The organism is Burkholderia plantarii (genome assembly GCF_001411805.1).
GTDB lineage: Bacteria > Pseudomonadota > Gammaproteobacteria > Burkholderiales > Burkholderiaceae > Burkholderia > Burkholderia plantarii.
In genome coordinates, this window is the sequence record NZ_CP007213.1 from 1 (window position 1) to 57,671 (window position 57,671).

Here is a 57,671-nt window from a genome sequence, read left to right on the forward strand (position 1 = left end):
CCCGTCGGCCAAATGGCCAATCTTCAGCCTGTTCGTCACATATCCATTGAAATAAGAAATTCATCGGGTAAAATTTCAACGATCAAAACAGGAGCGAAAATTGGCAGCCGAAATCATTGCGGTCACGCAGCAGAAGGGTGGTGTCGGAAAAAGCACCATCGCCATGCACCTCGGCGCGGCATTCCATGAAAAAGGAAAGCGCGTCCTCGTCGTCGACGCCGACGGGCAAAACACGCTCATCCACTGGTCCAGCGCATCGGGCGACGCCGAAAACGGCATCCCGTTTCCCGTTGTGAACCTCGCCGAAGCCGGCGGCCAAATCCATCGCGAGATCAAGAAGTTCATCAACGACTATGACATCATCGTCGTCGACTGCCCGCCCTCGATCACCGAAAAGGTCTCCGGCGTCGTGCTGCTAGCCGCCACCGTGGCCGTGGTGCCGACGTCGTCGTCGCCAGCCGATTACTGGTCGAGCGTCGGCCTCGTGAAGCTGATCCAGCAGGCCCAGGTGATGAACGAGGATCTGCGCGCCGTGTTCCTGCTGAACAAGACTGAAGAAAAGCGCATGCTGACGCGGGAATTGAAGCGTGCGATCGAGGAACTGGGCTTCCCGCTGCTGAAAACCCAGATCCCCACGCGCGAGGCCTACAAGCAGGCGATGGCACTTGGCCAGACCGTCCTGCAAATGAACGATCGTGGCGCACGGCTCGCCGCCGCGGAAATTCGCGCATGCGCCGACGAGATCGTCGCCATGCTGCCCTGACTTTATGCGCATAAAGGACCCTGAATGAAACCCTCCCAATTCGCCAAAGGCTTCCAGGCGCGCCCCGATACGACGACCAGCGAAAAGCGCACGGCGCTCGACCGCCTGAATGCGATCGACGGCCTCGTGAAGCCGGATGCATCGGCACCGGCAAAATCGTCGAAGAAGGACATCCCCGTCACGATCGTGGAGACGCCGCCGGCCGAGCCGACCGACGAATCGACGCAATACCACGCGTGGCGCGTCGCCAACCGTTATCAGCCGGGCCAGATCATCGAACTCTCGCTGAAAGCGATCAAGGCCAGCCCGTTCAATCCGCGGCATTTCTATCTGAAATCGTCGATCGCCGAGCTTGCCGTCAACCTTGCTAAGCAAGGGCAGCAGCAAGCGATCCACGTGATTCCCGACTACGAGAATCCCGGCACCTTTTTCGTCAGCGATGGCGGCCGGCGCGTGCGTGCGCTGAAAGAAGCGAACAAGGAATCGGTGAAGGCGATCGTGGTCGATATCCCGATCGGCATCGAAAGCTACAAGCTTGGTTACGATCTGAATGTCCAGCGCGATTCGCAGACGGTCTTCGACAACGCCGTCGTTTGGCGCCGGTTCCTGGAAGAAAACTATTTCCAGAGTCAGAAGGAGCTGGCCGAGCATCTCGGCATCGACGAATCGACGATCGCCGTCGCGCTATCGATCGGCAAGCTGCCGGAAGCGGTGATGCAGGAAATGGTCACGCGCACCGATCGTTTCGGTTCGAACATGGCGTACCAGGTCGGTCGCTATCACACGGCGCGCGGGACCGACGCCACGCTGCGGCTGATCAACAAGATTCTGTCCGACGATCTGAGCACGCGCCAGGTTGCCGACATCGTGAAGGGCAGGGCGAACACGCAGGAGAACGCGAAGCCGGCTGGCCGCCAACGCTACGCGCAACGTCACGAGATCAAGATGAACGGCTCGACGGTCGGCGATCTGAAGTCCTATGGCGAGGATCGACTCGAGCTGCGGCTGCGCGGCCTGACGCGTGAGAAGCGCGATGAAATCCTGCAGCAACTCGAAAAGATGCTGTTGAACTGACGTCGCCGGTGGCCTCGCGCCAGTCGGCCAGCGATACCGATGGCGAACAGCGCGGGACGCACGCCAGACCGCGCAGGCCCAACAGGCGAATGTGCGCGGATCACACCGCCTCGCGCCAAGCGATCCAGACACCCCGAAGGCCGCACCGCGGACTTCGGGGTGTTTCCATTCGGCGGCCAACACGGCGCTCGTCAACGCAATCGATCTCCCTCGGCCGGGAAAACGACTTCCGCCAGCGCCGACAATCACGATGCCGATGCGCCGTTTCCCGCCATCTCCGCTCGTGTCGCTCGACGGGCACCCGACAGCCTCGATCCCCGACAGTCGGCGTCGGCTCGCCAAAGCGCCCCAGGCAGGAACCACACATCCATCGCACACGGCAACCACGCACACCCAATCAGCGCCTCGCCTTTCGCCCGTTCCACACGCGAATCCAAGCAAAAAAACCGAACCCGTTCAAAACAGGTTCGGCTTTTTAAAAAACTTCAGCGCGAAAGCAAACGTCGTCGCGAACTACCGCCTCACATTTTTCAAGCCGCGCGTGACTGGTTCAGCGTGAACGCGAGCAGATCGCCATCGGTCGGCTCGCCCCAGGTCTTCAGCGCGAGCCAGTCGAAGAACGCGGTTTCAACGAGTTTCGAATCGAGGCCGCGCCGGCGCCAGTCGTCACGCAGGTGCGAACCAAGCGCCGGCAGCACGTCGCTCTCGAACGAGGTGCGCGCAAGGTCGCGTTCGGCCTCGCCCTGTTCCTCGTAGAGCGCCTTCGCCTCCTTGCGGCGATACGCATCGTATTCGCCGCGCAGGCGCGCCTTCGGATCGTCGGCCACGCCGGTCGCCGACGCGACCGCCGCCAGCTTGCCCGCGGTGCTACCCGGCAATGCGTCGGCGGGATCGGCCACCGGCGGCGCATAGCCCTTCTTCAGCGCATCCTTGAACAGCGCCGCCGCGCTACGCACCGGCGGCAGTGTCGTGCTGCGCATCCGCTGCTCGGTCATCTGCAGCGCCGCGCGAATCCGGTTTTCCTCGCTGTCGGCATAGAGCGTCTGCGCTTCCTTCAGCGGGATGCCGATCTTCACCATCCGGTCGACAAGCGTGCTGTCGAACACGTTCGGATGTTCGTCGAGCGCGAGCATCGGCTGCTTGCGCTCCGACACGCGGAACTGGATCTCGGCCACACGGCGCCCTTCGCGGTGCTCGATCAGCTCGACGAAGATGTTCGTGACGGCGTTGACCTCGGCGATCGCCGGGCGCAGATAATCGCGCTTGAAATACTTGTACTCGCGCTTCGCTTCGTCGCCGGCCTCGGTGTCGGGCGTGCCCGACAGGATCGGGCGCCACCATTCCCACGGCTCGCGCATCGTCAGATGGCTCGGGTTCGTGAGGTAGCGCACGCAGATCTCGTAGAGCGCGAGGCCCGCGCTGCTGCGCAGCTGGCTCTGGAACTGCAGGCTCAGGCGTGCGTACTGCACCGGATCGAGCAGCTTCTTCTTGATCTTCGGCGCGAACGAGAATTCGACCCAGACGCGGCGCGTGGCCGGGTCTTCGAGAATTTCGGCATCGGCGATCAGCGTCGAGATGCCCCATTTTCGGCCCGGCTTCTGGCTCGAGGTGCCGGTACTCCACTCCACCTGCACCGACACCATGCGCCGCAGGTGTTCCTTGACGAGCGCGGTGTCGTTCGAATCGAAGGCGGAGTTCGCGACGATGTCGGACAGCAGCGCACGATAGGTGTCGCCGGAATCGTCGGCCTGCTGCGCCACGGCGAGCAGGACGTTGAAGAGCTTGCGGGTCAGCAGCGTGATCTTGCCGCTCTTCGGCTGAATGGCGATCGCCTCGACCGCCTTTCGCAATTCGGCGGAGCTGGCATTCACCACATCGACATCGGTTTTCTTCGCGCGCTTCGTGGCCATGCGTCGGGTCGGAGAGGGAAAGTTTCCCGCAAGGATAGCGGCTGTGGTGATGGTCGTCTATAAGTGCGGCCTCACCATAGGCGGTGAAGCGGGACGATTCTGGCCACCTCACCCCAGGCTTTTTCCCGGAAAAGCTCACCGGTGGAAATTCCGGTGATTCGCGCCTCACCTTGGCTGCCGCGGGTGACGCGGACGCGCATGATATCCGCACCGATCCCGACTCGTCGAGTCGTCTCCCGTATCGGCTCACCTCAAAAATTTTTATCGCGATCTGGTGACACCGGCGCGTCACGGTGATCGTCGCGTGGCTGTCGGGAATCACTTGCGCGATCATGCGCATCCGCTGTGGGACCGCGGATTGCCGGGCAGCGAGCCGGCCGGTACGGCACGACTCCATCGGCAAGATCCAGCAATCCCCGGTGCTCGGCGCCCCCGCCTCGCCGGCACACAGGCATCGCGAGCGGCCCGTGCAACCCCGGCCGCCAGGTCGCCAAGCATCGGCTGTGCTCTCTCGCCAGACCGGACATCCCCGAATCGGTATCTGAAACGCCGCCGAACGGCCGGCTCGGCGCCGCCCGAACCACGACGGTGCCGCCATCATCCCGGCGCACCGCCCATTCCGGCGTATTTCCGGCCCGTCAGCGGTTCGATTGGCCACGGCCCCCATCTCGCCGGTTCGATCTCCAGCGGCCCCGGCCATGACCGCGCGACCGCCGCAAACCGGTGTCCGCAGCATCCGCCGCCGATCGATTCCCGCGACCCGCACCACCCGCCACGCCGCATCTCGCATTGGAGCCCGCCAGACGCCCCTGTGCGGCCTTGGCAAGCCAACCTGCCGTCCCGGCGCTCCGTCAGGCCCGTCAAAAGCCCTTGAGAACGCCCAGGTGCGGGCGAGCGCCAGTTCCCCCTCACCGAACCCGGCGTGCACCGCGCCCGGTCCCCAATCCCTGTCAGGTGGCATCAATCAAGGCGCCAGACTCACCGCCGACGACAACCGGCATCCCGAATCGCCCCTCCGTGGCCACGAACGCGCGATCGATCCACAAAGATATCCACAGCCGGCCTTTATCCAGCACGCCCGGCGGGCCTGCCATTACACGCGACAAATACAGTTGTCCACAGCGAGAAGCGGGCCGACGCGACGGCATTTTCCCTGATCCGCGTCCCGCCTCCCGCAAAACCTCACCTTTCCGCCGAAACCGGTGAAACCCTCCTGCAAACGAAAAGCACCGACATACGGGGCCCCACAGCCCGAAGCCTCCCGAAAACCCTCACCTTTGGCTTTCCCGCTCGGGCACCCATCGCGTTTTCCATCCTCCCGAAAACGCTCACCTTACGCGGAACGAGGTATAAAACATCAATGATTTCATGAGGTTACCTATTGTCCGGCAATCTCGCGACGATCGGGACAAGATCCCGGAAATCCTCACCTTTGGCGAATCCTCGATGCCCGGTCCGCTCCGATTCGGTCCTGAAAAACCTCACCTCTTGCGAAATTGGCCATGAAAAATGCGCCTCGACACCCACTCCCGGCGAGGGTTTGCGGGTAAGTGGACGCCCACTGTTCCCGAAAAGCCTCACCTTTCGCATTTTTTTGACTGTGATACGCTCCCGAAAAATCTCACCTCAGACCATTTTCGGCCTGGATTTCCGAGGTCCTGAAATCGCTCACCGATCCCGGGACTGGCGCTGAATTTGCAGGCAAAGGCTCCCGAAAAGCCTCACCTTAGGGGCTTCAAGGCCTGTGAAGCTGCTTAAAACGGTATTTTTTCCCGTAAAGGCTCACGTCAGCCCAGGCCCGAGTCCCGAGAACGCTCACCTATGCCTAATCGGTGGGCAAAATCCGCGCCAAAACGGAGGCGAACGAAGGTCCCGCAAACCCTCACCTCTCGGTAAACGCCATGAAACGGGGCGATTCAGGCACCATGCGGGGGCCGCGGGCACAGCCCTCCCGAAAAACTTCACCTTTCGCACCGGCTGCGCGAGACTGTGATCCTGAATCCGCTCACGATCTTTCCCGCAACGGCTCACGCTGATCCCCGAACCCCATCACTTCGGGTCCTGCAAAAGATCACCATGCTTCCCGCAAAGCTTCACCTTGTCGGCCGCAATCCCTTACCCAGTAAGGCTGTGCGGTGGCGTTAACGTTTTTAACAAGGGTTCAAGGGTGTTTACTTTTATTACTCTCTAGGCGCCACCCGCGAGTTTCCTGAAACATCGCTTCTTTCCCCCTCCGTCCCTGTGAAACATCCCCATATTTTTGAAAGCAGGATGCTTTGCTTGTAGAAACAAGGGGTTAGCACAGAAAGTTCGATTTGTTTCACGGCATTCGACGAACTGACACGGTAGCGGCGGCTGTGGCACACCCAGGCATGCCATCTGCGAACAATTTTCGCCAAGCACAAGAAACGCGTATTGTTCGCTACGTATTTCGTTATGATTGGTACGTTTTGCTTTTCTGCCAATCGAACCATGACTCCCGACCATCCGCTTCGCCAGACCATTCGCGAAGAACTCGACGCGATGCGCGCCACCGGCGCGCGCCGGCAGGACCTCTCGCTGCACGCCTGCAAGCGTCTGTTCTTCGATCTCGGCGTCCGGCCATCGGCCGCCAACGTCCGCGAACTGACCCAGACCGGCAGCGCCGGCGACATTCCGAAAGACATCGACTTTTTCTGGGAACGGATCCGCTCTGCCTCGAAAGTTCGGCTCGACGGCAGCCATCTGCCGAAGGCGCTCGAAGGCAAGGCCGGCGAACTGCTCGGCGCGCTCTATGACGAGGCATTGAAGGAAGCGCGAACCGCGCTCGAGGCCGAACGGCAACTGGCCGACGACCAGATCGCCGCCGCGGTGCAGCAGGTCCGCGATGCCGGTATCCGGCACGAGACGCTCGAAGCCGCGCTCGCGCGCAGCGAGAACCGTGCGGAACAATTGCAGGCGAAGCTCACCGAAGCCGAAATCCAGCTGGCCACCGCGTCGCTGCATGGCAGCGCGCATCACGACTCGCTGCAGGCGCTGACCCAGCGGCTCGAAAACGAAAACGAACTGTTGAACCGGCGGCTCGAGGCCGAGCAGCAGCAAAACGCGTCGCTGCGCGAGCGGATCGACGCGCTGCACGTCGAGGCACGCCAGAACACCGAGCACTATGCGCAGCAGATCAAGGATGCGATCGCCGAGGCCGAGCGCCGCGTCAAGCCGATGCTGGTCGAGCTCGATTCGCTGAGAAGCATGGCCGGCACCTACCAGGCGGGCCTTCGCGACGTGAACCGCAAGGAATTCGAGTTCTTGCAGCAGCTCAGCGCCGCGAAGGCGCGGGCCGACCGGCTTGACGAGCAGCTGCGCGGCCAGGGCGACGAGTTAGCCGCCGCAAGTCGCGAGATCGAGACGCTGCGCGCCGCACAGGGGATTCCGCCTGAAATGGCCGCGCTGTTGCAGCGGCTCGCGAACGCTGGCCAGCTCGATGCATCGGCGTTCGAGGCGATCGGCACCTCGCTCGATGCGCACGTCGCGCTGCCGGCGCGCTGCCCGAAATGCGATGAAGGCGAGCCCGAGCTGTCACACGCGGCCGACGGCTACGAACTGCTGTGTCCCGAATGCGAACATGCGTCCGGCGCCTGTGCCTCGCGGCTCGAAGCCGTCGCACAGTTCAGCCGGATCGGTTGATCGGCCGATCGGCGGCGCGCCGATTGTGCCAAAGGTGAGGAAAAACGGGAGGGGAAAGGTGAGGGCCTGCGGGAACGAAAAGCTCACGCCTTCAGACCAGGCCGGGCTCCGAGGCCGATGACACCACGGTCTCTTCGTCTTCGGCGGCGGTTTTTTCCAGGTTGCCGCGCCAGCTTCGCCACGCGCGATGCAGCCGGTTCGCGGACACGGCCTGCATGAAGCCGAGCCAGTGGCCGACGCGCTCGGGCGTGACGCCGTTCTCGAACAGCTCGGCCGCGAACGTATTGCGCAGCGTCTGCGGGCTCGCGCGCGCGACGCGCGACGCGGTGATATCGGCCGCTTCGATGATCGCGTCGACCGCGCGCAGCATGGTCGCCTTGTGCATCGGCCGGCCCGCGAGCGATGACGGAAACACGAGATCGCCGGGAATGTCGCAGCGGCGCCGCTCGGCCAGCCACGCGTCGAACAGCGCGATCGCGAACGAGGCGAGGTGCGTTTCGCGTTCGAAATCGGGATGGTTCGACGGAATCCGCACCGCCGGCTCGCCCGGTTTCACGCAACTAATGGTGAGCGCGCGCGCTTCGCCCGTTTTCAGTCCACCACCGAGGAACGCGGCCACCAGCGCCCGGTCGCGGCGTTCCTTCCATTGCGACATGCCAATGGTCGGCAAGGGCGAAAACAGATAGGCGAGCAGCGCCGCGCGCTCGGATGGCGAGAGGAAGCTGGTGGGTTCGTTGTCGCGCGCGCGGCGCCAGCTTGCTTCGCCATCCTGAGCAATGAAGCGGGCCGGATTCGTCGAGCCGAATTCGTTGCGGCGCACGTGATCGAGCACGCGCTCGATCAGCCGCAGATAGCGCACACGCTGCGTTTTTTTGATCGGCAACTCGCCGACGAAATTCGCGATCGACTGGGTGTCGACGGTCGCGAGCGTCTGCTGCCGTTCGGCGAGCCAGGCGAGGAACGCGCCCCATTGGGCGCGATACACGTCGGCCGACGAACGCCGAAACGCCTGGGTAGCGAGCCACGCGTCGAACGACGCGTTCGGTTGGGCGACCCAGTCGGCCTCGGTGCCGTCGAACAGATCGGGTTCGGCGGCCTCTGGCGTTCCGGTGGCCCCGGAGCTTGGGAGGGACATGTCTATTAATCCGTTAGTTGCTTGTTTGAGCGTAGTGCATGAGCGCCGGTTCGGCCAGTCGGCGGCGCCGGTGCTTCGCTGACCGGGCGCTATCGCGCCGGCCGGCGGCTGATTGACCGGCGAGCGCCCGGCTTCAGCCGCCCCAGATCCGCACGCGCCGCGGCCGCTTGCTGGCGACGGGCTGCGCCGGCCCGAGCGCGGGCTGACGCGAGGCGGCCTCGAAGGCCGACACGGCATACGAGAGCACGGCCGGCAGCGCGTTCGATTGCGCGACGTCGATCGGATCGTCGGTTTCCGGGAAGTGGAAATCCTCCGGCCGCTCGAACAGGCAGCGGACGAACGGATCGTGCCGCGCCGCGAAGCCGAGATCGGCCAGCGCCTCGGCCTCGATCGCCTGCAGCAGCCGCCACGTCAGCGGCACCTGCTGACGGATGTAGCGGGTGGCGATGTGGCGAACGATTTTCTCCATGTCTTGCGCCGCAGCCTTGAAGCTGAGCGCGGCCAGGTCCTGTTCGGTCATAGCGGGCTCCTCATGAGCCTGTACTGTACAAATATACAGTGGATTGCGCAACTGGCGGATTCGACAGGACCGGCGCGGAAAGCCGGCGCCCGCGCGGCGTCTGGAGGGCGGGGGCGGACGTGGATCGCGGGGAATCGGCGACGGATCAGCGGTGGATCACGATCAGCAGCGCCTTGGCCTCGCCGCGCCCGGCGTTGCGGATCGCGTGCGGCGCGTCGGCCGCATAGCGCGCGGTTTCGCCCGTCTTGAGGCGGCGCGAGGTGGTGCCGGCCTCGATCTCGATCGCGCCGGCCAGCACCGTCAGGTGCTCGCGCGTGCCGGGCTCGTGCGCGTTCGAGACCAGCGCCCCGCCGGCCGGCAGCGTCAGCTCATACCACTCGAAGCGGCCCGCCAGCTCGATCGGGCCCCACACGCGCAACTGGTATTGCCCGTCGTGGCCGGCCAGCGTCGGGATGTCGTGCAGGCCGTCCACGCGAATCGTCTCCGGCGATTTCGGCGGCGCAAACAGTTCGTCGAGGCTGATGCCGAGCGCGTTGGTCAGCCGCCATGCCACCGCGATGGTCGGATTGGCCTTGTCGCGCTCGATCTCCGAGAGCATCGATTTCGACACGCCGGCCGCGCGCGAGAGGTCGTCGAGCGTCAGCTTGCGTTCGTTGCGCAGCCGTTGGATCGTCTCGCCGACGCGCGGCGGCGTGGCGGCATCCGTGGCCGGCGCGGGGGCGCCGCGGCGCGTGGCGGAAGAACTTGCCATTTGTGGTCCGTTCGCTTAGAGTCGTTCGATATCTCGAACTCGTGTTCGAAATACAGGAAAAATACGGTAAACCTAACGGGCGACTATAACAGTAGCAGGCCGTGCGGCGGCCGCCACGAGCGAGCCGGCCGCGCGCCGATTGCCCACCCAGGAGCAAACAGATGCGTGATGCCTTCCTCGCCCACGTGCGCGGGACCCTCGACCAGATCCGCGCCGACGGTTTCTACAAGACCGAGCGCGAGATCGCCAGCCCGCAGGCGGCGGACGTGACGCTGGCCGACGGCGCCGGCGTGCTCAATTTCTGCGCGAACAACTATCTCGGTCTCGCCAACGACACGCGGCTCGTCGCGGCCGCGCGCGCGGGCCTCGAGCGCGACGGCTTCGGGATGGCGTCGGTGCGCTTCATCTGCGGCACGCAGACGGTCCACAAGCGGCTCGAGGCGGCGATCTCGGCGTTCCTCGGCACCGACGACACGATCCTCTATTCGAGCTGCTTCGACGCGAACGGCGGCCTGTTCGAGACGCTGCTCGGCGAGGAAGACGCGATCATCAGCGACGAGCTGAACCACGCCAGCATCATCGACGGCGTGCGGCTGTCGAAGGCCAAACGGTTCCGCTACAAGAACAACGACCTGCAGGATCTGGAGGCGAAGCTGCAGGAGGCCGACGCGGCCGGCGCGCGCTTCAAGCTGGTGGCTACCGACGGCGTGTTCTCGATGGACGGCATCATCGCCGACCTGAAGGGCATCTGCGACGTGGCCGAGCGCTACGGCGCGCTGGTAATGGTCGACGATTCGCACGCGGTCGGCTTCATCGGCGAACACGGCCGCGGCACGCCCGAACATTGCGGCGTGGCCGATCGCGTCGACATCATCACCGGCACGCTCGGCAAGGCGCTCGGCGGCGCCTCGGGCGGCTACGTGGCGGCCCGCCGCGAAATCGTCGAGCTGCTGCGCCAGCGCTCGCGCCCGTACCTGTTCTCGAACACGCTCGCGCCGAGCATCGCCGAGGCCTCGCTCGCCGTGCTCGAACTGCTCGCGAGCGACGAGGGCGCGCGGCTGCGCGCGCAGGTGCGCGAGAACGGCGCGCGGTTTCGCGCGAAGATGAGCGCGGCCGGCTTCACGCTGGTGCCGGGCGAACATCCGATCATCCCGGTGATGCTCGGCGACGCGCAGGTGGCCACGCGCATGGCCGACGCGCTGCTGGCCGAGGGCGTCTACGTGGTCGGCTTCTCGTTCCCGGTGGTGCCGCGCGGGCGCGCGCGGATCCGCACGCAGATGAGCGCGGCGCACACGCCCGGGCAGATCGACCGCGCCGTGGACGCGTTCGTGCGCGTCGGCAAATCGCTCGGCGTGATCTGAGGAGACGGCACGATGAAAGCGCTGGCAAAACTCGAACGGGGCCCCGGCCTCACGCTGACCGACGTGAAGATGCCCGAGGTCGGCCATAACGACGTGCTGATCAGGATTCGCCGCACGGCGATCTGCGGCACCGACATCCATATCTGGAAGTGGGACGACTGGGCGCAGAAGACGATTCCGGTGCCGATGCACGTCGGCCATGAATACGTGGGCGAGATCGTCGAGATGGGGCAGGAAGTGCGCGGCTTCGCGATCGGCGACCGCGTGTCGGGCGAAGGCCACATCACCTGCGGCTTCTGCCGCAACTGCCGTGCGGGCCGCAGGCATCTGTGCCGCAACACGGTGGGCGTGGGCGTGAACCGCGAGGGCGCGTTCGCCGAATACCTGGCGATTCCGGCCTTCAACGCGTTCAAGATCCCGCCCGAGATCTCCGACGATCTGGCCGCGATCTTCGATCCGTTCGGCAACGCCACGCACACCGCGCTGTCGTTCAACCTGGTCGGCGAGGACGTGCTGATCACGGGCGCCGGGCCGATCGGCATCATGGCCGTGGCGATCGCGCGGCACGTGGGCGCGCGCAACGTGGTGATCACCGACGTCAACGACTACCGGCTCGAACTCGCGCGCAAGATGGGCGCGACGCGTGCCGTGAACGTCTCGCGCGAATCGCTGCGCGACGTGATGCACGAGCTGCACATGACGGAAGGTTTCGACGTGGGGCTGGAGATGTCGGGCGTGCCGAGCGCGTTCACGAGCCTGCTCGATGCGATGAACCACGGCGGCAAGGTCGCGCTGCTCGGCATCCCGCCCGCGCAGACCGCGATCGACTGGAACCAGGTGATCTTCAAGGGGCTCGAGATCAAGGGCATCTACGGTCGCGAGATGTTCGAAACCTGGTACAAGATGGTGGCGATGCTGCAAAGCGGCCTCGACCTCTCGCCGATCCTCACGCACCGCTACGCGGTGGCCGACTACGAACAGGCGTTCGCGTCGATGCTCTCGGGCGAGAGCGGCAAGGTGATCCTCGACTGGAGCGCCGTGCCGGCCACCGCCTGAGCCCTGCCGCCGGATGCGCCCGCATCCGGGCGAATCCTCGATGCCGCTGTCGGCGCGCCGCGCCGGCGGCGGCATTTTTCATGAACGCGGGGCGGGCGTGCCGCCGTCGTTGTCGCCGTCATTTCCGGCGCCCGCACGAGGCCAGCGTGACGAGGCGCGGCCCCGATTCGGCCAGCGCGACGGGCCGGTTGGTCGGCCGGCACAGCATCGCGCTGTCGTAGCCGCGCCCGGGGAAGCGCACCACGTCGGCGATCTCGAAGCCGAGGCCCTGATAGAACGCGAGCAGATGGGTGGCCGGCTGCGGCGTGTCGAGCGCGAGTCGCGCATAGCCGCGCGAGGCGGCCCAGCGCAGCGCGTAGGCCACCAGCGCGCGGCCCACGCCGCGCCCCTGCCAGACCGGGTCGACACCGAACTGCCGGAGGCTCGCGACGTCGCGGCTGCGATAGAGGTCGTTCGAGGCGGCGCCGTCGCGCTCGTGCAGCGTCATGGTCGCGATCAGATGGCCATGGCAGGTCGCCACGAAGCAGGTGCCGGCCAGCGCGCGCTGGCGCGTGGCGGCGGCCGGCTGGTCGACGCAGGGGCAGTTGAGCCCCATCGCGCCGAGCCGCGCGAACGCGCGGTGCAGCAGGTCGGTCAGCGTGTCGTAGGCGTCGCTCGCGGGATCGAAGCGCCGCAGCACGATGCGATCGTGCGGCTTCGGCAGGTAGGCGGTGATCGGGGCGGGGGCGAGACGCGGAGTCGACATGGTGTTCCCTGGACCTGATTCGGTTGTCCGAAGTGTAGGAACGCGCGGTCGCGCCGATCAAGAAAAAATCTCGTAAACACTGCGCGCTGCGGGCTGACCCGCGGCACGCGTGAATCCTTGGCAAGCCTTATCGGGCGGGGCTTTCAGCGCTCTGGGCGCCGTCGGTCGCGCCCGGCGGCGCCATCTCGAACTCGGCCTCGATCCGCACGCGCACGTCGTCGCCGACGGCCGGATACCAGGTCGGAATGCCGAACGCGGCGCGGCTGAACGTGCCGTTCGCCGAGAAGCCGACGGTCGGCTGCTTCGTCAGCGGATTGCGCCCGTAGCCGTTGAACGTGACGGCCAGCGTGACCGGCTGCGTCGTGCCGCGGATCGTCAGGTTGCCGGCCAGCTTGCCGGTGTGCTCGCCGGTCGGCGTCCAGCCGGTGCTGTCGAAGCGGATCGACGGGTAGCGCGTGGCGTCGAGCGCGTCGCTGCCCGCGATCATCCTGTCGAGCACGGGGACGTTGGTGTCGATGCTGGTCGCGTCGATCGTCGCGCTGACCTGGCTCAGGGCCGGGCCGCCGGCGCGCCAGTCGAGCACGGCGCTGGCGCGGTCGAAGCGCATCGTGAAGCGCGAATAGCCGAAGTGCGAGACGTCGAAGCCGACGCTCCAGTGATGCGGATCGAGCGTGTAGCGGCCGGCCGGCACGTTTTCCGTCGCCGTGCTCACGTGGTGCGTGAGCACCGCCACCGGCGTGCAGCCGACCACGACCGCCAAACCGACGCTGCCTGCCAGCGCGCGCCAGCGCGCGTCGAACCGTCTGATCATGTTCGTCTCCTGTCCATGTCCATGCACGATAGCGCATCCGGGCCGGGCGGGCCGGATCGCCGCCGGCAAAGTTCGGCGGCTGCGACCGTGGTTCGGCGATGTCATCGATTCGACAGATTTCATCGACGGGCATTGACAAGGTGGAATGATCGTTCTACCTTATGCGACATGAACGATACGACCCAACGATCCCCACGCGCCGCCGAGGCGCCGGACCCGCAAGCCGGCGGCGCGCGCGAGCGGCTGCTGGAGGCGGCCGAGGCGCTCGTCTACGCGGGCGGCATCCATGCGACCGGCGTCGACGCGATCGTCAAGCGCTCGGGCGCCGCGCGCAAGAGCTTCTACACGCACTTCGAATCGAAGGAGGCGCTGGTGGCCGCCGCGCTCGCGCGGCGCGACGACCGCTGGATGGCCTGGTTCATCGACGGCACGCTCGAGCGCGCGCGCACGCCGCGTGCCCGCCTGCTGGCAATGTTCGACGTGCTGCACACGTGGTTCGAGCAGCCCGACTTCCACGGCTGCGCGTTCATCAATGCGGCGGGCGAGATCGGCGACGTGAACGATCCGATCCGCGGCGTCGCGCGCTATCACAAGGCGCGGCTGCTCGACTTCGCGCGCGAGCAGTGCGAGGCGTTCGCGCTGGCCTGCGGCGCGCCGCAGCGCGATGCCGTGCGGCTCGCGCGCCAGTGGCTGGTGCTGATGGACGGCGCGATCGCGGTGGCGCTCGTCAGCGGTGACGCATCGGCCTCGCGCGACGCGCGCGACGCCGGCGAGGTGCTGCTGGCCGCGTTCGAGACGCGCGCCGGCTGACGGCGCCGCCACGGAAACACGAAGGCGCGCGCCACGCGGCGCGCGTCACGACACCCGGCCGCGCTGCCCGCGGGCCACGGCGGGTGCGGAGATGACCAAACGCCGGGCGCGGTTGCCGGCACCATGAAACCTGCCGCGCGATGGCGCGACAGCTTGTTTGCAGTCCTCACGAAGCCAGGAGAATCCGATGTCTGAAGTCAGCGAAGTCCGTCCGCCGGTGCCGCCGTTCACGCGCGAAACCGCCATCCAGAAGGTGCGTGCCGCCGAAGACGGCTGGAACACGCGCGACCCGCAGCGCGTGTCGCTCGCCTACACGCGCGACAGCAAGTGGCGCAACCGCGCCGAATTCGTGACCGGCCGCGAGGCGATCGTCGGCCTGCTCACGCGCAAGTGGGCGCGCGAATTCGACTATCGCCTGATCAAGGAGCTGTGGGCGTTCGACGGCAACCGCATCGCCGTGCGCTTCGCCTATGAATGGCGCGACGACGCCGGCAACTGGTTCCGTTCGTATGGCAACGAGAACTGGGAGTTCGACGAGAACGGCCTGATGGCGCACCGCCACGCGAGCATCAACGATCTGCCGATCCGCGAGCAGGACCGCCTGTTCAAGTGGCCGCTCGGCCGCCGGCCGGATGATCATCCGGGCCTGTCGGACCTCGGGCTGTAACGCTTGCGGCGCGGCACGCGATCGAGCTTGCGACTCACTGCTTGATCACGCTATCCGGAAGGTGAGCCGATACGGGACCGGAACACGCGCCGAGGTGAGAGTTTTCGGGACCTGACGAACGGTGCGGCCGGCGCCCCGCGCGGCTGCACCGTTCGTTTTTTTGGTGACGCGTCGCGCGTCTGCGTCAGCCGAGCAACTGCGCGGCCACCGCCTCGCCCACTTCCCGCGTGCCGGCCTGGCCGCCCAGGTCGCCCGTGCGCGGGCCGTGCTTCAGCACGTGCTCGATCGCGGCGAGGATCGCGTCGTGCGCCTCGCGCTCGACGCCTTCGCCATGGCCGAGGAAGTCCACCATCATCGCGGCCGACCAGATCATCGCGATCGGGTTCGCGATCTCGCGCCCCGCGATGTCGGGCGCCGAGCCATGCACGGGCTCGAACAGCGACGGGAACCTGCGGTCCGGGTTCAGGTTCGCCGACGGCGCGATGCCGATCGTGCCGGTGCAGGCGGGGCCCAGGTCGGAGAGGATGTCGCCGAACAGGTTCGAGGCCACCACCACGTCGAAGCGGTCCGGGTTCAGCACGAAGCGCGCGCACAGGATGTCGATGTGCTGCTTGTCCCACTTCACCTCGGGATAGCGGGCCGCCATCTCGGCCGCGCGCGCGTCCCACCACGGCATGCTGATCGCGATGCCGTTGCTCTTGGTCGCGACGGTCAGCTGCTTCGCGCGGCGCTGCGCGAGATCGAACGCGAACTTCATCACGCGCTCGGTGCCGATGCGCGTGAACACGGCCTGCTGCACCACGAACTCGCGCTCGGTGCCTTCGAACATCGCGCCGCCCACCGACGAATATTCGCCCTCGGTGTTCTCGCGCACGATCATGAAATCGATGTCGCCGGCCTTGCGGTTCGCGAGCGGGCTCGGCACGCCCTCGAACAGCCGCGCCGGCCGCAGGTTCACGTACTGGTCGAACTCGCGGCGGAACTTCAGCAGCGAGCCCCACAGCGAGATGTGATCGGGCACCGCGTCGGGCCAGCCGACCGCGCCGAACAGCAGCGCGTCCATACCCGAAAGTTGCGTTTTCCAGTCGTCGGGCATCATCTGGCCGTGCTGCGCGTAGTAATCGCAGCTGGCCCAGTCGATATGGGTCGCCTCGAAGCGGATGCCGAAGCGCCGCGTGACCGCGTCGAGCACGCGCATGCCTTCCGGCATCACCTCGCGGCCGATGCCGTCGCCGGGAATCACCGCAATCCTGTAGACCTTCTCGCTCATCGCCGTGCCTCCTCGTCGTCGTCATGATCGAAGGTGCGCGCCGGCAAGCCCCGGCGCGCACCGCATCCGCCTAGTGTATTGATTCCGTGCCGGATTAGAATCGGTATCCGGTTAAACGACTTTCCACGAATCGTGAATAAAGCACCGAATCTCGACGACCTGCGCGTGTTCAGCACGGTGGTGCGGCTGGCGAGCTTCAGCGCCGCGGCCGAGCGGCTCGGCGTCTCGCCCGCCTACGTCAGCAAGCGCGTCGCGCTGCTGGAGACGCAGCTGGGCACGCGACTGCTGCATCGCTCGACGCGCCGCGTGGCCGTGACCGATTCCGGCGAGCGCGTGGTGGCGTGGGCCGAGAAGATCCTCGACGACGTCGATCATCTGGTGGAGGACGTCTCGACCGCGCGCACGGTGCCGCGCGGCACGCTGCGGATCTCGAGCAGCTTCGGCTTCGGGCGTCACGTGCTCGCGCCGGCGCTGCTCGACTTCAATGCACGCTATGCGCAGATCGACGTGCGGCTCGATCTGTTCGACCGGCTGGTGGACGTGGCCGGCGAGGGCTTCGATCTCGACGTGCGGATCGGCGACGAGATCGCCGAGCACCTGATCGCCCGGCGGCTCGCCGAGAATCATCGCGTGCTGTGCGCCTCGCCCGACTATCTCGCGAAGCACGGCGCGCCGCGCCAGATCGCCGATCTCGGCGCGCATCAGTGCCTCGCGATCAAGGAGCGCGATCACCCGTTCGGCGTCTGGCGGCTCACGCAGCGCGGCGAGACGACTTCGGTGAAGGTCGGCGGCGCGCTCTCGACCAACCATGGCGAGGTGGCCGTGCAATGGGCGCTGGCCGGGCGCGGGATCGTGCTGCGCTCGATCTGGGAGGCCGGGCCGCTGCTCGCGAGCGGCGCGCTCAGGCGCGTGCTGCCCGACGTCACGCAGCCTGCCAACGTCTGGGCCGTCTATCCGGCGCGGCTCGCCGCGTCGGCGAAGGTGCGCGTCTGCGTCGATTTCCTCGCGCAGGCGTTCGCGCAATGGCCCGGCGCCACCGCCTGAGCGCCGGCGAAGCCGCGTGGAGCCGCGCGTTGGGCCGGCGCGGGCACCAACGGTGAAGGTTTTCGGGAGCCCCCGCCAGACGCCCGCGTGAAGTGCGCCCGATCACGTCGATGGCCTCACCCCAGCGTTCGCGGACGGCGCTCGACTCGGGCGACAGTTCACGCAAAAACCCCGAGAAGCCTGCCCGGCGGGCGTTTCCGCGTTTCGGCCGCACCGTGCGACAGCAACGCGTGCCGTAAGTCCGGTGAGTTCGCTCACCGTTGCACATGCACTCAAATCGTCGTTCGCGTGCGAAAGGTGAGTATTTTCGGGAGATCGGCCAAGGCGTGAAAAACGCGTCGCCGTTTGCGAAAGTGAGGCACGGCTGGACCGGCGCCTCACGTTTCACGGCGGCGGCAGCGGGCCGCCTCAGCCTGGCGGATGGCTCGTGTCGTGCGCCTGCTGCAGGCGTTCGCGGCTTTTGGAGAGATGCACGCGCATTGCCGCGCGCGCGTCGTCCGGGTCCTGGCGCTCGATCGCGCGATAGATCCAGCGGTGTTCGTCGAGCACGTGGCGCAGCCGGTCGATCTGGTCGAGTTGGGCAAGTTCGGCACTGCCGAGCCGCGTGCGCGGGCTGGCCGAATGGCCAAGCTGGCTCAGCACGTCGACGAAATAGCGGTTGCCGCTCGCCTGCGCGATCTGCTGGTGGAACTCGATGTCGTGCGCGAGCGTGTCGGTGCTGCCGCGTTCGAGCTCGGCCTCGAAGCGCTCGAGCGCGGCCTGCATCTGCCGCAGGTTCGGCTCGGTGCGCCGTTTCGCGGCCAGCGCCGCCGACGCGGCCTCCACGTCCATGCGGAATTCGAGCACGGCCATCGCGTCGAGCATGTTCGACAGGTCGGCGGTAGGCAGTTGCATCGTCGCGTCGTTGCGCGGCGCGAGCACGAACGTACCTACGCCGTGCCGCGTCTCGACGATGCGCGCGGCCTGCAGGCGCGAGATCGCCTCGCGGATCACCGAGCGGCTGACCGACAGCTGCTTCATCATCGCGACCTCGGTGGGCAGCCGGTCGCCGGGGCGCAGCGTGCCGCGGCGGATTTCTTCGGACAGGGACGCGACGACCTTCTCGGACAGGCTGCTCATGGATGGCTTGCGGTGGGCGGGAATCGGGGGGGCTTGGCGGCGGGACGCTCGGCGATGTCATCCGATGTCCCGGCACGCGGCATCATAGCCGCAAACTTTTCGGATGACGACATTCGGGCGCGTTTGCGGCCTGAATATCGGGAAATCACAGAGAAATGCCGGGCGTTGCGCGCCTGTCGCGCGGCGGCCGGAGACCGCGTCGGATCATCTGACGACAGACTGTGCGGCGGACCACCACGCTGCGCCCATTTGTCAATTTCTTCTTGTTGTCAGACGTCCTAGCATCTGGAATGACATTCCGCGTGTCGAACCTGGCGGCGGCCCGTGACAGCCTGTAGAAAGGCTCGGAACACTACAGGGTTAACGCGGCTAACCGACTTTCCGGTCGTCAGACTACAATGTCGTCAGACAACGTATCACGACGATGGCCGCCCGAATCGGCTCGCTGGTGCGTGAGGTTCATCCGGCCGTGCGCGGCCGTTTCAGGAGACATCGTTGACAGCAGCTCTCGGCATGGCAGCGACCCCGCTCGATTCGGCGGTCACGAAGGTGATGCGGCACGTGATGCCCTTGTTCCTGATCATGTTCATCGCGAACTACATCGACCGCGTGAACATCGGCTTCGTCAACGCGCACATGCACGCCGACCTCGGCATCGGCGCGGCCGCCTACGGGTTCGGCAGCGGGCTGTTCTTCGTCGGCTACGCGATCTTCGAGGTGCCGTCGAATATCCTGATGCAGCGCTTCGGCGCGCGCGCCTGGCTCACGCGGATCATGGGCACCTGGGGCATCGTCGCGGGCCTGATGGCGTTCGTCTGGAACGACACCTCGTTCTACGTGCTGCGCTTCCTGCTCGGCGTGGCCGAGGCCGGCTTCTTCCCCGGCGTGGTGTTCTACTTCACGCAGTGGCTGCCGCAATCGGCGCGCGGCAAGGCGGTGGCGATCTTCCTCGGCGGCTCGGCGTTCGCCTCGGTGCTGTCCGGGCCGATCACGGGCGGCCTGCTGTCGATCAGCGGGCTCGGCCTGAAGGGCCGGCAATGGATGTTCCTGATCGAGGGCGGCTTCTCGATCGTGCTGTGCGGCGTGAGCTGGCTGCTGCTGAAGTCGCGGATCCGCGACGCGCACTGGCTGACCGCCGACGAGCAGCACGCGCTGCAAGCGACGATCGCGGCCGAGCAGGCCGAGCGCGACGCGCGCGGCAACGCCCACGCCCCCACCGCGAAGCTGCTGCGCGATCCGCAGATCCTGCTGTTCTGCTTCCTCTATTTCGCGATCCAGCTGACGATCTACGCGGCCACCTTCTGGCTGCCCACCATCATCCGCAAGATCGGCGGCCTGTCCGATTTCCAGGTGGGCCTGCTCAACGCGATTCCGTGGCTGATCGCGATGGCGGCGATGTATGCGTTCGCGCTGGCCTCGGCGCGCTGGAAGCACCAGCGCGCGTGGCTCGCCACGGCGCTCGTGATCGCGGCCTGCGGCCTGTTCGCCTCGACCACCGGCAACGCGCTGCTGTCGTTCGTCGCGATCTGCTTCGCCGCGATCGGCTTCAAGGCCGCCTCGTCGCTGTTCTGGCCGATCCCGCAGGGCTACCTCGATGCACGCGTGGCGGCCGGCGTGATCGCGCTGATCAACTCGCTCGGCAACCTCGGCGGCTTCTTCGCGCCGGCCGCGTTCGGCTACCTGCAGCAGCACACCGGCTCGATCAAGGGCGGGCTGTACGGCCTGGCCGTCGCCTCGCTGATCGCGGCCGTGGCGGGCTTCTTCGCGCGCAGCCGGCCGAAGGGCGACGCGGAGCCGGAAGCCGGCGCGCTGTCGAGCCGGCCGCGCTGAACACCCGATCCGATTCCGGGCGGCGCCCGCGTGGCGCCGCTGTTTTCCTTCACTCCCGGCGCTGATCGCAGCGCCTTTTCCAGGTAACGCACCATGACCTCGAACCCCGTCCAGGCGAACGCCACCCCCGTCGTGACCGAACTGCGCGTCGTGCCGGTGGCCGGCCGCGACAGCATGCTGATGAACCTGAGCGGCGCGCACGGCCCGTTCTTCACGCGCAATATCGTGATCCTGCGCGACAGCAGCGGCCACACCGGCATCGGCGAAGTGCCGGGCGGCGAGGCGATCCGCAAGACCATCGACGACGCGCGCGAGATCGTGGTCGGCCAGTCGATCGGCAACCTGCAGGCGATGCTGAACCGCGTGCGCTCGCAGTTCGCCGATCGCGACGCCGGCGGCCGAGGCCTGCAGACCTTCGACCTGCGCACCACGATCCACGCCGTCACGGCGCTCGAGGCGGCGCTGCTGGACCTGCTCGGCCAGCACCTGAACGTACCGGTCGCGGCGCTGCTCGGCGAGGGCCAGCAGCGCGACGAGGTGGAGATGCTCGGCTACCTGTTCTACATCGGCGACCGCAACAGGACCGACCTGCCCTACGCAAGCGGCGCCGACGGTCGCGACGACTGGGAACGCCTGCGCACCGAGGAAGCGATGACGCCGGAGGCGGTGGTGCGGCTGGCCGAGGCCGCGCAGGCGCGCTACGGCTTCAACGACTTCAAGCTCAAGGGCGGCGTGCTGGCCGGCGACGCGGAGATCGAGGCGGCGCGCGCGCTGGCCGAGCGGTTCCCGAACGCGCGCGTGACGCTCGACCCGAACGGCGCCTGGTCGCTGGCCGAGGCGGTGCGTCTGTGCCGCGACATGCACGGCGTGCTCGCCTACGCGGAAGATCCGTGCGGCGCCGAGAACGGTTATTCGGGCCGCGAGGTGATGGCCGAGTTCCGCCGCGCCACCGGCCTGCCGACGGCCACCAACATGATCGCCACCGACTGGCGCCAGATGGGCCACGCGATCCAGCTGCAGTCGGTGGACATTCCGCTCGCCGATCCGCACTTCTGGACCATGCAGGGCTCGGTGCGCGTCGCGCAGATGTGCAACGACTGGGGCCTGACCTGGGGCTCGCACTCGAACAATCACTTCGACGTCTCGCTGGCGATGTTCACGCACGTGGCCGCCGCCGCGCCGGGCAAGATCACCGCGATCGACACGCACTGGATCTGGCAGGACGGCCAGTTCCTGACGCAGGATCCGCTGCAGATCGTCGGCGGCAAGGTGAAGGTGCCCGCCAGGCCGGGCCTCGGCATCGAGCTCGACATGGACGCGCTGGAGCGCGCCAACGCGCTGTACGAGCAGCATGGCCTGGGCGCGCGCGATGACGGCATCGCCATGCAGTACCTGATCCCGAACTGGAAGTTCGACAACAAGCGTCCGTGCCTGGTGCGCTGACGCGCGCCGGCCAACGCCGCCTCGAACTCCGCAACCGGTCGAAACCGACCCGAATCCAACCGACTCAGAACCCGGCAACGCCATGACCACGCCTCAGGAACTCAAGCAGATCATTTCGGAAGGGCTGCTGTCCTTCCCCGTCACCGACTTCGACGCCGAAGGCAACTTCCGCCCCGGCACCTACGTCGAACGCCTCGAATGGCTCGCCCCCTACGGCGCCTCGGCCCTGTTCGTGGCCGGCGGCACGGGCGAATTCTTCTCGCTCACGCGTGACGACTACTCGAACGTGGTGCGCACCGCCGCCGAAACCTGCAAGGGCAAGGTGCCGATCCTGGCCGGCGCCGGCGGCCCCACGCGCGTGGCGATCGAATACGCGAAGGAAGCCCAGCGCCTCGGTGCCAACGGCATCCTGCTGATGCCGCACTACCTGACCGAAGCGTCCCAGGAAGGCATCGCCGCGCACGCCGAGGAAGTCTGCAAGGCCGTGCCCGACATCGGCGTGATCATCTACAACCGCGCCAACTCGAAGCTCAACGCCGACATGCTCGAGCGTCTGGCCGAGCGCTGCCCGAACCTGATCGGCTTCAAGGACGGCGTGGGCGAGATCGAGGCGATGGTCACCATCCGCCGCCGCCTGGGCGAGCGCTTCGCGTACCTCGGCGGCCTGCCGACCGCGGAAGTCTATGCCGCGGCCTACAAGGCGCTGGGCGTGCCGGTGTACTCGTCGGCCGTGTTCAACTTCATCCCGAAGACGGCGATGGACTTCTACCGCGCGATCGCGGCCGACGACCACGCAACGGTCGGCAAGCTGATCGACGACTTCTTCCTGCCGTACCTGAAGATCCGCAACCGCCGCGCCGGTTACGCGGTGAGCATCGTGAAGGCCGGCGCGAAGCTGGTCGGCCACGACGCCGGCCCGGTGCGCGCGCCGCTGACGGACCTGAACGAGGAAGAACTGGCGCAGCTCGACGCGCTGATCAAGCAGCTCGGCGCGCAGTAAGCCAGACGCGGCGTTGCGGGGCTGGCTGGAGGATCGGCCGGCTCGCGGCAGGCGCTGGCGATCGCCCCTCGTCTCCCCCCGGGAGCGAGGGGTTTTGTTTTTGACGCGCCTACGGGCGCGCGCTTGTCACCTCACAGCTTGCCCGCCTGCCCCAGCGTCACCACGCGCGCCCAGCGCCGGGCGGCGCGCCGGTCCGGCATCGGCAGCGTCCACGCCGCGCGCGACGCGTCGCGAAAGCCGACCACCAGGCACCACTGCCCGTCCACGAGCCGTGCCTCGCAGGCGCCGACATCGCTGAGCGTGACATGCGCCTCGGTGCCTTCGCGCGACAGCCACAGCAGCCCCTGCGTCGACGACAGCTTCAGCGCGGCCGGCCCATGGCGCATCACGTGCGTCCAGCCGCCTTCCTTCGTGTTCGGCGCGATCTCGCGGCGGCGCCGGATCCAGGCGGCCAGCGCGGCGGCCAGCAGCACGGCCACCACGGCTGCCAGGGCGATCGCGATGCCGGTGCCGAACTGCGCGGCGGCGTCGCGGAACGCCACGATCGCGCCCCACGCGAGCGCGGCCAGCACGAAGAGAACGATCAGGATCGGCATGACGAAAGACGGCAGCGGGAGAGAAAAGGAAAACGCGGCCGGCGCGTGCCGCGCCGGCCGCGCGGACCCCCGTCAGCGGGGACGGTGGATGTCGTGCGTGACGAAGCCGGCGTCGTTGACCGGCAGCGCCAGCGCGTCGTGCACGGCGAGCGTCCTGCGAATGTCGGAGAGCCCCGCGGACCAGTGGTCGCGCATCGTCGACAAGCCGAACTGATAGTCCTTGTAGTCGTGCTCATACGACTTCTGCTGGTAGATCAGATGCTGCACGTTGTAGCGCTTGCCGGTCGACAGCACGGCCGCCTGCTGCGCCCACGGATCGCTGTTGCGCACGTCCTCGGGCACCAGTTCGAGCACGCGGCGCAGCACGTTGCGAAAGCGCTGCTCGCGCTGCAGCGTGTCGGTGACGAAACGCGTGCGGCTCGAATACTGCACGTCCTTCATGCGCTCGGTGACGTCGGCGAGCGTGCCCGGCAGCGGCCCGCGCGCATTCCAGAGATCCACCTGGAACGCCAGCGTGTCGCGTCGCGGCGAGGCGCGCAGCACTTCCATCAGCGGCGTGTTCGACACCACGCCGCCGTCCCAGTAGAACTGGCCGTCGATCTCGACCGGCGGGAACGCCGGCGGCAGCGCGCCCGAGGCCATGAAATGCTCGGGGCGCAGCGTCATCCGGGTGTTGTCGAAGTAGGTGAAGTTGCCGGTGGCGACGTTGACCGCGCCCACCGACACGCGGATCTCGCCCGAGTTGATGCGGTCGAAGTCGCAGAGCTTGAGCAGCGTGGCGCGCAGCGCCGAGGTGTCGTAATAGCTGACGCGCTCGGGATCGTCGCGCACGCCCGGCAGCGGCGGCGGGAAGCGCGGCACGAAGAAGCCGCGCTGCCCCTGCAGGATCGCGCTGGCCGCCTGCGAGGCCGTGAATGCCTGGCGCACCGATTCGACGCTGTTGAACAGCGCGAACTCGAGCGCCGCCGGCAGGGCCGGGAAGAACGCCGGCTGGCAGATCGTGTCCCAGAACTCGCGCAGGCGCTCGAGCTGCCGCTCGGGCGGATTGCCGGCGATCAGCGCGGTGTTGAGCGCGCCGATCGAGATGCCGGCGATCCAGTTCAGCGGGATGCCGGCCTCGTGCAGCCCCTCGAACACGCCTGCCTGATAGGCGCCGAGCGCGCCGCCGCCCTGCAGCACGAGCGCGACCGTTTCGTAGGGCAGCGTGCTTGCCGGCGGCGCGCCGGCCTGCGGCTGCAGGTCGGGGTCGCTGGCCTGCTTCTCGGTGCGGGCGCGCGGCTTCATTGCATGAACCAGCCGTGGCTGACGACGAACGACTGGCCGGTGAGCGCCGCGCTCGGGAACGCCGACAGGAACAGCACCGTCTGCGCCACGTCTTCCACGGTCGTGAACACGCCGTCCACCGTGTCGCCGAGCATCACGTTCTTGACCACTTCCTCTTCGCTGATGCCGAGTTCCTTGGCCTGCTCGGGGATCTGCTTGTCGACCAGCGGCGTGCGCACGAAGCCCGGGCAGACCACGTGCGAGCGCACGTTGTGCTTCGCGCCTTCCTTGGCCAGCACGCGCGCGAGGCCGAGCAGGCCGTGCTTGGCCGTCACGTAGGCCGACTTCAGCGGCGAGGCCTCGTGCGAATGCACCGAGCCCATGTAGATCACCACGCCGCCGCGGTCGTCCTTGTACATGTGCTTGAGCGCGGCCTTGGTGGTCAGGAACGCGCCGTCCACGTGGATCGCCTGCATCTTCTTCCAGTCGGCGAACGAGTAGTTCTCGATCGGGTTGACGATCTGGATGCCGGCGTTCGACACCAGGATGTCGATCGTGCCGAATTCCTGCGCGGCCTTGTCGATGCCGGCGTTCACGGCTTCCTCGCTCGTGACGTCCATCGCCACGCCGAGCGCCTTGCCGCCCGCCTGCCTGATCTGCTCGGCCACCGCGTTCGCGCCGTCCTGGTTCAGGTCGGCGATCACCACGGCCGCGCCGGCCCTGGCGAGTTCCAGCGCGATTTCCTTGCCGATGCCGCTTGCGGCGCCCGTCACGACCGCGGTCTTGCCATTCAGATTGCTCATGATCGTTGTTCCCGTGTGATGGTTGGAAGAAGAGGGAGCCGCAGGGGCTTACTGCGCGAGGTAATCGTAGACCACTTCGCCGAGGCCGAGCGTGAGGTCGGCCATGATGTGGCGCGCCTCGACGATCTCCAGCACCGGCAGGTCGGCCACCGGCGCGAGCGCGTGCGGCGCCAGATGCAGCGAGGCCGGGCCGGTCCAGGCGCCCTTCATCTGGATGTCCTGCAGGTAGTAGCGCACCAGCTCGCAGATGCGCGGGCTGCCGTCCACGTGCGGAATGATCTTCAGCAGATAGTTCGCGCCGGCCAGGCGCTGCTGCTGTTCGACGAGATCGAGTTCCTTGTGCTTGTAGCCCATGGTGCCCGTCGCGACGCGCACCGGGCCGTAGTCGAGCGTGCCGAGCAGCGTGTCGATATGGGTTTCCAGCGTCGGCTGCGCGAGCTTCTTCGGGAATCCCCACAATTCGCGGCCACCCGCGATCGGCGGGTGATCGTTCAGGTACATCGCGAGCGTGTAGCTGCCCGGCTTGCCGTCGAACTCCACCGGAATCACCTGGCCGCTCTCGGTGTAATCGCCGAAGCCGGTGGAATCGGGCATGCGGATGAACTCGTAGTTGACGAGCGGCTGCGTGACCTTCAGCGGCTCGGGAACGATTTCCCGCAGCCGGTCCAGATCGGTGCGATAGGTGATGATCAGGAACTCACGATTGATGAAGCGGTAGGGGCCCATCGGAAAGGCGGGATTCGTGAGCGGCATTGCGAACGCGTTGGACCGGACTTGACTCGGATTCATGCGGACTCCTGTGGATCGCTGCTGATGGCGGGTGTCGTAATCCTATTCTGTTGCAGATCGATTGTGCGGTGCCGCAAGCGGAAAAGTTTATTGCTTAATTTGCAGCATCCATGCCGTGAAGCCCGCGCATTGGCACGCAAAACCGGATAAATCGGTGAGGCCATACCTGGATCATCCCGTGCCGACGTGACGTTCGTGTGTGGGCTGCGGTGAGGAAATTCGGGAGTCAGGGTGAGAGAATACGGGATGCGATTTCCGTGCGATACGACTTTATTGTTGCGCGGGACATTGAACTTCCGCGGTGTGGTGCCGTCGAAGTGCCGCGCCGCAGCATGTGTTTCAGGCGGCTTTCAATCGTGGCGCGCCATTACGTTTTCCTTGTCATTGCACCTCGCGCGACCCGCTCGCGATGCCGCGCGAGCCTGCCCCTTGCACCATGCCAAACCTCGATCTCGCGATGTTCTCCGCGCTCAATGCCGGCCGCGATCCGCAGCCGGCGGTCATGCATCTGGCCGTGTTCGCGGCCGACTGGCTGGTGGGCGTGGTGCCGCTGCTGCTGGCGGCGCTCTGGCTGGCCGGCACGCGTCCGGTGCGGCGCGCGGCGATCGCGGCGGCCGTGAGCGCCGGCCTCGCGCTACTGCTCGCGCAGCTCGTGTCGAACTGCTGGTATTCGCCGCGCCCGTTCGCGCTCGGCATCGGCACGCAACTGATCGCGCACGTGCCCGACAGCGCGTTTCCGAGTCATCACATGGCGTTCATCTGGAGCGTGGCGGCGCGGCTCTGGCTGTCGCGCACCACGCGCGCGCTCGGCGTGGCCACCGCGATCGACGCGCTGCTGGTGGCGTGGGCGCGCGTGTATGCGGGCGTTCACTGGCCGCTCGACATGGTGGGCGGCGCGCTGACGGGCAGCGTCGCCGCGCTGCTCGTGCAGCGTTACGGCGGTGCGCTGGTGGCGCGGATCGAGCGGGCCGGGGAGGTGGCGAGGATGATCGCGACGGGCAATCTGCGCGGTCGTTGAGCGGACTGCCGGTTGTCGACGGAATGAGGGCGGCGAGGGCCGGGCTGCGTAGCGTTCAGGCGGCGCGGCGACCGCCGGCGCGCGCCGCTCGGCCGCTCAGCCCGGCGTGCGCGAGGCAGGTGCCTCGGGCGCCACGTCCGGCGACGAGCCCGTGCTGCCGTGTAGTTCAAGGCTGTCGTTCGGCGCGTGCCGCGATGCTTCGCGATCGAGCGCGCTGTCGCGCAGGATCGCGCACATCGCCACGAACAGCGCGATCGCCAGTGCCGCGAGCGTGCAATAGCCGAAGATCCGGAGCGACCGGGCCAGGGATGCGTGCGTGTGGTGATCGGAGGTCATGGTCGTGCGCCGTGGCGATGAGCATGTGCCCGCACCGGCGGACACCGCGTGGCTGCTGCACTGTCGTTCGCGGCCGGCTGGCTTCGTCGTGCTGCGCGAGGCGAGGCGGCCGATGCCGATGGCCCGCCGGTCGCGATCGCGTCGCGAACCGGCGGGCCATTCAGTGAGATATATACCACGCGCGGCGGCGATACAAACGCCGCTCGCCTATTGTTCACAAGCTTACCGAACCGATGGCGACGGCGCCCTTGTCTCAGTCGTCGAGCGTCTCGTGGACGCCGGTCGCGCCGCGCTTCCAGTACGCCGAGGCGCGGATGCGTGACTTGTGGACGCCGCGCGCGTCGCACAGGTGCTGGCGCACCGCGCGCATCGCGGCGGCTTCGCCGGCGGCCCAGACGTAGCCGTCGCCGGACGGCAGCGGCAGGTCGCGCAGCGCGGCGACCAGCTGCGCGCCGTCGCCGGCGGCCGCGGCCGGATCGTTGCGATAGCGCCAGATCGCGTAGACGTCGGCCGCCGTGTCGAATTCGAGCTTCGCCGATTCGTCCGCCACCTCGATCACGATCGCCGCGCGGGTGCCGGCCGGCAGTTCCGCGAGGCGCCGCGCGATCGCCGGCAGCGCACTGTCGTCGCCGATCAGCAGGTGCCAGTCGAAATCGGTCGGGACCACGAACGATCCGCGCGGGCCGCCGATCGCGAGCGTCTGGCCGACTGCGGCCTGGCCGGCCCATTGCGAGGCCGGGCCCGGATGATGCAGCACGAACTCGAGGTCCAGCTCGCGCGCGGCGCGGTCGTAACGGCGCGGCGTGAAATCGCGCATGATCGGCTTCGGCGCGCCGTCGGGCAGCACCAGGCCGTTCGGGCCGAGTTCCGGCAGCGTCGGTTCGGTGTCGCCGGGCGCCGGGAAGAACACCTTGACGTGATCGTCGAACGACGCGCTGACGAAGTCGTCGAGATCGTCGCCGCCGAGCGTGACGCGCAGCAGGTGAGGCGTGACATGGGTGATGCGCCGGACGGTCAGCACGCGGCGTTTCAGGGGGTGACGCACGCGCGTGACCGCGCGTTCGGTGGGGTTCTGCATCGATCGGATCTCCGAAGGCAAGCGGGAAGGCGGAATGGACGGGCGAGGCGTGCGGGCTCAGGCTTGCGGCGGCGGGCCGTCGATCTCGGCCGCGGCGCGGCGCAGGATCCCGGCGATGCGGCGCTGTTCGTCCGGTGCCGCCGCGCTCTTGCGAAACAGTGCCTGCCGCAGCGTCATGCGCGCCTCGACGAACTCGGGCAGCCAGCCGCCTTCCGGGGTCTCGTCGGCGCCCTCGCCGGCCTGACCCGTCTGGTTCGCGAACGCGCGGCGCATGAACTCCATCTTGCGGCCGAGGTGCGCGAGCTTCGCGAACAGCAGCTCGACGCGTTCGCGCTGCGCGTCCAGATGCGTGCGGCCGGCTTCGGCGAGCGCGTAGCGCTTGCGGTTGCCGTCGGCCTCCACCGTCACGTAGCCGAGTTCCTCCAGATACGTGAGCGCCGGATACACCATGCCGGGGCTCGGCACGTAGAAGCCCTGCGAGCGCGTGTCGAGCGCCTTGATCAGCTCGTAGCCGTGGCTCGGCTGCTCGGCGAGCAGCGAGAGCAGCATCAGCTGCAGGTCGTCGGAATTGAACTGGCGGCCGCGCGGCATGCGCGGATCGTCGAAACCGCCGGGGCCGCCGGGGCCGCCGAAGCCCTCGGAAAAGCCGCCGAAGCCGTGGCCGTGGCGACCGCCGCCGCGCCGGCCGCCGACCATCGCCCAGAGGCGGAACAGGCCGTGGTGGTGCGGGTGGTGGCCTTGATGGTGGCCGTGGTGATCGTGATGGTGGCGCTGGCCGTGATGGCCGCGGTGTTCGTGGCGGCCTTCGTGGCCGGGCACGGCGCCGAAGATGTCGTGGTGATGGGAGCGACGCATCGTGTTCTCCTTGAGATATGTCTTAAGATGTATCGAAAGATATATATCTAAAGATATAAGATCAAGGGGAAAATTTGGGGCGGGATGGTGGCTGGCTTGCAAATTCCCGACGGCGAGGCGGTGCTGGCCATGCCGGTCGTCACGTGAGGTGATCTAATGCAGCCGCTTCGGACGGCCCGGAATGGTTCACACAAAGTCTTCCGATACCGCGGACTCTCGATAATGGAAAGGACTTGATTCATCATTGAACGGACACCGCATAGAGGTGGCAGCGTTGCTGCCTGGTATTGAAGCCGTATTGATTTGTTTCAGTGCCGTGACATGTGCCGATAAATACAAATGCGGACGCCGAGATGGTCAGAGTCTATTGGACACACTGCGGTATCTCGTGAATATCGCGCTCATCGGATTCGCTTTGGTTTCATGTGGTGCCTCGAACGGATCGTGTGAAGATTGTCATTGGATCAGAGAACATCGGATGATGTTCGTCGTGACTACTCGGCGAGAGCAATAACCGCATCGTCAGCGGCTCCAAGGAAACACCTCGGCTTTCGAAAAAGCCCGGCTTCTTTCCGAAATCGGCGTTCACCCAGCATATATCGATCGGCTGGCTATGCTAACGTCTCGTTTTCCGAGCGCGCTGTCACAATATGTCTGCCTACGTCAAACCAAGATGGTTACGGGATCTGTTACGTTTCCTTCCGTTAAAGAGCCAGTTCGTCCTGTCAGGGAATGTGCGTGACCTGCAGGCATGCGAGGTGGCGCCGGATGTGGTGACGGCGCAGTCGTTGGTCAGTACGCTCGGCGACGCCTTGCGGGAGGTGGGTCATGCCCAGTTGGTCGTCTGGAATCCGGTTGCGGGTTTCACGGTGCCGGACAGTCGGGTGCCATCCATGGAGCCGGCCGATGAAACGTTGCGGCGCCTTGGGCTGACGCCGATCGACGGCGTGGCGCCAGGTGGCATCGATGTGCTCACCGCGTGCCTCGAGCGTCTGGTCATGCTGCCGGGTCGGCCAATCGCCCTTGTCGTCGATTTTGCCTCCCGCCTGGCAATTCGCGCCGAAACGCTGAACCCTGCTGAGCACACGCTTTTTACGCGCGCGCTGGTTTTGGCGCACATGGCGGCGCCGCGTCCTGCTGGCGAATTGCGACGGCCGTTTTTCAATACCGTGATATGGATCGTCGACAAGGAAGGAGATCTGCCTGACTGGCTGCTGATCGACAATCCGCGCATCCGGCATATTCCCGTGTCGAAACCCGACAGCGCTGCGCGTCGTGCGTTGGCGGGCGCATTGCTGAGCGGCGTACCCGGTGCGCAAGTGGCTACGCAGGACAGTTTGACGGCGGCGGAGAAAGCTTTTGTCGATGGCGCCGAGGGTTTGCTGTTGGCCGACATGAATGCAATCGCGACGCTTGCCCGAGTCGAGCAGGTTCCCGTCGAAAAGATCGCCGATGCCGTGCGGCGCTACAAGGTCGGCGTGACCGAGGATCCTTGGCAGCAGATCGAGCGCGACAAGATTCGTCATGCCGAGACCTTCGTTCGGCAGCGCGTCAAAGGCCAGGCGCATGCGGTCACGCACATGCTCGATCTCGTCAAGCGCGCCATGACGGGAGTCGGAGCCCAGCGCAAAGGTAACCGGCCGCGTGGGGTGGCATTCCTGGCAGGCCCGACCGGCGTCGGGAAAACGGAGCTTGCCAAGACCATCACAAGCCTGTTGTTCAGTGATGAAAGCGCTTACATCCGTTTTGACATGTCGGAGTTCAGCGCCGAGCATGCCGACCAACGGCTGATCGGCGCGCCGCCCGGCTATGTCGGCTATGACGTTGGTGGGGAACTGACGAATGCGATTCGCGAGCGTCCATTCAGTGTGGTGCTGTTCGATGAAATCGAAAAAGCGCATCCGCGCATTCTCGACAAGTTCCTGCAGATTCTCGATGACGGTGTGCTGACATCGGGGCGCGGCGATCGAGTCTATTTCTCCGAGGCACTGATCATCTTCACCTCGAACCTCGGCATCTATCGTCAGGACGAATCGGGCCTGCGCGTGCCGAATGTCCAGCCGGGTGAGGATTTTGCGGAGATCCAGAAAAAGGTGCTCAGCGAGATTCAGCAACATTTCAAGCTGGTCCTGAATCGGCCGGAAATCCTGAACCGTATCGGCGAGAATGTCATCGTCTTCGATTTTATTCGCGAGGATGTCGCGATCGATATCTTCGAGCAGATGATTCGTGGTGTGCTCGACGACGTCACGGCCCAAGGCATCAGCGTCGATCTGGACGTGGAGTCGAGGATGGCGCTCCAGTTGCTATGCCTAGGCGATCTCTCCAATGGCGGGCGCGGTATCCGCAACCAGATCGAGGCGCATCTGCTCAATCCGCTGGCGCGCGGTCTGTTCGATCAGGACGCGAACGCGGGCGACCGGTTCGTCATCGCGGGCATCAACTCGGGCACTTTTCAACTGCAGAAGCGTTAGTTCATGGACATCCGCGTTTCACGCCTGCATTTTCCTGTCACGACGCTCGGCCCGGGACGGCGCGTCGGAATTTGGTTTCAGGGGTGCTCGATTCGATGCCCGGGTTGCATTTCGATGGATACCTGGGCAAGCGTCGGGGGCGATACCACGGTCGGTGCCGTGCTGGCACAAGTTGGAACGTGGCTGCCCGATGTCGATGGCATTACGATTTCCGGCGGCGAGCCGTTCGATCAACCCGAGGCGCTGCTCGCGCTCCTGCAAGGCCTGCGGCAGCTATCGGCCTGCGACGTCCTCGTCTACAGCGGCTATGCGATCGAATCCCTGTCTGCCACCATGGCCCGAGCCGACGGCCTGATCGATGCGTTGATTTCCGAACCGTTCGACATGGCCGTCCCGCAGACACGTCCATTGCGGGGTAGCGACAATCAACGCTTGCATTGCCTGACCCCTCTCGGTCACACGCGTTTTGCACAGTACGAGCACGCTTCACGCAACGGCGGCAAGGTGCTGGATGTGATGTTCGACGAGGATGGCAGCGTCTGGTTCGCGGGGATACCGGAACGGGGCGACTTTGAACGCTTGAGAGACCTATTGACCGATCAGGGCCATCAGGTTCGGATCAGCGCCGACAAGGCGAAAAACAGATAAGACAGGAAATGTCAGCCATGATGCGTTTTTGTCCAAATTGCCGGACCGAGCGGCCGGTCAACGAATGGTTCTGCGGCGGCACGGTCGATGGTGCCGCCTGCGGCTGGGATCTGTCGAGCCTACCGATCAGGGCGCCCGGATGGCGCCCGCAGGATGTGATCACGGCCGACGAGGTCGTTAACCAGCAGGTGGCGCCTGGCGAATCCGGCGCCGCGGCCAGCGCGCAGCGGTCCTGCCTGAATGGCCATCTAATGAACGACGGCGACTTGATTTGCCTCGAATGCGGCGCGGATTTAACCGTGCAGACCGACGCGCGGCGGCCAGATAACGGCGTTGGTGATAACCACGGTTTGGGGCATTCCACTGCGACAGAGCCTCCCCCGGATCCGGCCGAGGAGACGCGGATCGATGGTTGGCGATTGCTACGTCAGATTTCGAGTACGGACGGTGTGCGTGAGCGTTATATCGCGCAGCATGACGAGACCGGCCGGCAGGCGGTTCTGACGCTGTACCGGCCTGGGGCGGAACCGGACCCGGCAATTTACGACGTGGTACGCCGCCTGTCGCGTGAGCATGTACCGGAAATCATCGCCACTGGACGCTGGGATCAACGCGCCTACGAAGTCGCTGAAGAACTGAGCGGCGGGACGCTGGCGGATCTGGGCATGGCGGTACGTGACGTCGCGACGATCCGGCATGTGGTCGACGAGCTCGGCCAAGCCCTGCAGGCGTTTTCGGATGTCGGCCTGCGGCATCGCGATCTGAGACCGGGCACGTTGCTGGTGCGTAGCCATGAACCGCTGGACCTCGTGATCAGCGGCTTCGGCTCGGCACGGCTGTCCGAATTCGATCTCGACATCGTCTCACCGCTCGAAACGACACGCTACATGGCGCCCGAGGCCATCGCGGGTGGTGTTGCCGCGGCGTCCGACTGGTGGAGCCTCGGCATGATCCTGCTCGAACAGCTTACCGACGGTCGCTGCTTCGAGGGCATCAACCCGCGTGCCTTCCTGATTCATGTGCTGGCCAACGGCGTCACGTTGCCGGACGATCTGGATCCATCGCTTCACCTGCTGCTGCGTGGCCTGCTGGCACGCGACCGGCATCAACGCTGGCAATGGTCGCAAGTCAAGGCGTGGCTTGACGGCAAGCCGGTGGATGCACCGGTGGCGACGGGCGTCGATTCCGACGACGGCGAGGGGGCCAGTATTGCGTTAGGGGCGCGGCAATATCGCAGGCCGGCTCTCTTTGCGCTCGCTGCGGCGGAGCGCGAGAACTGGGATGCGGCCCGCGATCACTTGAATCGCGGTGTCGTGCTGACGTGGACGGAGCAGGCCGGTATCGGGGCAAAAGCGCTAGCCGGCCTCCGCCAGATCATGCAGCTCGACGGGATCGACGACGATTGTCGTCTAATGATCGCGCTCAAGCTGTTGAATCCCGACATGCCGCTCATTCTGCGCGGCGACATCGTCACACCCGGCTGGCTGCTGCAAAACCCGCTGGAAGGCTATGACCTGATTACCGGGCCGATACCCACGTTCCTCGAGCGGCTGGGGACGGAAAGCTGGCTGTCGCGACTACGCTCGCGGGCCGAGGAGGTACGACACCGGGCCGGCCATCTTGGTGTCGAACTGGACGAGGACATGGTGCGCATCGCGCTGCTGTCCACCTCGCGTGCCCAATTGGCGGCACAGTGGGAGGCGCGGCGCCTGTTATTGCCGGATTCGGATCATCATGGCCTGCTGTCGTTGTCCGAACGCCGCATCCTCAGTGAGGAGGATCTTATCGTCCTGCTGAGCGCGGCCATTTCCCAATTCCGCTCGGTCGATGAAATCCTTGAACAGGCCGCCACCATCGCTGAACGCGAGCAGATCCTGGCATTCGATCGCCAGGCGGCCCAGGTCGCCCTCGCGCTGCCGCGCGTCGAGCTGTTTCGCTCCGTTGACGACCGGATTGCCGGATTTGCGCGCACGGGCAATTCGACAGTCGATGCATGGGCAGAGCAATTTCGTCTCGAACGCCGCCTGCCGCTGCACGAAGTAGTCGTACTGTTGTCGGTGCCTGCAGAGCAGTGGCTGGAACCACAGAAGCAGCAGTATGTGTCGCAGATTCTCGATTTCTTCGAGAAGAAGGTTGCCACCACCGTCTTGCGCGGTCCACTGGTTCGCATGACCATCGGCAAGACCACGGGCAGGATCGATCTCAACGAATTGAACGGCGAGCGATTCGCCAGTGCCGCGTTGCTCGATCACCTGCTTCAGCGCAACGTGCAGACGGTGTCGGTAGACCCGGCCGTGTTTGGCGCGAGCGGGACGCTGGAAGGTCGACTGAACACGCTGTATCGACAGACCTCGCTCTACAAGCGCGATACCGGAATCGACGGGCTCTATCTGGGTTTCCCGTTCGTGCTTTGCAAGGATCACCGCAGCACGACGCGTCCCCGTATTGCTCCCGTCCTGTTGTGGCCGGTCAGGCTGCTGATGGAGCTCGGCACCCGTGGACAGGTTGCGATGGCCTTCGACGGCGAGCGAGAGGAGGTCCGCCTGAATCCGGCGCTCGAGGGCCTGTTCGGACGCGAAGCGGTCAAGGCATGGCGTGTCGCGGCTGATGAAGTACTCGGCCGTTCCGCGCTGAAGGCTGGCGATGTCGTCGATGCCTTTGGCCTGCTGGCCGAGGTGGCGAGCCGCAAGCTTGGCGCGTTGCCGCCGCCGACCATCGACCTGCCGGTTGGCACGATGCGCATTGCTTGTGCCGGCGTGCTCTTCCATGTCGATTTCGCCGGGCAGGCCATTGGAGAAGACCTGCGTCAGCTCAAGCAATTGTCGCCCTCGGGTACGGCGCTGGAATCGATGTTGAGGCTCAAGGACAAGTCGGCCTACGATGCGCCCGAAGCGGCCGCGACGGAGCTCGACCGATTCCTGACGGTGGCGAGCGATCCGTCTCAGGAAACGGCAATTCTGCAGGCGCGGCAGGGGCCGGGATTGCTGGTTGAGGGGCCTCCTGGTACCGGCAAGAGCCAGACGATCGTCAACATGGTTGCCGACGCGATCGGACGGGGCCGCAGCCTGTTGATCGTGTGTCAGAAGCATGCGGCGCTGGAGGTCGTGCGCAAGCGCCTGGTCGCGGAAGGGCTGGGTGATCGTATCGTGATGGTCAATGACGTCAACAAGGACCGCGAGCCGACTATCCGGGCCGTCCGCGAGCAACTGGATGCGATTTTTCGCGGCACGGCGCTCGATCATGGCGTGATCCGTCAGCGCGAACGCATGGCCGCGAGGATCGAGATGCTGGAGGGGGAACTGGATCGCCAGCACATGGCGCTTCATCGCGTCGACGAGTCGACCGGCCTTAGCTATCGGGCATTGCTCGCCGAGCTGATTCGGCTTGAGGCCGGCACGCCGCCTGTCAGCGTGCCGCAGCTGCGCACGTCGCTGGCCGCGCTCGATATATCTGCGTTGACGACGCTGGAGGAACACTGCGCACCCTTGGCGCGTTACTGGCTGCCGGCGAAATTCGAGGGTAGCGCTTTGGCTCAATTGGCCTCGTTCTCGACGGACGCGGATACGATCGAGGCGTTCCGTTCGCGGTTCGCGGATTTTTGTGAGGCGGAGCGGCTGCGCACCGAGACACTCGCTGCCCACCCTGCCCGCTTCGAAGTGGACGACCCCGCACCTTATCGGAAGTGGCTCGATACCAATGCCGGCCGTCTTGTTGCGCTGGACGACGTTCAACGCAAGCGGCTTGCGCAATGGCTGCCGTTATTTCGTCCGGCCGATCAGGCCGACGCGGAAGGCCACCGGCATCATGCGTCGCTCAGTGGACTCCATCGCGATCTGCTGGCGGTCGATACCCGCGGTTTCGACGTCACGCTGTCAGATGCCGTCGCGAGCACGTCAGATCCGGAGCTCGACCGACTCGAAAGCCAGGCGGCACTCGCGACGCGCGCGCCGTCCTTGTTGAGTCGTCTGAATCCCGCCACCTACCTGCGACGCGGGCGCCTGATGAAATTCGTCGCCGGTTGCGGCGCACCCGCGACGGACGAGACGCTGCGCAAACTGCTGGCTGCCGCGCGGCTCGAGCAGGTCTGGCGCCCGTTGCGTCAAACGTTGAACACGATCAGTCGGGCATTGCATCTCGATGTGGTCGACCCTGCATGTGGCCCGGCGCTTGCCGATGCCTGCCTTACCCGCTTGCGCCAGTTCGAGGAAATTCGCGAGCTCGCGCAGCATCTCGCGATCGCGCCACGCGGCGACGAATTCGATTCGGCTGTGATGACGGGGGATCGGGCACCGGTTGAGCAGTTGCTCGACGGTTTCGAGGCGGCGTTCATCCGCCACAACGCACGCCAACACAGTCTTCAGGCGCTGAGGCTGATCGAGGAGTGGTGCTCGGCAGAACTCGTCGCGGCCTGTCGTCAGGCGATCAGCGACAACGTCAGCTACCAGGCGCCGCTGAATCGGGTTAGCGATGCCTTGCCGACATTGGCCGCCTATCAGCAGTTCCGTACTCGGGCGAGGCATGTCACGGCCGAAGCACTAGGCGTGTTTGCCATCCTGCGTGACCGCGAGGATGCGCTTGCTCGTCTGCCGCTTGATCATCTCGACGAGGCGGTGCGGCGGCTGATCAATCGCGAGGCTCGGCTCGGCTGGAAGCGGCGCATGGAGCAGGATAACCCCGAGTTGCTGCTCGACCAAAGCGAGACCACCTCGAAAATCGATGCGCTGGCGGCGGCCGACGAGGAAATGCGGCGCCTGAATCGCGAGATGCTGCGCAATGGCATCGACCGCGGCAAGTTGAGTTCGGCACGAGATTGGGAGGACGTCACGCGTTTGACGGGGCGGCGCTCCCGGCGTCTGCGCGAATTCATCGAGCTCGGCAGCGGGCTGGGCCTGATGACATTGCGTCCGGTCTGGCTGATGAATCCCGATGTGGCCAGCCGCGTGCTGCCACTGAAGTCGGGCTTGTTTGATTCCGTCGTCTATGACGAAGCCTCCCAGATGCCCGTCGAGTATGCGATTCCGACGCTGTTTCGCGGCAATCTGTCGGTCGTCAGCGGCGACGAGAAGCAGATGCCTCCGACGGCGTTCTTTGCAAGCCGAACAGATAGCGACGAGACGGAGATCTTCGACGGCGAGCAGCCTGACGACACGGCAACCGAAGACGAGCGCGAGCGCTTCGAGGACACCTGGAATCGACGTGAAATCAAGGATTGCCCCGATCTGCTGCAACTGGCGCGTAGCGCGTTGCCGGTATCGACGCTGCAGATCCACTATCGTTCGGCGTATCGCGAACTGATCGGTTATTCGAACGCGGCGTTCTACGAGAACAACCTCAGCGTGCCGGTTCGTCATCCCGATGCCACGGTGCGCGAGGTCAAGCCGCTCGAGCTCATTCAGGTAAATGGTCTCTATGAACAGCAGACCAACGGCGACGAAGCGGATCGCGTTGTCGACTATCTGGCGCAGCTCTGGCAACAGTCTTACGCACAGCGGCCTTCGGTCGGCGTGGTGACGTTCAATCGCAAGCAGGCCGACCTTATCCTCGAACGCCTGGCGTTGCGGGCGGAAACCGATGAAGCGTTTCGCGACGCCTATCGTGAAGAACTGGATCGCACCGATCGCGGCGAGGATATGGCCGTATTCGTGAAGAATGTCGAGAACGTGCAGGGTGACGAGCGTGACACGATCGTCTTTTCCACGACCTTCGGCCGTAACGGTCAGGGCACGTTCCGTCGCTTCTTCGGCGTACTTGGTCAGAGTGGCGGTGAGCGACGTCTGAACGTGGCCGTCACGCGCGCCCGCCACAAGATCGTGCTCGTTACCTCGATGCCGATCCGTGAGATTTCCGACATGCTCGCCACGCAGCGCAAGCCGGCGATTCCGCGTGACTATCTTCAGGGCTATATGGAGTACGCCCGCGCCATGTCGAACGGCGAGTTGCCGGCCGGTCGGGCCTTGCTGGGCCGCATGAGCAGCGAACGGGCGCACGCGAAATTAAGACAAACGGATGCCTCCGACGGCTTCGCGAGCGAGGTGCTTACCTATCTCGAAGGGCTCGGCTTGACGCCGGTACCCGCGCAGGAAGGCGACGCTTTCGGGCTTGATTTCGCAATCGCGAACCCCGAGACCGGTCTGTACGCCATTGGCATCGAGTGCGATGCGCCGCGCCATCCTTTGCTCGAACATGCACGAGCACGGGAGATCTGGCGTCCGTCCGTGCTGGGACGGGCCATCCCGAAGCTGCATCGTGTCTCGTCGCAAGCCTGGTATCACGAACCCGATGCGGAGAAGGCCCGCCTGAAGAGTGCCGTGGAGTTTGCCCTGACCCAAGAGGATGCGGCATGAGCGGCCCGAAAGTGGTGCGTATCGTGACGCGTGAGGAAATCATCGCGATCTGCGAGGGACATCTGCAACGGCTTGATCAGGCCATTGCGATGTGGATCGCCGAGGGGCGGCGTACCGGCATGTTGTCGGACGAGGAGATCGCAGCGACCCGGGCACGCCAGAAGACGCTGACCGCATTGCTTGCCGCCGATGCATTCATGGACTTGCAGAAGAAGGTGCCCGACGAGATAGGTTTCCTTAAGGCAGATCTCGCGCGGCGCCAGCAGGCGGCGGTGGAGCAGGCCGAACAGGCAATGAAGCGTCGGCGGCAGGGACGGCATGGTGCCGCGACGTTGCTCGATGCGATGGATGCGAAAGGTATCGAGATCCCGGCCGAAGTTCGCGGACAACTCGATCGCTTGCGTTCGGGAGAGGTGCTCGACAATGCCGATGCCATGCTCGCAAAAGGGTTTGCGCTACTGGTGCCCCGCCGGACGCCGATGCTCAGCGAAGCACAGCGGACACTGGCGGATCGCTTGATGCCAACTGAGGCCGCGACGGATTTTCAGGCCTGGAAAGCCGCACAATTGGCGCAGGCCCGCGATCCGGCGATCGATCGTCTCGACCGGCAAATCGGTGAGGCGCGGGTGTTTTTGGATGCGTCCGCGGTCGAGGGCTTTGCGTCGCGGCTCGACGTCCTGGAGGATGAGGCGAACGTTGCGCGCAAAAGCCTGTTGCTCGACAGCCTGATCCTCGATCTGTCGAGCGCTGTCGAAGCGGCTCGCTCGCGGCGCGCGGCGCTGGCCGTATTGGAGGAACTGACGGCGGAGATTCGCGCGCACGATGCGGCGGACGCAGTAGCCTTTGTCGAACGTGCTCGACAGTGTGATCTAGCCACTGCCCCCGACGTCATCGCCGAACTGACCGGAGCCGGTCAGGATCTGATCGCGCGGATGCGACAGCAGCAGGCCGCGGCTGCGCGGCGTAACGCAATTCTTAACGGCCTCGCGCGACTCGGCTACGAAGTCCACGACGGTATGAGCACCGCATGGGCGAAGGATGGCCGCGTGGTCGTCAAGAAATCTTCGCTGCCCGGCTATGGCGTTGAAGTGGGGGGGCAAGCGCAAGTTGGCCGCTTGCAGGTCCGGGCGGTCTCCTTGACCGCGAATCGCGACGTTGCACGTGACAAGGACGTGGAGACACTCTGGTGCGGCGAGTTTGGCCGATTGCAGGCTTTGTTGGCAGAGCATGGCGACGATCTGTTGATCGAACGCGCGATGGGCGTCGGCGAAGTGCCGCTCAAGGTCGTTGCCGATATGGACGACAGGTACGACGCGGGGTCAGCCAGCCGGGCGATGGATTGAATCGGTGCAAGGAAAGGTAGCCCGGCCGTGATAGTTACCACGCGCCGGACCCTTGATAATGAGCGATTTAATTGCTCTTTTCCGGAACTAACGGTTGGGAGCCGAGCGAATCCGTGAACTGGCCGATACGCTCACCATATGCGTGGCGCAGGCAGTTCAGATCCTGACCGCATTGATGTCGTGCGGCGACCCAGTCCGATTCCGATTGACGAAGCGTTTCCGGATCGGAAATGGTGCGTAGCGCGGCCGAATATAACTGAGCGAGCCTCCGGTCCATTGCCGCCAGACCGGGGTCGTGGCAGATAGCCGACTCGTCGCCCTGTGATGCACGTGAACAGTCGAAACTGGTCGCGAACGTCGGATCTGGAACAGCACCGGTAGCAGGCGCCTCGGGGGCGTCATTACTTGTCGTGGATATTTCAGGAGATCGGTGGTCCGTGTCTGCCATATGGGACTCGGATGGCGCCGATGTCTGAACTTCGGGCGCCGGCGTGTCGCGGCTTTCCGATACGGTCGGAGCAGGAGTCGTTTGCGCGGTGGCGCGCTCCTCGCTGTTCGCCTCGTTCCGAATTGGCGAGGATTGCACCGGTTCGACGTCTGAATTGAACAGGCGGTTGACAAGCAGGCCAACCAGGAAAATGCCAATTCCGCACAACAAAATCTTGCTCGCCCGTCCGAAGTTTCTGGTGTCGGGCGCGTTATTCTTATAGCCGGTCTTGAATCGCCGATCGACCTTGCGCGTGTCCATAAAACCGCTAATTCCGATCAACGATGCGAGCGCACCGATTCCGATCAGACTATTGCCCAGCATCGTCATGTGATTCCCCGTGGCAAAACTGCGGATGAGTTTGCCGTTGCTTGATATATTTTATTCGCGCTTCCTGCGCGGATGATACCTGAGTCAATCGATACGATGTCGATGTTTGTGCGTGATATCAGGAGCGCCGCTCAAGCGCTTTCCTTTTTTGCACTTGCGGTATCACATTGCCATTGAATTTCATTCTCTGGTCATTTGTGCTTGTGCGGAGACAGGGGTGTGATGTCCTGTGCGTTCATTGCCGCGGTTCTCTTTCGACAGTTATCGCAGTTACTGATCGCGTACTGGTCCTCGTGGAGGGGGCGGTAGCCATGGTCCGAATCGGGCTGCTATGGTGTCGGACCATAGCGGCAGGAGATGCGACGTAGAGTTGTGGCCATGAGGCCGGACCGTGATGTCGGCTTGTGATCGAGCCCCGCTTCCAGCGTTTCCTTGCCGAGGATCGCCGACAGGCCAAAAAAACCGATCTTTTTTTGCAGGAGTTGACCTGCACGATTGAACGATTCGTTCGATTGCCAAATGCTATCGATTGCGAAGGCGGCGTCACGAATCGATGGCCCAACGCCGGCTCGCTCCGACATTGCCCCGCATTTCGACATGATCCGCCGGGTGCCCGGCGCCCCGGTTTTGTTCCAAGTCAGCACTGCAAACCAAAGTCGAATGCCGTGCCCTCGCCTGGCCGGCGCGTCCGGCTTGACACGCCTCTTGCCGCTGTTATGGAATGAACAAGGCACGCCGGACCGCCGGCACCGCAAAAGGCGGGCGACGCGCGGCAGGCCGAGGCATCGGCATGACGGCCGCGAACCTCGACCCGCATCCGCGGTGTCGCCAACCGGCTTCGTGATGGACGCGATGGTTCCGCCCGGGCAGGCGCCGGCCCGGCACGCTGGCCATTCGAAAAACACAAATGCTCAACACGGACCTCGACGAATGGCCAATCTCTCCAATCTGCTGATCGCCCACCCCGAAATCGCGCTGTTCGCGAGCCTCGCGCTCGGCCACCTGATCGGCTCGGTGCGGCTCGGGCCGCTTTCGCTCGGCGGCGTGTGCGGCACGCTGATCGTCGCGCTGCTGCTCGGCCAGACCGGCGCGCGGCTCACGCCGGACCTCAAGAACATCGCGTTCGCGCTGTTCATCTTCGCGCTCGGCTTCACGGGCGGCCCGCAGTTCTTCGCCAACGTCGGCCGCGGCTGGCGCTACGGGGCGCTGTCGCTGATCGAGGTGCTGACGGTGCTCGCGCTGGTGCTCGGCGCGGCGTGGTGGCTGCGGCTCGACGCCGGCACGGCGGCCGGGCTGCTGGCCGGCGCAGCGACCGAATCGGCGGTGATCGGTACGGCCTCCGAAGCGATCTCGCGGCTCGGCCTGGCCGCGCCCGACATCACTCGCCTGCAGGCGAACATCGCCACGGCCTACAGCGTCAGCTACCTGTTCGGCCTCGTCACGATCGTGCTGTTCACGAGCCAGCTCGCGCCGCTGCTGCTGCGCGTCGACCTGCGGGCCGAGGCGCTGCGCGTCTGGCGCAAGCTCGGCGGCGACGGCGCGCTCGCCGACGGCCAGTGGCCGGCCGCGCCGGGGCTGGTCGGGCGCGCGTTCCGGGTAGGCGCGCAGGCCCGCGTGGCGGGCGCGACGGTCGGGGAACTGGAGGCGCGCCATGGCGGCAACCTGACCATCGAACAGGTGCTGCGCGGCGGCGAGCGGCTGGCCGCGCATCCCGGCTTCGTGCTCGCGGCGGACGACGTGGTGCTGGTGGCGGGGCGCCGCGACGCGGTGGTGGCGGCGGCGCCGCTGATCGGCGAGGAAGTGGCGGGCGACGGCTTCGGCGTGCTGTACTCGCAGCGCGTGGACGTGGTGCTCACGCGCCGCGAGGCCGACGGGCTCACGCTGCGCGAAGTGCGCGCGCGGGCCGAGCCGGATCAGGCGCGCGGCGTGTACGTGGAGGCGGTGTCGCGCATGGACGCGACGATTCCCGCGCTGCCCGGCACAGAGCTGCGGCGCGGCGACGTGCTCACGCTGATCGGCGCGCCCACCGACGTGGCGCGCGGCGCCAGCGCGCTCGGCTACGTGGTGCGCGCCACCCAGAAGACCGATTTCGTCTATCTCGCGCTGGGCGTGATCGCCGGCATGGCGATCGGGCGGCTCGGCGTGCGGCTCGGCGACGTGTCGATCGCGCTCGGCACGGGCGGCGGCTGCCTGCTGTCGGGCCTGCTGTTCGGCTGGCTGCGCGCGCGCACGCCGCGCTTCGGCGCGCTGCCGTCGGCGGCCGCGCAGATCCTCAAGGACTTCGGGCTCGCCACGTTCATCGCGGCGGTGGGCCTGTCGGCCGGCCCGGACGCGATCCGGCTGGTGCGCGAGTTCGGGCTCGCGCTGCCGCTGGTGGGTATCGCGATGGTGCTGGTGCCGGGGCTGCTGTCGCTGTGGATCGGGCGCAAATGGCTCAAGCTCGACACGCCGATGCTGCTCGGCGCGATCGCGGGCCAGCAGTGCAGCACGCCGGCCATCAGCACGCTGGTGGGCGTGACCGGCAACGCGACGCCCGTGATCGGCTACACGATCACCTATGCGATCTCGAACGTGTTGCTGCCGCTGATGGGGCCGGTCGTGGTCGGCCTGGTGGCGAAGCTGGTCTGACGCGGCGGCGCGGCCGGCTCACGCGCCGTTCCAGACCGCCGCCCTGGCGCGCAGCGTCTCCACGGCCAGGTCGACGAACGCGCGCACCTTCTGGTTCACGTAGCGGCCCTCGCGATGCACGACGTGGACCGGCAGCGCCTCCACCTCGTAGTCGGCCAGCAGCACGCGCAGCCGGCCCGTCGTGATCCCCTCCGCGACCTGGTACGCGAGCAATTGCGCGATGCCGAGGCCGCCGAGCGCGGCGGCGACGGCCGCGTCGTTGGTGGTGGTGGTCAGGCGTGGTTGCACCGGCCACGCCTGCGTGCGGCCGCCGAGGCGAAACCGCCACTCCGGCGCCGAGGTGAGCCCGGTCGAATGGACCAGCGTGTGCCCGGCGAGATCCTCGGGGCGGCGCGGCTCGCCGTGCGCGTCGAGATAGTCGGGCGCGGCGCACACCACGCAGCGCACCCTGCCGACCGGGATCGCCTGCAGCGAGGAGTTCGGCAGCTCGCCGATCCGCACGCCCACGTCCACGCCCTCGTCGACGAGGTTGACGATCCGGTCGAGGAACCAGCAATCGAGATTCACGGCCGGGTAGCGCGCCAGATAGTCCTGCACGATCGGCACCAGATAGTTCTTGCCGAACAGCACCGGCGCGGTGATCGTCAGCTGGCCGCGCGGCGTGGCGTTGACGCTGGCCGCCGACGCCTCGGCGATCTCGATCTCGGCGAGGATCCGCCGGCTGTCCTCGAAGAACCGCGCGCCGGCCTCGGTCACGCGCACCACGCGCGTGGTGCGCGTGAGCAGCCGCACGCCGAGGTGCCGTTCGAGTTCGGTCACCACGCGCGTGATCACCGAGGGCGAGACGTTGAGCTTGCGCGCGGCGGACGCGAAGCCCTCGGTCTCGACCACGGCGACGAAGACGGTCATTGCCTGATGCCTGTCCATGTCCGGATAGCGATGGGAAAGAAGGGAATCGGAAGGAGCGCGGCCGTGGCGGCCGGCTGGCCGTAAACATAGCAGCATCGGCGCGCGGCGCGCCGCCGGCGGCCCCGCTCAAAGGTCGAGCAGCAGCCGTTCGCCGCCGCCCGACGCGGGGCTCGCGGGCACCGCGCAGCAGATCAGCGCCTCGCCGTCGGGGACCGGGAAGCCGGGCGGCTCGGCATAGGCGACGGCGCCCTCGACGACGCGCGCGCGGCAGCTGCCGCAGCTGCCGCCGCGGCAGCCGTATTCCGGCGTGAGCCCGCGCGCCTCGGCCAGCTCCAGCAGCGAGCCGCCGCCCGGCTGCCAGCGTGCCTCCTTGCCCGACTTCACGAACGCCACCGGCGTCGGCCGGTCGGCCGGCACACGCGCCGGGGCGGCGCCGGCCGCCGGCGCGGGCTGCCGGCGCTGGAGCCCGGACGGGCCGAACGCCTCCGCGTGGATGCGGTCGTCGGCGACGTTCAGGTCGCGCAGGCCGTCGTACATCGATTGCATGAACGCGGCCGGCCCGCACAGGTAGAAGTCGTAGTCGTTGAACGGCAGCACCTCGGTCAGCAGCGCCACGTCGATGCGCCCGCTCACGTCGAAATCGGCGCCGTGCCGCGCGCCCGCGGTGTCGGTCAGCGCGCGCACCACCGTGACCGCGCCGCTGGTGGTGGCGGCCAGCGCCGCGATCTCGTCGCCGAACGCGCGCTCGGCCAGCGAACGCGCCGAATGGAAGAACCAGGTCGGGCGCACGCGCCGCTTGCGCAGGCCCTCGTACACCACGTGCCGCAGCATCGCCAGCATCGGCGTGACGCCGACGCCCACCGCGAGCAGCACGGCGGGCCGGCGCTGGGCCGCGTCGATGGTGAACTGCCCGGCCGGCGCGCGCGCCTCGATCACGCTGCCGGCGCGCAGCGTGTCGTGCAGGTGCGACGACACCAGGCCGTCGCGCTTCACGCTGATCCGGTAGACGTCGTCGGACGGCGCGCTCGACAGCGTATAGGTGCGCAGCAGCGGCCGGTCCTGGCCGGGCGGCGTGACGCGGACCGGCAGGTGCTGCCCGGCGGCATGCGGCACGCGCCCGGCACCGTCGAGCGGCTCGAGATGGAACGAGCGGATCGTGGCGCTCTCGTCCACCACGCGCGCGACCCGGAACGGCCGCCAGGCGTCGGCCAGCTCGGCGGCCTTCAGGCGGGCGGCGGCCTCGTCCCAACTGCCCGTCATCAGCGAGTTCGGCGACCAGCCCTCGTCGCGAAACCGCCAGCGCAGCGGCATCGCGTCGGGCCGCAGCAGCACGCGGCGCGGCGTGAAGCGCCAGAGCCGCTCGGCGCCCTGGAACGCGGCGATCTCGGCCGAGTCGAGATCGACCTCGGCCTCGCCCGTCATCTGCAGCATGTCGCCGGTGGCGAAATCGACGAACACCAGCCCCGCGCGCGGATTGACGAGGAAGTTGCCGAGCGTGGCGAAGAACAGGTTGCCGGCGAAATCGGGCACGGTCAGGCGGCCGTCCGCGCCGATCCGCACGAAGCCGGCCTTGCCGCCGCGATGCGAGACGTCGACCTGCCGCGCGCCGCCGTCGCCCACATACGAGGCGACGAAAAACGTGTCGGCCGCTTCGATCATCGCGCGGGCGCGCCCGGTCAGGCCGTCGAGTTCCTGCACGGGCTGATCCGTGTAAATGCCAGGATCGCGGACGAATGCGAAATCGCGTAGCTGGATGTACTGCGGGCAGTTGCCGAACGACTGCGCGACCGCCACCTCGAAGCCCCGCGCCGAGCGGCGTTCGATCCGGCCGTTCACGCGGTTGCGGCGCCGCGTGTGCAGCTCGATGCCGAGCAGGCCGAGCGCCGCGCCGTCGCGCAGCCCGGCCGAGACGGGGTCGCGCGGGTCGCTGCCGGCCTCGATCCGCAGGGTCCGGTCGTCCGGCGCCTGCATGAAGCCCGGCTGGCCGGCGAGGAAGCTCGCCCACACGTCGCCGCGGCCGTCCACGCTGCCGGTCGCGATGAACGGCAGCTGCGCGTAGAACGCGCGGTGCTGCTCCGGCAGGTGGTCGCGCACGAAGCGCCGGCCGACGTCGTCCATCCGCGCCGCCACGCCGGCCTTTTCCTGCAGCGCCAGCTCGCCCGCGTGCCACGGCGACGATGCAACGAGGGAAGTCGTGTTCATGATCTGCTCCAGTGGAAACGGGCCGGCTTGATGATGCAGCGATGCCGCCCCGAAGGGTCAGGCGGCCAGGCCGACCGGCGTCTTGCGGAATTCGACGAAGCCGGGCAGCGCCTCGATGCGGCGCAGCCAGGCGTTGACGTTCGGATAGAACGACAGGTCGACGTTGCCTTCCGGCGCGCGCGCGACATAGCCGTACAGCGCGACGTCGGCGAGCGTCGGCTTCGTGTCGGCCAGGTAGTCGCGGCCCGCGAGCGCGGCGTCGATCAGCTTGAGGATGCCGTGGGCGCGCGCGATCACTTCCTCGGCATTGTGCTTCGAGCCGAACACGGTGATGAGCCGCGCGGCGGCCGGGCCGAACGCGATCTCGCCGGCGGCCACCGACAGCCAGCGCTGCACGGCGGCCTCGGCTTCCGGCGTTTGCGGCAGCCACTGCGAGCCGCCGTGCTTGCGCGCGAGGTAGACGAGGATCGCGTTCGAATCGGCGATCACGGTCTCGCCGTCGACCAGCACCGGTACCTGGCCGAACGGATTGAGCTTCAGGAACTGCGGCGACTTGTGCGCGGCGGCGGCCAGGTCGACCTCGATCGCGTCGTGCTCGAGGCCGAGCAGCGACAGGAACAGACGCACGCGATGCGAGTGGCCGGACAGCGGGTGGTGATAGAACTTCATGGCATTTCTCCTCGGGTCGGTGTGATCGGACATCCGGATCACGATGAGCCCGAGTCTAGGGACGCGGCCGTCGCCGGAGAATCCCGCGCGAGCCGAATGGATTATTCTCGAAACGAGAATGGCGGGCGCCGAGGCCCGTGGGGCGGGCCTGCGCGCGCGGTGGCGCGGGGCGGGGAAGCGAGGGGAAACGCCTGGCGAGGGACCGGAGGGCGTGGGGATCGCGCGCGAGCGGGCATGCCAGACCGCATATGAAACGGCGAGGAAGGCGGCGACGAAGCACGCGGACCGGCCGATGCGCGCGGCGGGCCGCTCGCCGTGCCGTGGCGCCATTGCCCCGTCGCGCGACCGCCCGTGCATCGGCACGATCGCGCCCGCCGCGCACCGATGCGCGACGGCAAACCCGCCGCCTACTTCTGCTCGGGCAGGAACCAGTTCATCACGAGCGCGCAGATGCCGCCGGTGGCGACGCCCGAAGCCAGCACGTTCTTCAGCGCGTTCGGCAGGTGGGTGAGGATCTCCGGCACCTGCGAGACGCCGAGCCCCAGCGCCAGCGACACGGCCACGATCAGCAGCGCGCGGCGGTCGAGCTTCACGCCGGCCAGGATGTTGATGCCCGAGGCCGCCACCGCGCCGAACATCACCATCGCGGCGCCGCCGAGCACGGGCTCGGGCACCGCCTGCAGCACGCCGGCCACCGCCGGGAACAGCCCGAGCACCACCAGCATGCCGGCGATCCAGAGGCCCACGTGCCGGCTCGCGATGCCGGTCAGCTGGATCACGCCGTTGTTCTGCGCGAACACCGAACTCGGGAACGTATTGAACGCGCCGGCCAGCAGCGAGTTCGCGCCGTTCACGAGCACCCCGCCCTTGATGCGGCGCATCCACAGCGGCCCTTCCACCGGCTCGCGCGACACCTTGCTGGTGGCCGTGACGTCGCCGATCGCCTCGAGCGAGGTGACGAGGTAGATCACCAGCATCGGCACGAACAGCGACCACGAGAAGCCGAGCCCGAAATGCAGCGGCGTGGGGATCTGGAACAGCGCGGCCTCGCGCGCGCCGGTGAAGTCGAGCCGGCCCGCGGCGCCGGCCGCCAGATAGCCGAGCGCGAGCGCGATCACGAGCGCGGTGCTGCGCACCCAGACCACCGGCACGCGGTTCAGCACGACGATCGTGCCGAGCACGAGCCCGGACAGCATCAGGTTCTGCGCGCTCGCGAAGCTGCCGTTGGCCATCGCGCCGTAGCCGCCGCCCATGCTGACGAGGCCGACCTTGATCAGCGTGAGGCCGATCAGCAGCACCACGATGCCGGTCACGAGCGGCGTGATGAGGCGCTTGACGAACGGCAGCACGCGCGACACGGCCATCTCCACGAACGAGCCGGCGATCACCACGCCGAAAATCGCGGCCAGCACGGCGCCCACCGGTGTGCCCTGCCTGACCATCAGGCTGCCGCCCGCGATCAGCGGGCCCACGAAGTTGAAGCTGGTGCCCTGCACGATCAGCAGGCCGGCGCCGAGCGGGCCGAAGCGGCGGCACTGCAGGAACGTGGCGATGCCCGAGATCACCAGCGACATCGACACGATCAGCGTGGTGTCGCGGCTCGGCACGTTCAGCGCCTGGCAAATCAGCAGGCCCGGTGTGACGATCGGCACCAGGATCGCCAGCAGGTGCTGGAGCGCGGCGACGAACGCGATGGCCGGCGCGGGGCGGTCGTCGGGACCGTAGACCAGATCGGGGACGGCGGCGGGTGCGGCGGGGTCGGGATGGGTCGATGACATCGCGGGAAGGCCGCGGCGGCGGCGAAGGGAAAGCGGGGAATTTTACCGGCTGGGCCGCGCGCCAAAAAGCGGCGCGGTGCGTGTCCCCGAGATCCCGGGCATCGGCGGCGCGGCGGCCGGGCGTCGTGTATCGCCCCGCGTGCCGCCCGGCGCCGCGCGGCTTATTCGTCGTCCGACGCTTCCGAGGCGCGCCGCAGCGCGTCGGGCAGGCGTGCGACGAGGTGCTGGAAATCGGCGAGCGTGGTCACGTGGAGCTCGTCCATCAGCGTGCCGCCCGGCTTCATGTAGTCGAGCACCTTGTCGTAGACCGGCGCGAGACCCGCCTGCACCTCCGGCGGCGCCTTGGCGGTTTCCGCCAAGAGCCGGTCCATCAGGGGCCGCCAGTTGCCGGACTCGGGCCTCGACATCAGGACGGGAGTCCAGCCGAGCGTGACGTTGAGCACGATGTGGGTATCCGCCGGATCGCGCTGCGACTCGGGGATCGCCGCGATCTGGTCGAGGATCTTGTGCAGGTTGCCCATCCCGTCGCGCATCGCTTCCGGGCTGTCTTGCGCGTTGCCCTTGAGCGCGTTCACGGCCAGCCCGATCAGCGCCGGCATGCGGTGCTCGGGCGGATAGCTGGCGATCTGCGCGTTGAGATGATCGAAGGCGGCCTGCTGCGTGTTGAGCGGCTGCACGCGGTGCAGCAGCCGACCCAGGTCGGCGGTGACCTGGGCGCGCATCTCGTCGGGCTGCACGTGGTTGGCCGCCATCACGGCGTCGTACATGTCGCGGCCCGAGATGCTGCTGTCGTTGGACAAGTGCTCGAGCGTGGCGATCATCATCGGACCGACGCGTTTTTGCAGATCGGCCCGGACCTCGGGCGGCAGCTGCGAAATCGCGACCCGCCCACGCGCGGCGTTGCCGACCGACATCGGCCGGCCCCCCAGCAGTTGCATCAGGTCATGCAGGTGCTGCGGGCCGATGTTCTCGCCGCTCTCATGGGCCTCAATGAGCTTGTTCATCCAGGCGGTGGTCTGCCGCTGCTCGGTGGACATGCGCTGCGGTGCCGCGCCGCCGGTGGTCGGCGTGGAAGGCGTGGGCGCGGCGGGCGCGTTCGTCTGGCTCGTCTGGCTGGTCGGGCGGGCGCCGTCGGCGGAGGAACTGGCCGGCGTCGGGGGGCGCTGCTGCGCGGCGCTGGCCGGAAGCGCGGTGGCTTCTTCGTAAGACGGCGGTGGCGCCTCCCCGGTGGCGCCGCCCGGGTTCGACGGCGCGGGCGAGCTGGTCTCGGCGGGCGAGTAGGGCGGCGGTGGCGGTTCGTCCGGCACCGGCACGTCCATCAGCGCCTGGCTCGCGGCGTGCGGCCGTGGTGGTGGCGGTGGCGCGACGTCGTGGCTCGTCACCGCGGGCGTTTGCGTGCCGCCGCCGGAGGCCGACAGGTCTTGCGGAGCCGGGCCGCCGGACGGCGTGGCGAGGATCTGCGGCGCGCCTTCCATTTGCAGTGCGTGGAACGCGTCCGGCAGCGAAGGCACATGCAGGGTCGTCGCGCTCGATTGCGCCTCGCCATGCCGCTGCGAGGTCTGGCCGTTGCGCTGCGCCCCGCGTCGGCGCAGGCCGCCCAGCAGCGCGTCGGGCGTCGCGTTGGCGCGGCTCGCGCCGGACGACGGCCGCGACGGCGCTTCTCCGGTCAGGCCGGACGGCGTGGAGGGAATGCCGCCGGTGGAGGCGCGGCGAATCGGCGGCGGGGGCATCGAGGCGTTCCGTTGAGTGGGGCGGCCGGCGTCGTTCAGGCGCACACGCCGGTCGGGACGCGGCGCGGAGCCGACACCTGCCGTCGCGACGGCCAAGCGTGGTATGTCAGCCCGAAGGTATAACGCATCGCGCCGCGAGCGTGGCGCACGAGGCGAACCCCGCGCGCGTCATGCGAAGTTTTGCGCGTGGCCCCGGGCCGGCGTCAGGGCTTTCGGCCGAACGCCTCGCGCAGCTTGCGCTTGGCCCGCTCCAGTGTCGCGCGCCGCGTTTTCGGCAGGTTGCGGCCGGCGCGATTGACGTAGAAGTTCAGCATCGACATGGCCGACTGGTATGGCGATGCCTTGCGCCGGCGGCTGTGTTCGGCCGAGCGTTTCAGCGAGGCGGCGATCGCGGCGGGATCGTCGGACTTGAAGATGTCGGGTTCGACGTCGAGTGCGTCGCTGCGTCGGGTGACGTCGCCGGACCAGCGCCTGCCCGAGCCGGTGGTGCTGGCGCGGCGCCGGCCCGGGCGTCGTGTCGAATGCTTGCCGCGCGAGCCCGGCTTCGCGTGCGAGGCCGGGCGGGCGGAACGGGATGCGCTCATCGTGGGAGCCTCCAGGGTGACGGGCCGATGGCGGGACCGGCCGGGATCCAGATGGCCCGCATGGCAGCAGCGCATGCGGGCAGGATGGACGCGGCGGCCGGCTGGCGCGGGCCATCGGCCGGCTCCCGCCTGGCGAGGGCACGCCGCGCCGCCGCGGCTTCAGGACTTGCCGTGCTTGTCGCCCGAGGGCAGCACGGCCGACAGCACCTGCCGCGCCGTCTCGACGATCACGCCGCGTTCGCGCGGATCGCCCTTCACGAGCGTCTCGGCAAACTGCCTGGCCTGCTGCAGCGTGACGTGCGGCGGCAGCGGCGGCACCTCGGGGTCGGTCTTGACCTCGATCACCACCGGCTTGCCGGCCGCGAGCGCCTCGTCCCAGGCCGCGCCGACCTGCTCCGGGCGATCGACGTAAATGCCCTTCAATCCGATCAGCTCGGCGAAGCGGTGATACGGCACGTCGGGCACCTGCTGCGAAGCGTCGAACTTCGGATCGCCCTCCATCACGCGCTGCTCCCAGGTGACCTGGTTCAGGTCCTCGTTGTTGAGCACGAGGCAGATCCAGCGCGGGTCGTCCCACTGCCGCCAGTATTTGGCGACGGTGATCAGCTCGGCCATGTTGTTCATCTGCATCGCGCCGTCGCCGACCATCGCGATCACCGGCCGCCCCGGATACGCGAACTTTGCCGCGATCGCATAGGGCACCGCGGCGCCCATCGAGGCGAGGCCGCCCGACAGCGAGGCCAGCATGCCGCGCCGCATCTGCAGGTCGCGCGCATACCAGTTCGCGCAGGAGCCCGAGTCGCTCGCGAGGATCACGTCGTCGGGCAGGCGCGGCGAGAGCTCGGTGAACGCGCGCTGCGGATTGATGCCGCGCCCCTGGCTCGCGTCGGCGGCCGCGCGCTTGGCCAGCGTGTCGCGCCAGTCGTCGTTCCAGCGCGCGATCCGGTCGCGCCAGCGGTGCTCGGTGCGATCGGTCAGCAGCGGCAGCAGCTGCGTGAGCGTCTCGGCGCTGTCGCCCACCAGGTTGACCTCCATCGGGTAGCGCAGGCTCAGCATGTCGGCCTTCAGGTCGATCTGCACCGCCCGCGCCTGGCCTTCCTTCGGCAGGAACTCCGCATACGGGAAGCCGGAGCCCACCACCAGCAGCGTGTCGCACTCGTTCATCAGTTCGTAGCTCGGCCGCGTGCCGAGCAGGCCGATCGGGCCGGTCACCCAAGGCAGGTCGTCGGGCAGTGCGGCCTTGCCGAGCAGCGCCTTGGCGGCGCCCGCGCCGAGCCGGTCGGCCACCGCGATCACCTGATCGGTGGCGCCGAGCGCGCCGGCGCCCACCAGCATCGCGACCTTCGAGCCCGCGTTGAGCACCTCGGCCGCGCGCTTGAGGTCCTCCGGATACGGCACCACCTTCGGGCGCGTGTAGCCGACGCCCGAATGCACGGTGCCGTGGGCGCGCGCGGGCGGCGCGTAGTCGAGTTCCTGCAGGTCGTTCGGCAGGATCAGCGCGGTGACGGTGCGCGCGCCGAGCGCGGTGCGCACGGCCCGGTCGACCAGATGGCGCACCTGCCCCGGCACGCTCGCCTGCTGCACGAACGCGCCGGCCACGTCCTTGAACAGCGCGGGCAGGTCGAGCTCCTGCTGGTAGTGGCCGCCGAGCGCGGCGCGCGCCTGCTGGCCGACGATCGCGAGCACCGGCATGTGGTCGAGCCGCGCGTCGTAGAGGCCGGTGACCAGGTGCGAGGCGCCGGGGCCGGAGGTGGCGATGCATACGCCGAGCTTGCCGGTGTACTTCGCGTGCGCGCTGGCCATGAACGCGGCCATTTCCTCGTGGCGCGCCTGGATGAACTCGATCTTGCCGCGCGCGCGGTTCAGCGCGCCGAACATGCCGTTGATGCCGTCGCCGGGGTAGCCGTAGATGCGATCGACGCCCCATTCGGCGAGTCGTTCGACGATGAAATCCGAAACTGTCGTCATGCCGTTCCTCCTTGATGTCGATGGCCGCCGCGCGCAGCCGCATGCCCGCCGGGCGGCGCGCCGCCGCCGTGCCGCCGGTGCGGCGCGGGTTGCCGGTTCGCGCGCCGTGCGGCGCGTGGCGCGTTCGACCGGATCGCGCAAGGCGCGTGCCGCCCGGCGCGTCGCGGGTGGCGCGCCCGCCGGCCGCCGTTGCCGCCCGCCTTTCAGATCGCCGGACCGCATGAGTTGTGCCGGTTGACATCGGCGCTTGTAAAAACGTCGCGTCGCATGGATGCGCCGCCGCAAGCGAACCGTCATGTCGCCGCGCCGGCCCCGCCGCACGGGCCTCCCGGCGGCGCGCGCGAGCGGGCGCGATCCTTGCTCCGCTGCCCCCGATGCGAGTTCGCACATGACCGTGCGATGCGATCCAGCCTGGAGCCACACGCGATGTCCGATGTCACCGAGTTTCCATTGCCCTCCGCCGCGCGAGGCCGGCGCGCGCCGACCCGCCGCGTGCCGCGGCGCCTGGCCGACGCGCTGCATGGCGGGTTCGCGCCGCGGCGCGCGCGCGCCGCTGACGAGGATCCGCCGCCGCGTCCGTCCGGCGATCCGTCGGGCAACGGCTCGACGCGCGCGAGCGGCGGAACGGACTCGCGGGACCCGGGCGAGCGTGACGCGGGCTCGACCGATGGTGGCGAACGCAACGATCGTCCGCGCGACGGCGAGCGCCGCGATGGCGGTGGCGACGGCGGCGACGGCAAGCGCGGTGACGAGGGCGGCGGGCACCACGGCGACGGTGACGGCGGCGATAACGGCGGCGATAACGGCGGCGGCGACGATCACGACGGCAAGCGCGACGACGGCAAGCGCAAGGGCTCGAACCGCAAGACGCTGATCATCCTCGCGATCGTGGTGGTGGTGCTGCTGATCGTGGCGCTGGTCTGGTGGCTGCTCACGCGCAACCAGGTCAGCACCGACGACGCCTACACCGACGGCAACGCGATCGCGATCGCGCCGCACGTATCGGGCTACGTGACGCGCCTGAACGTCGACGACAACACCTTCGTCCATCGCGGCGACCTGCTGGTGCAGATCGATCCGCGCGATTACCGCGCCCAGCTCGACGCGGCCGACGCGCAGCTCGGCCTCGCACAGGCGCAGCTCGACGCGGCGCGCGTGCAGCTCGACATCGCGCGCGTGCAATACCCGGCGCAGTACGCGCAGGCCCGCGCGCAGATCGAATCGGCCGACGCGTCCTACAAGCAGGCGCTCGCCGCGCAGGAACGGCAGCACGCGGTGGACGCGCGCGCCACCTCGAAGCAGGCGATCGACGCGGCCGACGCGCAGCGCGCCAGCGCCGACGCGAACGTGGCGATGGCGCGTGCCCAGGCCCGCACGGCCGCGCTCGTGCCGCAGCAGATCCGCACCGTGGAGAGCACCATCGAGGAACGCCGCCAGCAGGTGCTGGCCGCGCGCGCGCAGCGCGAGACGGCCGAGTTGAACCTGTCGTACTGCGAGATCCGCGCGCCGTCCGACGGCTGGGTCACGCGCCGCAACGTGCAGCTCGGCTCGTTCCTGCAGACCGGCAGCTCGCTGTTCTCGATCGTCACGCCGCGCATCTGGATCACCGCGAACTTCAAGGAGTCGCAGCTCGAGCGCATGCGCATCGGTGACCACGTCGACGTGTCGGTCGACGCCTATCCCGACCTCGCGCTGCACGGCCACGTCGACAGCATCCAGCTCGGCAGCGGCTCGCGCTTCTCGGCGTTCCCGGCCGAGAACGCGACCGGCAACTTCGTGAAGATCGTGCAGCGGGTGCCGGTGAAGATCGTGCTCGACGGCCCGCTGCCGACCAACCCGCCGCTCGGCCTCGGCCTGTCCGCCGTGCCCACCGTCCACCTGCCGTGATGCGCCGCCCCGCCATGGCCCATTTCGCGGCGCCGCCGCCTGGGAGCGAACCGATGCTCGTGCCGTTGCCGTTGTTTCCCGCGCCTCGCGCGGGCCGCCGCTCATGAGCCGGGCCGCCGATGCATCGGCCGCCCGCGACGGCGGCGGGGGCGGCGAGCGCGCCTGGCGCCCGTCGGCGAACCCCTGGCTGATCGCCGTGGTGGTCACGCTCGCCGCGTTCATGGAAGTGCTCGACACCACCATCGTCAACGTCGCGCTGCCGCATATCGCCGGCACCATGTCGGCGAGCTACGACGAGGCCACCTGGACGCTCACCTCGTATCTCGTCGCGAACGGCATCGTGCTGCCGATCTCGGGCTTCCTCGGCCGGCTGCTGGGCCGCAAGCGCTATTTCGTGATCTGCATCGCCGCGTTCACGGTCTGCTCGTTCCTGTGCGGGATCGCCACCAACCTCGGCCAGCTGATCGTGTTCCGGATCCTGCAGGGGCTGTTCGGCGGCGGCCTGCAGCCGAACCAGCAGTCGATCATCCTCGACACGTTCCCGCCCGAGCAGCGCAACCGCGCGTTCTCGATCTCGGCGATCGCGATCGTGGTGGCGCCGGTGCTGGGGCCGACGCTCGGCGGCTGGATCACCGACACGTTCTCGTGGCGCTGGGTGTTCCTGCTCAACGTGCCGGTGGGGATCCTCACGGTGCTGGCGGTGATGCAGCTGGTGGAGGACCCGCCGTGGCGGCGCGACGGCGAGCGCGGCATCCGCATCGACTACATCGGCATCGGCCTGATCGCGATCGGCCTTGGCTGCCTGCAGGTGATGCTCGACCGCGGCGAGGACGACGACTGGTTCGGCTCGAACTTCATCCGCCTGTTCGCCGTGCTGACGGTGCTCGGGCTGACGGGCGCGGTGCTCTGGCTGCGCTACGCGAAAAAGCCGGTGGTGGATCTGGCCTGCCTGCGCGACCGCAATTTCGCGCTCGGCTGCGTGACCATCGCCTGCTTCGCGGCGGTGCTGTACGGCAGTGCCGTGATCGTGCCGCAGCTCGCGCAGCAGCAGCTCGGCTATACCGCCACGCTGGCCGGGCTGGTGCTGTCGCCGGGCGCGATCCTGATCACCATGGAGATCCCGATCGTGAGCCGCCTGATGCCGGTGGTGCAGACGCGCTATCTGGTCGGCGTGGGCTTCGTTTTGCTGACCTTCTCGCTCGTCTATTCGCGCACGCTGGTGCCCGACATCGACTACCGGCACCTGATGATGATCCGCTGCGCGCAGTCGCTCGCGATCGGCTTCCTGTTCGTGCCGATCACCACGCTCGCCTACCTGACCATCCCGCAACGGCTCAACGACGATGCCTCGGCGCTCTTCACGATGTTCCGCAACGTGGCCGGCTCGATCGGCATCTCGGTGTCCACGGCGCTGATCCGCGAGCGCACGCAGGCGCAGATGGCGCATCTGTCCGGCCACATGTCGCCGTTCTCGCAGAACTTCCAGGACACGCTGCAGCGCAACGCGCAGTCGATCACCGCGCTGTCGGGCGCACCGCCCGCGGCCGCGCTGCAGACCGCCAACGGCCGGCTCTACGAGACCTTCGTCTCGCAGGCCACGATCCTCGCCTATCTCGACGTGTTCGCGATCCTGGCGGTGTTCTGCGCGATCTGCATCCCGTTGACGTTCATGTTCTCGCCGGTGAAGGCGGCGCAGGGCGGAGGAGGACATTGACATGAAGCATCAGGCTCCGCGCCCCTTCCGGGCTTTCCGGGCTCCCCGGGTACCGACGCGCGCTCGCGCCTTCGCGTGGCCGGCCGCGCTGGCCGGCTGCCTCGCGCTGGCCGCCTGCACCGTCGGGCCGGATTTCAAGCCGCCGCGCGCGGACGCACCCGCGCAGTGGCACGACCTGCAAGGCGCGAGCGGCGCGGCCGCGGCGGGGCCGGCCTCCGCCGCCGCGCCGGTGGCCGGCGCCTCGCTGACCGACGCCGCCTCGGCGC

Annotated in this window: 45 protein-coding genes (1 of these 45 running past the window's edge); 21 read left to right on the plus strand and 24 right to left on the minus strand. The window is 67.3% G+C overall.

Annotated features, from left to right (window positions below; genetic code table 11):
• The first annotated feature begins 100 nt into the window (after nt 1–100).
• Complete coding sequence (gene parA / locus bpln_RS17815; protein WP_042626797.1) at nt 101–763, plus strand: ParA family partition ATPase; 663 nt, start codon at nt 101–103, stop codon at nt 761–763.
• 24 nt (nt 764–787) lie between these two features.
• A complete protein-coding gene (locus tag bpln_RS17820; protein ID WP_042626798.1) occupies nt 788–1,837 on the plus strand; it encodes a ParB/RepB/Spo0J family partition protein in 1,050 nt (349 codons plus the stop codon).
• Nucleotides 1,838–2,367: 530 nt separating this feature from the next.
• Here bpln_RS17820 and bpln_RS17825 read toward each other — a convergent pair.
• On the minus strand, nt 2,368–3,747 hold the full coding sequence (locus bpln_RS17825) for a replication initiation protein (RefSeq protein ID WP_042626799.1): 1,380 nt from the start codon (nt 3,745–3,747) through the stop codon (nt 2,368–2,370).
• A gap of 83 nt (nt 3,748–3,830) precedes the next feature.
• On the opposite strand from bpln_RS17825, the gene bpln_RS35690 reads away from it, so the two are divergent.
• Both bpln_RS35690 and bpln_RS17830 read left to right on the plus strand, forming a co-directional pair.
• Nucleotides 3,831–4,025: a hypothetical protein gene (locus bpln_RS35690; protein ID WP_148654074.1), complete on the plus strand. Its 195-nt coding sequence runs from the start codon at nt 3,831–3,833 to the stop codon at nt 4,023–4,025.
• 2,194 nt (nt 4,026–6,219) lie between these two features.
• Nucleotides 6,220–7,410 (plus strand): DNA-binding protein, encoded by a 1,191-nt coding sequence (locus tag bpln_RS17830; RefSeq protein ID WP_042626801.1) that lies wholly within the window; start codon nt 6,220–6,222, stop codon nt 7,408–7,410.
• A 91-nt stretch (nt 7,411–7,501) separates the two neighbouring features.
• Here the strand turns inward: bpln_RS17830 and bpln_RS17835 are convergent, their stop codons facing one another.
• From bpln_RS17835 to bpln_RS17845, 3 genes are all read right to left on the minus strand, one after another.
• Nucleotides 7,502–8,545, minus strand: a complete 1,044-nt coding sequence (locus tag bpln_RS17835; RefSeq protein ID WP_055139574.1) for a tyrosine-type recombinase/integrase — start codon at nt 8,543–8,545, stop codon at nt 7,502–7,504.
• Nucleotides 8,546–8,678: 133 nt separating this feature from the next.
• A complete protein-coding gene (locus tag bpln_RS17840) occupies nt 8,679–9,065 on the minus strand; it encodes a DUF2471 family protein (RefSeq protein ID WP_042626803.1) in 387 nt (128 codons plus the stop codon).
• A 145-nt stretch (nt 9,066–9,210) separates the two neighbouring features.
• Nucleotides 9,211–9,816 (minus strand): helix-turn-helix domain-containing protein, encoded by a 606-nt coding sequence (locus bpln_RS17845; RefSeq protein ID WP_042626804.1) that lies wholly within the window; start codon nt 9,814–9,816, stop codon nt 9,211–9,213.
• A gap of 161 nt (nt 9,817–9,977) precedes the next feature.
• Between bpln_RS17845 and bpln_RS17850 the strand changes: the two genes are divergently transcribed.
• The gene (locus bpln_RS17850) at nt 9,978–11,177 is read left to right on the plus strand and encodes a glycine C-acetyltransferase (RefSeq protein ID WP_055139575.1); all 1,200 of its coding nucleotides are present in this window, start codon (nt 9,978–9,980) and stop codon (nt 11,175–11,177) included.
• Nucleotides 11,178–11,189: 12 nt separating this feature from the next.
• On the plus strand, nt 11,190–12,233 hold the full coding sequence (tdh, locus tag bpln_RS17855) for an L-threonine 3-dehydrogenase (protein WP_042626806.1): 1,044 nt from the start codon (nt 11,190–11,192) through the stop codon (nt 12,231–12,233).
• 118 nt (nt 12,234–12,351) lie between these two features.
• Here tdh and bpln_RS17860 read toward each other — a convergent pair whose 3' ends face one another.
• Nucleotides 12,352–12,978 carry a GNAT family N-acetyltransferase gene (locus bpln_RS17860; protein ID WP_055139576.1) on the minus strand — a complete coding sequence of 209 codons (627 nt, stop codon included), beginning with the start codon at nt 12,976–12,978 and terminating at the stop codon, nt 12,352–12,354.
• A 127-nt stretch (nt 12,979–13,105) separates the two neighbouring features.
• Nucleotides 13,106–13,789 (minus strand): YceI family protein, encoded by a 684-nt coding sequence (locus bpln_RS17865; RefSeq protein ID WP_042626808.1) that lies wholly within the window; start codon nt 13,787–13,789, stop codon nt 13,106–13,108.
• Between the two features lie 168 nt (nt 13,790–13,957).
• Here bpln_RS17865 and bpln_RS17870 point away from each other — a divergent pair, with 168 nt between their 5' ends.
• On the plus strand, nt 13,958–14,599 hold the full coding sequence (locus tag bpln_RS17870) for a TetR/AcrR family transcriptional regulator (protein WP_042626809.1): 642 nt from the start codon (nt 13,958–13,960) through the stop codon (nt 14,597–14,599).
• A gap of 187 nt (nt 14,600–14,786) precedes the next feature.
• On the plus strand, nt 14,787–15,266 hold the full coding sequence (locus tag bpln_RS17875; protein ID WP_042626810.1) for a nuclear transport factor 2 family protein: 480 nt from the start codon (nt 14,787–14,789) through the stop codon (nt 15,264–15,266).
• 184 nt (nt 15,267–15,450) lie between these two features.
• On the opposite strand, the gene bpln_RS17880 is transcribed toward bpln_RS17875, so the two are convergent.
• The gene (locus bpln_RS17880) at nt 15,451–16,536 is read right to left on the minus strand and encodes a tartrate dehydrogenase (RefSeq protein ID WP_055139577.1); all 1,086 of its coding nucleotides are present in this window, start codon (nt 16,534–16,536) and stop codon (nt 15,451–15,453) included.
• Nucleotides 16,537–16,668: 132 nt separating this feature from the next.
• Here bpln_RS17880 and bpln_RS17885 point away from each other — a divergent pair, with 132 nt between their 5' ends.
• Nucleotides 16,669–17,580 carry a LysR substrate-binding domain-containing protein gene (locus tag bpln_RS17885; RefSeq protein ID WP_042626812.1) on the plus strand — a complete coding sequence of 304 codons (912 nt, stop codon included), beginning with the start codon at nt 16,669–16,671 and terminating at the stop codon, nt 17,578–17,580.
• 408 nt (nt 17,581–17,988) lie between these two features.
• On the opposite strand, the gene bpln_RS17890 is transcribed toward bpln_RS17885, so the two are convergent.
• Entirely contained in the window at nt 17,989–18,699 is a 711-nt protein-coding gene (locus bpln_RS17890; protein ID WP_055139578.1) for a FadR/GntR family transcriptional regulator, read from the minus strand.
• A gap of 513 nt (nt 18,700–19,212) precedes the next feature.
• Here bpln_RS17890 and bpln_RS17895 point away from each other — a divergent pair.
• From bpln_RS17895 to kdgD, 3 genes are all read left to right on the plus strand, one after another.
• Nucleotides 19,213–20,529 carry an MFS transporter gene (locus bpln_RS17895; protein ID WP_420807392.1) on the plus strand — a complete coding sequence of 439 codons (1,317 nt, stop codon included), beginning with the start codon at nt 19,213–19,215 and terminating at the stop codon, nt 20,527–20,529.
• 93 nt (nt 20,530–20,622) lie between these two features.
• The gene (gudD, locus tag bpln_RS17900) at nt 20,623–21,972 is read left to right on the plus strand and encodes a glucarate dehydratase (RefSeq protein ID WP_042626815.1); all 1,350 of its coding nucleotides are present in this window, start codon (nt 20,623–20,625) and stop codon (nt 21,970–21,972) included.
• Nucleotides 21,973–22,054: 82 nt separating this feature from the next.
• Complete coding sequence (gene kdgD / locus bpln_RS17905) at nt 22,055–22,972, plus strand: 5-dehydro-4-deoxyglucarate dehydratase (protein ID WP_042626816.1); 918 nt, start codon at nt 22,055–22,057, stop codon at nt 22,970–22,972.
• Between the two features lie 131 nt (nt 22,973–23,103).
• Here the strand turns inward: kdgD and bpln_RS17910 are convergent, their stop codons facing one another.
• The 4 genes from bpln_RS17910 to bpln_RS17925 form a co-directional block, all read right to left on the minus strand.
• A complete protein-coding gene (locus bpln_RS17910) occupies nt 23,104–23,568 on the minus strand; it encodes a hypothetical protein (protein WP_042626817.1) in 465 nt (154 codons plus the stop codon).
• Nucleotides 23,569–23,640: 72 nt separating this feature from the next.
• Complete coding sequence (locus tag bpln_RS17915) at nt 23,641–24,852, minus strand: patatin-like phospholipase family protein (RefSeq protein ID WP_042626818.1); 1,212 nt, start codon at nt 24,850–24,852, stop codon at nt 23,641–23,643.
• Complete coding sequence (locus bpln_RS17920) at nt 24,849–25,634, minus strand: 3-hydroxybutyrate dehydrogenase (protein ID WP_042626819.1); 786 nt, start codon at nt 25,632–25,634, stop codon at nt 24,849–24,851. The genes bpln_RS17915 and bpln_RS17920 overlap by 4 nt, the downstream gene beginning before the upstream one ends.
• A 48-nt stretch (nt 25,635–25,682) precedes the next feature.
• Nucleotides 25,683–26,423, minus strand: coding sequence for an acetoacetate decarboxylase (locus tag bpln_RS17925; protein WP_042626820.1), 741 nt, complete (start codon nt 26,421–26,423; stop codon nt 25,683–25,685).
• Nucleotides 26,424–26,859: 436 nt separating this feature from the next.
• Here bpln_RS17925 and bpln_RS17930 point away from each other — a divergent pair, with 436 nt between their 5' ends.
• A complete protein-coding gene (locus bpln_RS17930; protein ID WP_055139580.1) occupies nt 26,860–27,441 on the plus strand; it encodes a phosphatase PAP2 family protein in 582 nt (193 codons plus the stop codon).
• Between the two features lie 96 nt (nt 27,442–27,537).
• On the opposite strand, the gene bpln_RS17935 is transcribed toward bpln_RS17930, so the two are convergent.
• The 3 genes from bpln_RS17935 to bpln_RS17945 all read right to left on the minus strand — a co-directional run bounded on the left by bpln_RS17935 (nt 27,538) and on the right by bpln_RS17945 (nt 29,710).
• Entirely contained in the window at nt 27,538–27,777 is a 240-nt protein-coding gene (locus bpln_RS17935) for a hypothetical protein (RefSeq protein WP_055139581.1), read from the minus strand.
• A gap of 253 nt (nt 27,778–28,030) precedes the next feature.
• A complete protein-coding gene (locus tag bpln_RS17940; RefSeq protein WP_042626823.1) occupies nt 28,031–28,855 on the minus strand; it encodes a siderophore-interacting protein in 825 nt (274 codons plus the stop codon).
• Nucleotides 28,856–28,912: 57 nt separating this feature from the next.
• Nucleotides 28,913–29,710, minus strand: coding sequence for a PadR family transcriptional regulator (locus bpln_RS17945; RefSeq protein WP_055139582.1), 798 nt, complete (start codon nt 29,708–29,710; stop codon nt 28,913–28,915).
• 650 nt (nt 29,711–30,360) lie between these two features.
• Here bpln_RS17945 and bpln_RS17950 point away from each other — a divergent pair.
• Genes bpln_RS17950 through bpln_RS17965 form a run of 4 tightly spaced genes read left to right on the plus strand, consistent with a single transcriptional unit; the run spans nt 30,361 to nt 40,519 of the window.
• Nucleotides 30,361–32,184, plus strand: a complete 1,824-nt coding sequence (locus bpln_RS17950; protein WP_055139583.1) for an AAA family ATPase — start codon at nt 30,361–30,363, stop codon at nt 32,182–32,184.
• Between the two features lie 3 nt (nt 32,185–32,187).
• Complete coding sequence (locus bpln_RS17955) at nt 32,188–32,832, plus strand: 4Fe-4S single cluster domain-containing protein (protein ID WP_055139584.1); 645 nt, start codon at nt 32,188–32,190, stop codon at nt 32,830–32,832.
• A gap of 17 nt (nt 32,833–32,849) precedes the next feature.
• Entirely contained in the window at nt 32,850–39,176 is a 6,327-nt protein-coding gene (locus bpln_RS17960) for an AAA domain-containing protein (protein WP_055141117.1), read from the plus strand.
• On the plus strand, nt 39,173–40,519 hold the full coding sequence (locus tag bpln_RS17965) for a hypothetical protein (protein ID WP_055139585.1): 1,347 nt from the start codon (nt 39,173–39,175) through the stop codon (nt 40,517–40,519). The genes bpln_RS17960 and bpln_RS17965 overlap by 4 nt, the downstream gene beginning before the upstream one ends.
• A gap of 67 nt (nt 40,520–40,586) precedes the next feature.
• On the opposite strand, the gene bpln_RS34140 is transcribed toward bpln_RS17965, so the two are convergent.
• Together bpln_RS34140 and bpln_RS35695 are read right to left on the minus strand one after the other, a co-directional pair.
• Nucleotides 40,587–41,336 (minus strand): lysozyme inhibitor LprI family protein, encoded by a 750-nt coding sequence (locus bpln_RS34140; protein WP_082465340.1) that lies wholly within the window; start codon nt 41,334–41,336, stop codon nt 40,587–40,589.
• Nucleotides 41,337–41,665: 329 nt separating this feature from the next.
• On the minus strand, nt 41,666–41,980 hold the full coding sequence (locus tag bpln_RS35695) for a hypothetical protein (protein WP_148654075.1): 315 nt from the start codon (nt 41,978–41,980) through the stop codon (nt 41,666–41,668).
• Nucleotides 41,981–42,266: 286 nt separating this feature from the next.
• Here bpln_RS35695 and aspT point away from each other — a divergent pair, with 286 nt between their 5' ends.
• Nucleotides 42,267–43,964: an aspartate-alanine antiporter gene (gene aspT, locus bpln_RS17970; protein WP_055139586.1), complete on the plus strand. Its 1,698-nt coding sequence runs from the start codon at nt 42,267–42,269 to the stop codon at nt 43,962–43,964.
• 18 nt (nt 43,965–43,982) lie between these two features.
• Here aspT and bpln_RS17975 read toward each other — a convergent pair whose 3' ends face one another.
• From bpln_RS17975 to bpln_RS18005, 7 genes are all read right to left on the minus strand, one after another.
• Nucleotides 43,983–44,891 (minus strand): LysR family transcriptional regulator, encoded by a 909-nt coding sequence (locus bpln_RS17975; RefSeq protein ID WP_042626826.1) that lies wholly within the window; start codon nt 44,889–44,891, stop codon nt 43,983–43,985.
• 108 nt (nt 44,892–44,999) lie between these two features.
• A complete protein-coding gene (locus bpln_RS17980; RefSeq protein ID WP_055139587.1) occupies nt 45,000–47,075 on the minus strand; it encodes a 2Fe-2S iron-sulfur cluster-binding protein in 2,076 nt (691 codons plus the stop codon).
• A gap of 57 nt (nt 47,076–47,132) precedes the next feature.
• Complete coding sequence (locus bpln_RS17985) at nt 47,133–47,744, minus strand: glutathione S-transferase family protein (protein ID WP_055139588.1); 612 nt, start codon at nt 47,742–47,744, stop codon at nt 47,133–47,135.
• Nucleotides 47,745–48,151: 407 nt separating this feature from the next.
• Nucleotides 48,152–49,522, minus strand: a complete 1,371-nt coding sequence (locus bpln_RS17990; RefSeq protein ID WP_042626829.1) for a nucleobase:cation symporter-2 family protein — start codon at nt 49,520–49,522, stop codon at nt 48,152–48,154.
• A gap of 161 nt (nt 49,523–49,683) precedes the next feature.
• Nucleotides 49,684–51,252, minus strand: coding sequence for a hypothetical protein (locus bpln_RS17995; RefSeq protein ID WP_055139589.1), 1,569 nt, complete (start codon nt 51,250–51,252; stop codon nt 49,684–49,686).
• Nucleotides 51,253–51,455: 203 nt separating this feature from the next.
• Nucleotides 51,456–51,836: a DUF3175 domain-containing protein gene (locus bpln_RS18000; protein WP_055139590.1), complete on the minus strand. Its 381-nt coding sequence runs from the start codon at nt 51,834–51,836 to the stop codon at nt 51,456–51,458.
• A gap of 159 nt (nt 51,837–51,995) precedes the next feature.
• Nucleotides 51,996–53,804: a thiamine pyrophosphate-requiring protein gene (locus bpln_RS18005; protein ID WP_042629186.1), complete on the minus strand. Its 1,809-nt coding sequence runs from the start codon at nt 53,802–53,804 to the stop codon at nt 51,996–51,998.
• 426 nt (nt 53,805–54,230) lie between these two features.
• On the opposite strand from bpln_RS18005, the gene bpln_RS18010 reads away from it, so the two are divergent.
• The 3 genes from bpln_RS18010 to bpln_RS18020 form a co-directional block, all read left to right on the plus strand.
• Entirely contained in the window at nt 54,231–55,691 is a 1,461-nt protein-coding gene (locus bpln_RS18010) for an HlyD family secretion protein (protein ID WP_055139591.1), read from the plus strand.
• Nucleotides 55,692–55,794: 103 nt separating this feature from the next.
• A complete protein-coding gene (locus bpln_RS18015; RefSeq protein WP_042626833.1) occupies nt 55,795–57,405 on the plus strand; it encodes a DHA2 family efflux MFS transporter permease subunit in 1,611 nt (536 codons plus the stop codon).
• 1 nt (nt 57,406) lies between these two features.
• Nucleotides 57,407–57,671 carry the start of an efflux transporter outer membrane subunit gene (locus tag bpln_RS18020; RefSeq protein WP_082465341.1) on the plus strand. Its footprint extends 1,520 nt past the window's final position, so the window shows 265 of its 1,785 coding nt (coding positions 1–265); its start codon is at nt 57,407–57,409; its stop codon lies off the right edge, out of view.

Coding starts and splice junctions, on each gene's coding strand:
- bpln_RS17820 (WP_042626798.1), top strand. CDS start 788: ATGAAACCCTCCCAATTCGCCAAAGGCTTCCAGGCGCGCCCCGATACG.
- bpln_RS17825 (WP_042626799.1), bottom strand. CDS start 3,747: ATGGCCACGAAGCGCGCGAAGAAAACCGATGTCGATGTGGTGAATGCC.
- bpln_RS17830 (WP_042626801.1), top strand. CDS start 6,220: ATGACTCCCGACCATCCGCTTCGCCAGACCATTCGCGAAGAACTCGAC.
- bpln_RS17835 (WP_055139574.1), bottom strand. CDS start 8,545: ATGTCCCTCCCAAGCTCCGGGGCCACCGGAACGCCAGAGGCCGCCGAA.
- bpln_RS17840 (WP_042626803.1), bottom strand. CDS start 9,065: ATGACCGAACAGGACCTGGCCGCGCTCAGCTTCAAGGCTGCGGCGCAA.
- bpln_RS17845 (WP_042626804.1), bottom strand. CDS start 9,816: ATGGCAAGTTCTTCCGCCACGCGCCGCGGCGCCCCCGCGCCGGCCACG.
- bpln_RS17850 (WP_055139575.1), top strand. CDS start 9,978: ATGCGTGATGCCTTCCTCGCCCACGTGCGCGGGACCCTCGACCAGATC.
- tdh (WP_042626806.1), top strand. CDS start 11,190: ATGAAAGCGCTGGCAAAACTCGAACGGGGCCCCGGCCTCACGCTGACC.
- bpln_RS17860 (WP_055139576.1), bottom strand. CDS start 12,978: ATGTCGACTCCGCGTCTCGCCCCCGCCCCGATCACCGCCTACCTGCCG.
- bpln_RS17865 (WP_042626808.1), bottom strand. CDS start 13,789: ATGATCAGACGGTTCGACGCGCGCTGGCGCGCGCTGGCAGGCAGCGTC.
- bpln_RS17870 (WP_042626809.1), top strand. CDS start 13,958: ATGAACGATACGACCCAACGATCCCCACGCGCCGCCGAGGCGCCGGAC.
- bpln_RS17875 (WP_042626810.1), top strand. CDS start 14,787: ATGTCTGAAGTCAGCGAAGTCCGTCCGCCGGTGCCGCCGTTCACGCGC.
- bpln_RS17880 (WP_055139577.1), bottom strand. CDS start 16,536: ATGAGCGAGAAGGTCTACAGGATTGCGGTGATTCCCGGCGACGGCATC.
- bpln_RS17890 (WP_055139578.1), bottom strand. CDS start 18,699: ATGAGCAGCCTGTCCGAGAAGGTCGTCGCGTCCCTGTCCGAAGAAATC.
- bpln_RS17895 (WP_420807392.1), top strand. CDS start 19,213: ATGGCAGCGACCCCGCTCGATTCGGCGGTCACGAAGGTGATGCGGCAC.
- gudD (WP_042626815.1), top strand. CDS start 20,623: ATGACCTCGAACCCCGTCCAGGCGAACGCCACCCCCGTCGTGACCGAA.
- kdgD (WP_042626816.1), top strand. CDS start 22,055: ATGACCACGCCTCAGGAACTCAAGCAGATCATTTCGGAAGGGCTGCTG.
- bpln_RS17910 (WP_042626817.1), bottom strand. CDS start 23,568: ATGCCGATCCTGATCGTTCTCTTCGTGCTGGCCGCGCTCGCGTGGGGC.
- bpln_RS17915 (WP_042626818.1), bottom strand. CDS start 24,852: ATGAAGCCGCGCGCCCGCACCGAGAAGCAGGCCAGCGACCCCGACCTG.
- bpln_RS17920 (WP_042626819.1), bottom strand. CDS start 25,634: ATGAGCAATCTGAATGGCAAGACCGCGGTCGTGACGGGCGCCGCAAGC.
- bpln_RS17925 (WP_042626820.1), bottom strand. CDS start 26,423: ATGAATCCGAGTCAAGTCCGGTCCAACGCGTTCGCAATGCCGCTCACG.
- bpln_RS17930 (WP_055139580.1), top strand. CDS start 26,860: ATGCCAAACCTCGATCTCGCGATGTTCTCCGCGCTCAATGCCGGCCGC.
- bpln_RS17935 (WP_055139581.1), bottom strand. CDS start 27,777: ATGACCTCCGATCACCACACGCACGCATCCCTGGCCCGGTCGCTCCGG.
- bpln_RS17940 (WP_042626823.1), bottom strand. CDS start 28,855: ATGCAGAACCCCACCGAACGCGCGGTCACGCGCGTGCGTCACCCCCTG.
- bpln_RS17945 (WP_055139582.1), bottom strand. CDS start 29,710: ATGCGTCGCTCCCATCACCACGACATCTTCGGCGCCGTGCCCGGCCAC.
- bpln_RS17950 (WP_055139583.1), top strand. CDS start 30,361: ATGTCTGCCTACGTCAAACCAAGATGGTTACGGGATCTGTTACGTTTC.
- bpln_RS17955 (WP_055139584.1), top strand. CDS start 32,188: ATGGACATCCGCGTTTCACGCCTGCATTTTCCTGTCACGACGCTCGGC.
- bpln_RS17960 (WP_055141117.1), top strand. CDS start 32,850: ATGATGCGTTTTTGTCCAAATTGCCGGACCGAGCGGCCGGTCAACGAA.
- bpln_RS17965 (WP_055139585.1), top strand. CDS start 39,173: ATGAGCGGCCCGAAAGTGGTGCGTATCGTGACGCGTGAGGAAATCATC.
- bpln_RS34140 (WP_082465340.1), bottom strand. CDS start 41,336: ATGACGATGCTGGGCAATAGTCTGATCGGAATCGGTGCGCTCGCATCG.
- aspT (WP_055139586.1), top strand. CDS start 42,267: ATGGCCAATCTCTCCAATCTGCTGATCGCCCACCCCGAAATCGCGCTG.
- bpln_RS17975 (WP_042626826.1), bottom strand. CDS start 44,891: ATGGACAGGCATCAGGCAATGACCGTCTTCGTCGCCGTGGTCGAGACC.
- bpln_RS17980 (WP_055139587.1), bottom strand. CDS start 47,075: ATGAACACGACTTCCCTCGTTGCATCGTCGCCGTGGCACGCGGGCGAG.
- bpln_RS17985 (WP_055139588.1), bottom strand. CDS start 47,744: ATGAAGTTCTATCACCACCCGCTGTCCGGCCACTCGCATCGCGTGCGT.
- bpln_RS17990 (WP_042626829.1), bottom strand. CDS start 49,522: ATGTCATCGACCCATCCCGACCCCGCCGCACCCGCCGCCGTCCCCGAT.
- bpln_RS17995 (WP_055139589.1), bottom strand. CDS start 51,252: ATGCCCCCGCCGCCGATTCGCCGCGCCTCCACCGGCGGCATTCCCTCC.
- bpln_RS18000 (WP_055139590.1), bottom strand. CDS start 51,836: ATGAGCGCATCCCGTTCCGCCCGCCCGGCCTCGCACGCGAAGCCGGGC.
- bpln_RS18005 (WP_042629186.1), bottom strand. CDS start 53,804: ATGACGACAGTTTCGGATTTCATCGTCGAACGACTCGCCGAATGGGGC.
- bpln_RS18010 (WP_055139591.1), top strand. CDS start 54,231: ATGTCCGATGTCACCGAGTTTCCATTGCCCTCCGCCGCGCGAGGCCGG.
- bpln_RS18015 (WP_042626833.1), top strand. CDS start 55,795: ATGAGCCGGGCCGCCGATGCATCGGCCGCCCGCGACGGCGGCGGGGGC.